This window comes from Nocardioides sp. NPDC006273, from assembly GCF_040613495.1.
GTDB lineage: Bacteria > Actinomycetota > Actinomycetes > Propionibacteriales > Nocardioidaceae > Nocardioides.
This window is the reverse complement of the sequence record NZ_JBEXSD010000043.1, coordinates 1-50,124: the sequence shown is the minus strand read 5'-3', so window position 1 is coordinate 50,124 and position 50,124 is coordinate 1. Positions and strand designations below refer to the sequence as shown.

47 protein-coding genes and 1 tRNA gene are annotated in these 50,124 nt (G+C 68.2%); 31 read left to right on the top strand and 17 right to left on the bottom strand.

Features of this window, described 5'->3' with window-relative positions; translation table 11 throughout:
- Window positions 1-176 precede the first annotated feature (176 nt).
- The 6 genes from ABZZ22_RS18385 to ABZZ22_RS18360 all read right to left on the bottom strand — a co-directional run bounded on the left by ABZZ22_RS18385 (window position 177) and on the right by ABZZ22_RS18360 (window position 7,336).
- The gene (locus tag ABZZ22_RS18385; RefSeq protein ID WP_354933920.1) at window positions 177-1,109 is read right to left on the bottom strand and encodes a DUF559 domain-containing protein; all 933 of its coding nucleotides are present in this window, start codon (window positions 1,107-1,109) and stop codon (window positions 177-179) included.
- A gap of 179 nt (window positions 1,110-1,288) precedes the next feature.
- Window positions 1,289-1,696 carry a phage holin family protein gene (locus tag ABZZ22_RS18380; RefSeq protein ID WP_354933918.1) on the bottom strand — a complete coding sequence of 136 codons (408 nt, stop codon included), beginning with the start codon at window positions 1,694-1,696 and terminating at the stop codon, window positions 1,289-1,291.
- 42 nt (window positions 1,697-1,738) lie between these two features.
- Entirely contained in the window at window positions 1,739-3,037 is a 1,299-nt protein-coding gene (gene nhaA, locus ABZZ22_RS18375) for a Na+/H+ antiporter NhaA (RefSeq protein ID WP_354933916.1), read from the bottom strand.
- Between the two features lie 193 nt (window positions 3,038-3,230).
- On the bottom strand, window positions 3,231-5,216 hold the full coding sequence (acs, locus tag ABZZ22_RS18370) for an acetate--CoA ligase (protein WP_354933914.1): 1,986 nt from the start codon (window positions 5,214-5,216) through the stop codon (window positions 3,231-3,233).
- Window positions 5,217-5,357: 141 nt separating this feature from the next.
- The gene (locus ABZZ22_RS18365) at window positions 5,358-7,061 is read right to left on the bottom strand and encodes a sodium:solute symporter family protein (protein ID WP_354933912.1); all 1,704 of its coding nucleotides are present in this window, start codon (window positions 7,059-7,061) and stop codon (window positions 5,358-5,360) included.
- Entirely contained in the window at window positions 7,058-7,336 is a 279-nt protein-coding gene (locus tag ABZZ22_RS18360; protein ID WP_292644718.1) for a DUF4212 domain-containing protein, read from the bottom strand. The genes ABZZ22_RS18365 and ABZZ22_RS18360 overlap by 4 nt, the downstream gene beginning before the upstream one ends.
- 299 nt (window positions 7,337-7,635) lie before the next feature.
- Here ABZZ22_RS18360 and ABZZ22_RS18355 point away from each other — a divergent pair, with 299 nt between their 5' ends.
- Complete coding sequence (locus tag ABZZ22_RS18355; protein WP_354933910.1) at window positions 7,636-8,040, top strand: hypothetical protein; 405 nt, start codon at window positions 7,636-7,638, stop codon at window positions 8,038-8,040.
- Here the strand turns inward: ABZZ22_RS18355 and ABZZ22_RS18350 are convergent, their stop codons facing one another.
- The 4 genes from ABZZ22_RS18350 to ABZZ22_RS18335 all read right to left on the bottom strand — a co-directional run bounded on the left by ABZZ22_RS18350 (window position 8,041) and on the right by ABZZ22_RS18335 (window position 12,123).
- The gene (locus tag ABZZ22_RS18350; RefSeq protein WP_354933908.1) at window positions 8,041-9,549 is read right to left on the bottom strand and encodes a cation acetate symporter; all 1,509 of its coding nucleotides are present in this window, start codon (window positions 9,547-9,549) and stop codon (window positions 8,041-8,043) included. It lies immediately after the preceding gene.
- Window positions 9,546-9,929, bottom strand: a complete 384-nt coding sequence (locus tag ABZZ22_RS18345; RefSeq protein ID WP_354933906.1) for a hypothetical protein — start codon at window positions 9,927-9,929, stop codon at window positions 9,546-9,548. The genes ABZZ22_RS18350 and ABZZ22_RS18345 overlap by 4 nt, the downstream gene beginning before the upstream one ends.
- Window positions 9,930-10,085: 156 nt before the next feature.
- Complete coding sequence (locus ABZZ22_RS18340) at window positions 10,086-10,880, bottom strand: LytTR family DNA-binding domain-containing protein (protein ID WP_354933904.1); 795 nt, start codon at window positions 10,878-10,880, stop codon at window positions 10,086-10,088.
- 79 nt (window positions 10,881-10,959) lie between these two features.
- The gene (locus ABZZ22_RS18335; RefSeq protein WP_354933902.1) at window positions 10,960-12,123 is read right to left on the bottom strand and encodes a histidine kinase; all 1,164 of its coding nucleotides are present in this window, start codon (window positions 12,121-12,123) and stop codon (window positions 10,960-10,962) included.
- A gap of 88 nt (window positions 12,124-12,211) precedes the next feature.
- On the opposite strand from ABZZ22_RS18335, the gene ABZZ22_RS18330 reads away from it, so the two are divergent.
- The gene (locus ABZZ22_RS18330; RefSeq protein ID WP_354933900.1) at window positions 12,212-12,685 is read left to right on the top strand and encodes a hypothetical protein; all 474 of its coding nucleotides are present in this window, start codon (window positions 12,212-12,214) and stop codon (window positions 12,683-12,685) included.
- A gap of 8 nt (window positions 12,686-12,693) precedes the next feature.
- On the opposite strand, the gene ABZZ22_RS18325 is transcribed toward ABZZ22_RS18330, so the two are convergent.
- Window positions 12,694-12,766 (bottom strand) — tRNA-Pro (locus tag ABZZ22_RS18325).
- A gap of 104 nt (window positions 12,767-12,870) precedes the next feature.
- On the opposite strand from ABZZ22_RS18325, the gene ABZZ22_RS18320 reads away from it, so the two are divergent.
- The 4 genes from ABZZ22_RS18320 to ABZZ22_RS18305 all read left to right on the top strand — a co-directional run bounded on the left by ABZZ22_RS18320 (window position 12,871) and on the right by ABZZ22_RS18305 (window position 17,399).
- On the top strand, window positions 12,871-13,821 hold the full coding sequence (locus tag ABZZ22_RS18320) for a 5'-nucleotidase (protein WP_354933898.1): 951 nt from the start codon (window positions 12,871-12,873) through the stop codon (window positions 13,819-13,821).
- Between the two features lie 115 nt (window positions 13,822-13,936).
- The gene (locus tag ABZZ22_RS18315; protein WP_354933896.1) at window positions 13,937-14,164 is read left to right on the top strand and encodes a hypothetical protein; all 228 of its coding nucleotides are present in this window, start codon (window positions 13,937-13,939) and stop codon (window positions 14,162-14,164) included.
- A gap of 131 nt (window positions 14,165-14,295) precedes the next feature.
- On the top strand, window positions 14,296-15,753 hold the full coding sequence (locus ABZZ22_RS18310; protein ID WP_354933894.1) for an alkaline phosphatase PhoX: 1,458 nt from the start codon (window positions 14,296-14,298) through the stop codon (window positions 15,751-15,753).
- Window positions 15,754-15,947: 194 nt separating this feature from the next.
- On the top strand, window positions 15,948-17,399 hold the full coding sequence (locus ABZZ22_RS18305; RefSeq protein WP_354933892.1) for an MFS transporter: 1,452 nt from the start codon (window positions 15,948-15,950) through the stop codon (window positions 17,397-17,399).
- A gap of 102 nt (window positions 17,400-17,501) precedes the next feature.
- On the opposite strand, the gene trpS is transcribed toward ABZZ22_RS18305, so the two are convergent.
- Complete coding sequence (gene trpS, locus ABZZ22_RS18300; protein ID WP_354933890.1) at window positions 17,502-18,455, bottom strand: tryptophan--tRNA ligase; 954 nt, start codon at window positions 18,453-18,455, stop codon at window positions 17,502-17,504.
- Between the two features lie 185 nt (window positions 18,456-18,640).
- On the opposite strand from trpS, the gene ABZZ22_RS18295 reads away from it, so the two are divergent.
- The 5 genes from ABZZ22_RS18295 to ABZZ22_RS18275 all read left to right on the top strand — a co-directional run bounded on the left by ABZZ22_RS18295 (window position 18,641) and on the right by ABZZ22_RS18275 (window position 22,527).
- On the top strand, window positions 18,641-19,846 hold the full coding sequence (locus ABZZ22_RS18295) for an acetoin utilization protein AcuC (RefSeq protein ID WP_354933888.1): 1,206 nt from the start codon (window positions 18,641-18,643) through the stop codon (window positions 19,844-19,846).
- Window positions 19,847-20,051: 205 nt separating this feature from the next.
- Window positions 20,052-20,255: a helix-turn-helix domain-containing protein gene (locus tag ABZZ22_RS18290; RefSeq protein WP_008356311.1), complete on the top strand. Its 204-nt coding sequence runs from the start codon at window positions 20,052-20,054 to the stop codon at window positions 20,253-20,255.
- Between the two features lie 186 nt (window positions 20,256-20,441).
- Window positions 20,442-20,543 carry an AURKAIP1/COX24 domain-containing protein gene (locus tag ABZZ22_RS18285; RefSeq protein WP_008356322.1) on the top strand — a complete coding sequence of 34 codons (102 nt, stop codon included), beginning with the start codon at window positions 20,442-20,444 and terminating at the stop codon, window positions 20,541-20,543.
- A gap of 14 nt (window positions 20,544-20,557) precedes the next feature.
- Window positions 20,558-21,574 (top strand): NAD-dependent epimerase/dehydratase family protein, encoded by a 1,017-nt coding sequence (locus tag ABZZ22_RS18280; protein WP_354933883.1) that lies wholly within the window; start codon window positions 20,558-20,560, stop codon window positions 21,572-21,574.
- A complete protein-coding gene (locus ABZZ22_RS18275; protein ID WP_354933881.1) occupies window positions 21,571-22,527 on the top strand; it encodes a lysophospholipid acyltransferase family protein in 957 nt (318 codons plus the stop codon). Before ABZZ22_RS18280 ends, ABZZ22_RS18275 begins: the two co-directional genes overlap by 4 nt.
- Window positions 22,528-22,574: 47 nt before the next feature.
- On the opposite strand, the gene ABZZ22_RS18270 is transcribed toward ABZZ22_RS18275, so the two are convergent.
- From ABZZ22_RS18270 to ABZZ22_RS18260, 3 genes are all read right to left on the bottom strand, one after another.
- Window positions 22,575-23,768, bottom strand: a complete 1,194-nt coding sequence (locus ABZZ22_RS18270) for a DUF5667 domain-containing protein (protein ID WP_354933879.1) — start codon at window positions 23,766-23,768, stop codon at window positions 22,575-22,577.
- A 142-nt stretch (window positions 23,769-23,910) separates the two neighbouring features.
- Entirely contained in the window at window positions 23,911-24,693 is a 783-nt protein-coding gene (locus ABZZ22_RS18265; RefSeq protein ID WP_354933877.1) for a sigma-70 family RNA polymerase sigma factor, read from the bottom strand.
- A gap of 124 nt (window positions 24,694-24,817) precedes the next feature.
- Window positions 24,818-25,717, bottom strand: a complete 900-nt coding sequence (locus tag ABZZ22_RS18260; RefSeq protein WP_292644673.1) for an HAD-IB family hydrolase — start codon at window positions 25,715-25,717, stop codon at window positions 24,818-24,820.
- Window positions 25,718-25,774: 57 nt separating this feature from the next.
- On the opposite strand from ABZZ22_RS18260, the gene ABZZ22_RS18255 reads away from it, so the two are divergent.
- From ABZZ22_RS18255 to ABZZ22_RS18225, 7 genes are all read left to right on the top strand, one after another.
- A complete protein-coding gene (locus ABZZ22_RS18255; RefSeq protein WP_354933874.1) occupies window positions 25,775-26,014 on the top strand; it encodes a glutaredoxin family protein in 240 nt (79 codons plus the stop codon).
- Window positions 26,015-26,207: 193 nt separating this feature from the next.
- On the top strand, window positions 26,208-26,927 hold the full coding sequence (locus ABZZ22_RS18250) for a redox-sensing transcriptional repressor Rex (protein ID WP_354933922.1): 720 nt from the start codon (window positions 26,208-26,210) through the stop codon (window positions 26,925-26,927).
- Window positions 26,928-27,006: 79 nt separating this feature from the next.
- Window positions 27,007-28,302 carry a glutamyl-tRNA reductase gene (locus ABZZ22_RS18245; protein ID WP_354933872.1) on the top strand — a complete coding sequence of 432 codons (1,296 nt, stop codon included), beginning with the start codon at window positions 27,007-27,009 and terminating at the stop codon, window positions 28,300-28,302.
- Window positions 28,299-29,309, top strand: coding sequence for a hydroxymethylbilane synthase (gene hemC / locus ABZZ22_RS18240; protein ID WP_354933870.1), 1,011 nt, complete (start codon window positions 28,299-28,301; stop codon window positions 29,307-29,309). The genes ABZZ22_RS18245 and hemC overlap by 4 nt, the downstream gene beginning before the upstream one ends.
- Window positions 29,306-30,991: a uroporphyrinogen-III synthase gene (locus ABZZ22_RS18235; RefSeq protein WP_354933868.1), complete on the top strand. Its 1,686-nt coding sequence runs from the start codon at window positions 29,306-29,308 to the stop codon at window positions 30,989-30,991. The genes hemC and ABZZ22_RS18235 overlap by 4 nt, the downstream gene beginning before the upstream one ends.
- 96 nt (window positions 30,992-31,087) lie before the next feature.
- A complete protein-coding gene (gene hemB / locus ABZZ22_RS18230) occupies window positions 31,088-32,071 on the top strand; it encodes a porphobilinogen synthase (RefSeq protein ID WP_354933866.1) in 984 nt (327 codons plus the stop codon).
- A gap of 66 nt (window positions 32,072-32,137) precedes the next feature.
- Window positions 32,138-32,857, top strand: a complete 720-nt coding sequence (locus ABZZ22_RS18225; RefSeq protein ID WP_354933864.1) for a TetR/AcrR family transcriptional regulator — start codon at window positions 32,138-32,140, stop codon at window positions 32,855-32,857.
- A 202-nt stretch (window positions 32,858-33,059) separates the two neighbouring features.
- Here the strand turns inward: ABZZ22_RS18225 and ABZZ22_RS18220 are convergent, their stop codons facing one another.
- Window positions 33,060-34,352 (bottom strand): lytic transglycosylase domain-containing protein, encoded by a 1,293-nt coding sequence (locus tag ABZZ22_RS18220; protein ID WP_354933862.1) that lies wholly within the window; start codon window positions 34,350-34,352, stop codon window positions 33,060-33,062.
- A gap of 373 nt (window positions 34,353-34,725) precedes the next feature.
- On the opposite strand from ABZZ22_RS18220, the gene ABZZ22_RS18215 reads away from it, so the two are divergent.
- The 13 genes from ABZZ22_RS18215 (at window position 34,726) to ABZZ22_RS18155 (ending at window position 48,878) form a co-directional block, all read left to right on the top strand.
- Window positions 34,726-36,537 (top strand): LamG-like jellyroll fold domain-containing protein, encoded by a 1,812-nt coding sequence (locus ABZZ22_RS18215; protein WP_354933860.1) that lies wholly within the window; start codon window positions 34,726-34,728, stop codon window positions 36,535-36,537.
- 43 nt (window positions 36,538-36,580) lie between these two features.
- Window positions 36,581-37,933, top strand: a complete 1,353-nt coding sequence (hemL, locus tag ABZZ22_RS18210) for a glutamate-1-semialdehyde 2,1-aminomutase (RefSeq protein WP_354933858.1) — start codon at window positions 36,581-36,583, stop codon at window positions 37,931-37,933.
- A gap of 2 nt (window positions 37,934-37,935) precedes the next feature.
- Complete coding sequence (locus ABZZ22_RS18205; RefSeq protein WP_354933856.1) at window positions 37,936-38,601, top strand: histidine phosphatase family protein; 666 nt, start codon at window positions 37,936-37,938, stop codon at window positions 38,599-38,601.
- Between the two features lie 35 nt (window positions 38,602-38,636).
- Complete coding sequence (locus ABZZ22_RS18200) at window positions 38,637-39,203, top strand: TlpA disulfide reductase family protein (RefSeq protein WP_354933854.1); 567 nt, start codon at window positions 38,637-38,639, stop codon at window positions 39,201-39,203.
- Window positions 39,196-39,954: a cytochrome c biogenesis protein CcdA gene (locus ABZZ22_RS18195; RefSeq protein WP_354933852.1), complete on the top strand. Its 759-nt coding sequence runs from the start codon at window positions 39,196-39,198 to the stop codon at window positions 39,952-39,954. The genes ABZZ22_RS18200 and ABZZ22_RS18195 overlap by 8 nt, the downstream gene beginning before the upstream one ends.
- Entirely contained in the window at window positions 39,951-41,528 is a 1,578-nt protein-coding gene (locus tag ABZZ22_RS18190) for a cytochrome c biogenesis protein ResB (protein WP_354933850.1), read from the top strand. The genes ABZZ22_RS18195 and ABZZ22_RS18190 overlap by 4 nt, the downstream gene beginning before the upstream one ends.
- Window positions 41,521-42,525, top strand: coding sequence for a c-type cytochrome biogenesis protein CcsB (ccsB, locus tag ABZZ22_RS18185; protein ID WP_354933848.1), 1,005 nt, complete (start codon window positions 41,521-41,523; stop codon window positions 42,523-42,525). Before ABZZ22_RS18190 ends, ccsB begins: the two co-directional genes overlap by 8 nt.
- Entirely contained in the window at window positions 42,522-42,866 is a 345-nt protein-coding gene (locus ABZZ22_RS18180) for a DUF4229 domain-containing protein (RefSeq protein ID WP_354933846.1), read from the top strand. Before ccsB ends, ABZZ22_RS18180 begins: the two co-directional genes overlap by 4 nt.
- A gap of 17 nt (window positions 42,867-42,883) precedes the next feature.
- Window positions 42,884-43,504 carry a hypothetical protein gene (locus tag ABZZ22_RS18175; protein WP_354933844.1) on the top strand — a complete coding sequence of 207 codons (621 nt, stop codon included), beginning with the start codon at window positions 42,884-42,886 and terminating at the stop codon, window positions 43,502-43,504.
- Window positions 43,505-43,795: 291 nt separating this feature from the next.
- Window positions 43,796-44,863 (top strand): multiple monosaccharide ABC transporter substrate-binding protein, encoded by a 1,068-nt coding sequence (chvE, locus tag ABZZ22_RS18170; RefSeq protein WP_354933842.1) that lies wholly within the window; start codon window positions 43,796-43,798, stop codon window positions 44,861-44,863.
- Window positions 44,864-44,963: 100 nt separating this feature from the next.
- Window positions 44,964-46,520, top strand: a complete 1,557-nt coding sequence (mmsA, locus tag ABZZ22_RS18165) for a multiple monosaccharide ABC transporter ATP-binding protein (protein ID WP_354933840.1) — start codon at window positions 44,964-44,966, stop codon at window positions 46,518-46,520.
- A 6-nt stretch (window positions 46,521-46,526) separates the two neighbouring features.
- Window positions 46,527-47,813, top strand: a complete 1,287-nt coding sequence (gene mmsB, locus ABZZ22_RS18160) for a multiple monosaccharide ABC transporter permease (RefSeq protein ID WP_354933838.1) — start codon at window positions 46,527-46,529, stop codon at window positions 47,811-47,813.
- Window positions 47,814-48,002: 189 nt separating this feature from the next.
- Window positions 48,003-48,878 carry a 1,4-dihydroxy-2-naphthoate polyprenyltransferase gene (locus ABZZ22_RS18155; protein WP_354933836.1) on the top strand — a complete coding sequence of 292 codons (876 nt, stop codon included), beginning with the start codon at window positions 48,003-48,005 and terminating at the stop codon, window positions 48,876-48,878.
- A 19-nt stretch (window positions 48,879-48,897) separates the two neighbouring features.
- On the opposite strand, the gene ABZZ22_RS18150 is transcribed toward ABZZ22_RS18155, so the two are convergent.
- Window positions 48,898-49,908, bottom strand: coding sequence for a type IV toxin-antitoxin system AbiEi family antitoxin domain-containing protein (locus tag ABZZ22_RS18150; protein WP_354933834.1), 1,011 nt, complete (start codon window positions 49,906-49,908; stop codon window positions 48,898-48,900).
- Between the last annotated feature and the right edge of the window lie 216 nt (window positions 49,909-50,124).

Sequence of the window (50,124 nt, the reverse complement as noted above, 5' to 3'; positions counted from 1 at the left end):
GCCGGGCCCATCGAGACCGTGGACGCGGTCATCGGTCAGCTTTCGGGGCGTACAGAAGCCGATACGTACGCGACGAGGACAACGTTGAACAACTACAGATTCGGCCCGCAAGATCTACCGACTCGACGCGCCATAACTACCGACTCGGCGGCGGGGGACAGCTGCGGAAGCGTCGGTCAGAACCGTCGGGAGGAGTACGTCGGGATGAGGGCTTCCTTGACCTCCCGGAGCCAGGCGTCGAGGCGATCGCCGGTGAAGTCACCGCGACGCACGATGATGACGATCCAGCCGTGGTCGACCAGCCAACCGCGTCGCTCCTCGTCGTAGGCCCGTTGGTCCGGGTCGTCGTGCTCCTCGCCGTCGTACTCGATCACGACCTTGGCGAGACGGTAGGCGAAGTCGAGGCGATAGGTCGGGATGCCGTCGACCTCGACCCAGACCTGGGTCTCGGGGAGCGGCAGGCCGGCGTCGCTGATCGCCAGCAACGTCCAGGACTCCCGCTGGGACTCGACGTGGCGGTTGAGGAGAGGGATGAGCTCGCGGAGCTGGACCACGCCGCGTCGGCCTTTGAAGCGGGGCAGCTCCTGGTTGAGGGCGGCCCGCGTGACGCTGTGCTCCTTGGCGAACTCGTTGAGGGCTGCCATCGCCTCCCGGCGCTTCAGGTTGCAGCCGAGGTCGAGCGCGGTTCGGAGGGGTGTCGTGATCTTGACGCCGTTGATCGTCATGATGTCCCGATCGAGGAGATCACGCGAGCGACCGTCGACCCCGTCCAGGCGCGTCGGTGCGTAGCCACGACGAGCGCAGGTCTCGACCGCTGGGACCTGGGCCTGTTCACCGAGCGAGTAGGTGTTGACCCCATGGATCCACGCCGCAGTGCGGTCGGCGACGACATGGTGCGGAGTCACGACGCGGGAGACCGCGGCCGCTCGCGTCTCCGCCGTGTCCTCGACCCCGGACGGGATGAAGACACCGCGGAACGGTCTGAGGACGTCGCCGCGCTCGACGGCGACGCGTAGGTCGTATCTCTTGATGGAGAGCTCGTCGAGCTCGCTGGCTGTGAACGGGCGCTCTGGCAGAGCCGAGGCAGCGCCGACAACTGACAGGTTCATGCGAGCCACTGTGCGCTCGCGGCGTACGAGATTCACCGCTGTTTCGGCCAGCTGTGGATAACCCCGGCGCGAAAGATGCTTGTGGACAGTGATCGGCCCATTCCAGGACGCCAGAACTACCTACTCGTCCACCACAACTACAGACTCGGCCGCCAGAACTACCGTTTCGGCGGGGAGGGTCAGTACTGGCCCTTGAGCGCCCGGGGGATCTCCTTGCCCTGGGCGATGGCCTTCTCGGGGGCCTTGACCTTCTTCACCTTGCGTACGCCGATGAAGCCGAGCAGGGCGGCTAGGAGGACGTAGAAGGCGAAGACGATCAGGAAGGCCCAGTGGAGGCCGAGGCCGGCGAGGTGGATGAAGTAGGCCGCCGAGACGGAGAGCATGATCACCGCGAGGACCAGCAGGAACGCGGTGGCGGCGAAGAGACCGATGCCGACACCGGCGTTCGTCGCCGAGATCTTGAGCTCCTGCTTGGCGAGCGTGATCTCCTTGTTGACGAGCTCGGAGATGTCGCGGGTGGCGTCGACGACGAGCTTTCCGATCGTCGGGTCCTCGTCACCCGGGGACTTCACGATGTCGACTGCCATGGGAACCCTTCGCTGAAACGTGTGTTGAGGACTTTTCCGACCTTACCGGTCCCGACCCTCATCACCCTCGAACACGTCCGGCACGCCGTCCTTGTTGGCGTCGATCTTCTCCAGCTCCTCGATGCGGCAGTAGACCCGGTTGCGGGCACGCAGCACCACCGTGGCCAGCGCGGCGGCCAGGACGGACCCGAAGAGCACGCCCACCTTCATGTGGTCATGTGCGCCAGGATCGGAGTGGAAGGCCAGCTCACCGATCAGCAGCGACACCGTGAACCCGATGCCTGCCAGCATCGACAGTCCGATCACGTCCCACCAGGCGAGGTCGTCGTCGAGCGACGCCTTGGTGAACCGGGACAGCAGCCATGTCGAGCCCGCGATGCCGATGGTCTTGCCGACGACCAGGCCGAGGATGATGCCGAGCGTGATCGGGTCGCGCATCGCGCTGGTCACCCCGTCCCAACCGCCGAGGGAGACGCCGGCGGCGAAGAACGCGAAGATCGGCACCGCGACTCCGGCCGAGACCGGTCGGACCAGGTGCTCGAAGTGCTCGGCGAGGCCGCGCTTGGCCTCCGGGTCGCGGGCGATCACCGGAACGGTGAAACCGAGCAGCACGCCCGCGACGGTGGCGTGGACGCCGCTTGCGTGCACGAGAGCCCAGGCGACCGCGGCGAGCGGCAGGAGCAGCCAGGGGCTGCGGACCCGACGCTGGACGAGCAGCGCGAAGAGCCCGATCGGCACGAACGCCAGCAACAGGTAGCCGATGTGGAGCTCAGAGGTGAAGAAGACCGCGATGATGATGATGCCGAGCAGGTCGTCGACGACGGCGAGAGTCAGCAGGAACGTACGCAGCCCCGCCGGCAGGTGGGTGGAGATGACAGCCAGGATCGCGACCGCGAAGGCGATGTCGGTGGCCACCGGGGTCGCCCAGCCGGCCAGCGACCCGTTGCCGATCAGGTTGACGATCAGGTAGACCAGAGCCGGCACGACCATGCCACCGACCGCAGCGGCGATCGGCAGCGCGGCCCGTCGCGGGTCACGCAGGTCGCCCGAGACGAACTCGCGCTTGAGCTCGAGGCCGGCGACGAAGAAGAAGATGGCCAGCAGCCCGTCGGCCGCCCAGGCGCCGATGGTCAGATCGAGATGGAGGGCGTGCGGTCCGATGCGATAGTCGCGGACCGCCTCGTACGCCTCCTGCAAGGGGCTGTTGGCGAGGCCGACCGCGATGATCGCGGCGATGATGAGGAGCACGCCGCCCGTCGTCTCGGCGCGCAGGATCTCGGCCGTACGCGAGGTCTCCAGCCACGAGCCTCGGGTGAACAGGCGGTTGCGGGTGTCGGACACGGATGGGCCTCCAGAGGCTCAAGGGGTCGAGAAAGTCACGCCGACCAGACTTCCCGGCACACCTGATCTTGACCCTAGCAAGCGGGTGGGACGGGTCCGCGGAGTGGTCATCAAGCACTGACTGCCCGCCCCGAGACGGCGCGACACGGCCCTGGCTGCGGTCCGTGTGCGCCGGCTCGGCGCGAGCTGAGCGCTAGTCGTCGGTCGCGGTGGTCTTCCCGGCGGCGATCAGATCCATGATCGTCTGATCGGCAAGCGTCGTGGTGTCCCCGACGCCGCGACCCTCGGCGAGGTCACGCAGCAGGCGCCGCATGATCTTCCCCGAGCGAGTCTTGGGCAGCTCGGGCACGATCATGATCTGCCGCGGCTTCGCGATCGGGCCGATCTCCTTGCGGACGTGGTCGGAGAGCTCCTTGTGGCAGTCCTCGGGCGACCCGTCTCGTAGGATGACGTACGCCACCACGGCCTGCCCCGTGTCGGGGTCGGTCGCACCCACGACCGCCGCCTCGGCGACGTAGTGGTGCGAGACCAGGGCCGACTCGATCTCGGTCGTGGAGAGCCGGTGACCGGACACGTTCATCACGTCGTCGACGCGGCCCAGGACCCAGACGTCGCCGTCCTCGTCCTTCTTCGCGCCGTCACCGGCGAAGTACCAGCGCTCGTGATCCGGACCCTGGTCCTTGAACCGCGACCAGTAGGTGTCGATGTAGCGCTGGTCGTCGCCCCAGATCGTACGCAGCATCGACGGCCACGGCTGGGTCAGCACCAGATAGCCCCCGCCACCGTTCGGCACGGGGACGCCGTCATCGTCGACCACGTCGGCGCTCACGCCTGGCAGGGCCTTCATCGCCGAGCCCGGCTTCCCGTGGGTGACCCCGGGCAGCGGCGAGATCATGATCGCGCCGGTCTCGGTCTGCCACCAGGTGTCGACCACCGGGACCGAGGAGCCGCCGATGACGTCGCGGTACCAGACGTAGGCCTCGGGGTTGATCGGCTCACCGACGGACCCGAGCAGACGGACGGAGGAGAGGTCGCGGGTGTCCGGGATGGCGCGGCCCTGCTTCATGAACGTCCGGATGGCGGTCGGCGCCGTGTAGAAGATCGTGACGCCGTACTCCTCGATGATCTGCCACCAGCGGCCCTTTTCCGGGAAGTCCGGGGTGCCTTCGTAGAGCACCTGGGTGGCGCCGTTGGCCAGCGGGCCGTAGACGATGTAGGAGTGGCCGGTGATCCAGCCGATGTCGGCGGTGCACCAGTAGACGTCGGTCTCCGGCTTGAGGTCGAAGACCTCCCAGTGCGTGAAGGCCGCCTGGGTGAGGTAGCCGCCGGTGGTGTGGAGGATCCCCTTCGGCTTCCCCGTGGTGCCGGACGTGTACATCACGAAGAGCGGGTGCTCGGCGTCATGGCCCACCGGGGTGTGCTCGGTCGACGCCGTCGAGACGACGTCGCTCCACCACTTGTCGACCGAGCCGTTCCAGTCGACGTCCTGGCCGGTGCGCTTGACCACGAGCACGTTCTCGACCAGGCCGGGCTGAGTCCCCTCGACCTTCGTGACCGCCTCGTCCACGGCGGGCTTGAGCGCCGAGGGTGCGCCACGGCGATAGCCGCCGTCCGAGGTGACGATCAACTTCGCACCGCAGTCGACGACTCGGGTGGCGAGGGCGTCGGCGGAGAAGCCACCGAAGATGACGGTGTGGATCGCTCCGATCCGAGCGCAGGCCAGCATCGCGAAGACGGCCTCGGGGATCATCGGCATGTAGATCGCCACCCGGTCGCCCTTGCCGACCCCCAGCTCCTCGAAGGCGTTCGCGGCGCGGGAGACCTCGTCCTTGAGCTCCGCGTAGGTGATGGTCCGCTTGTCGTCGGCTGGCTCGCCGACCCAGTGGATCGCGACCCGGTCACCGAGGCCGGCCTCGACATGACGGTCGACGGCGTTGTAGGCCACGTTGATCTCGCCGCCCTCGAACCACAACGCGTGTGGCGGGTTGTCCCAGTTCAGGACACGATCGAACGGCTTCGACCAGGTGAGCCGCTCTGCGGCGGCCGCCCAGAAGGCGTCGCGGTCCGCAGCCGCGGAGTCGTACGCATCGGCCTTGACGTTGGCGTTGGCGGCGAGCTCGGCAGGCGGCTCGAATCGACGCTTCTCGTGCAGCAGGTTGGAGAGTGTCTCGTCGCTCACGGTTGCTCCTTCAAGGGTCTGAGCTGAGGTTGAGATGAGGCTGAACGTGGCCCACGCCACACTAGAACCTAGGGCTCCAGTGTGGCGTGGGGATGGGCACGGCGACCGGGCGGGGGTTCCGGGCCGCCGTGCGCAGGGGAGCTACTCCTCGGCGTGCTTGGCGACCAGGTCGGTACGCCCGGGGTAGCGGATCTCCTCGACCAGCTCCTGCATGATCGCGGAGGGCTTCTTGGTGAACTGCGAGACCGTGATGGTCACGATGAAGTTGAGCATCATGCCGACGAAGCCGAAGCCCACCGGAGCGATGTCGAAGATCGGGTCCTTGCCGAGGAAGAACCAGGCCGACTCCGCCGGGAGCGTCCAGATGAAGTACGCCGCGGTGACGATCAGGCCGACCAGCATGCCGGAGGCCGCGCCGGCGGCCGTGCACTTCTTCCAGAAGATGCCGAGCACCAGGATCGGGAAGAATGTCGCGGCTCCGAAGCCGAACGCCAGAGCGACGACCTGCGCGGCGAATCCGGGCGGGTTGATGCCGAGGTAGCCGGCGAACAGGACGGCGACACCCATCGCGACGCGGGCGACCATCAGCTGCTGCTTCTCGGTCGCCTGCGGGCGGAGCCGCTTGGCGTAGACGTCGTTGGCGACCGAGGAGGAGATCACCAGCAGCAGACCGGACGCGGTGGAGAGCGCCGCGGCCAGGCCGCCCGCCGCCACCAGGCCGACGATCGGGGCAGGGAGGCCGCCGATCTCGGGTGAGGCGAGGACGAGGATGTCGTTGTTGATCAGCACCTCGTTGGCCGCCGACCCCATGAAGTCGATGGCACCGTTCCCGTTGACGTCGGTGATCGCGCCACCGTCGGCGCCGGTGATCAGGCCGACCGATGCCCATTTCTCGAACCAGTTCTGGTCGGCAAGGGTGCCGGCCTGGGACGAGCCGAGGATGTTGAACTTCGCGAAGGCCGCCACGGTCGGAGCGGTCGTGTAGAGCAGGGCGATGAAGAAGAGCGCCCACAGCGCAGAGACTCGCGCGGCGCGTACGTTCTTGGCGGTGTAGAAGCGGACGATCACGTGGGGAAGGCCCGCGGTGCCGAACATCAGCGTCGCGGTCAGCAGGAACAGGTTCATCTGCGAGGAGCCGACCAAGGCGTCCAGGTACGAGCTGAACCCGAGCTCTGCCTGCAGGGCCTCGAGCTCGCCGAGGATCTGGCCGAAGCCGATCTGCGGCACCGGGATGCCGGTGAGCTTCTGGGAGACGGCGAACGCCGGGATGAGGTAGGCGACGATCAGCACGGAGTACTGGCACACCTGTGTCCAGGTGATGCCCTTCATGCCGCCGAGCACGGCGTAGAAGAAGACGATCGCCATACCGATCAGGACGCCGATGCGGGTGTCCACCTCGAGGAAGCGGCTGAAGACGACGCCGACACCGGCCATCTGCCCGGTGACGTACGTCAGCGAGACGACGATCGCGCAGACCACGGCGACCATCCGGGCCGTCTCGTTGTAGCGGTCACCGACGAAGTCGGGGACGGTGTACTTGCCGAACTTTCGCAGGTACGGAGCCAGGAGCATCGCCAGCAGCACGTAGCCGCCGGTCCAGCCCATGAGGTAGGCCGTGCCGCCGTAGCCGTTGCCGGCCAGCGCGATGATGCCGGCCATCGAGATGAACGACGCCGCGCTCATCCAGTCGGCGGCGATCGCCGCTCCGTTGGCCGGTGCGGGGATGCCGCCACCGGCGACGTAGAAGCCCTTGGTGTCGCTGACGCGGCTGATGTAGGCGACGTAGATGTAGACGGCGAAGGTGCCGACGACGAAGATCGTGGTCCAGAGCTGGATGTCACTCATGAGTGGTGGACCTCCTCCTCGTACTCGTCGATGCCGTACTTCTTGTCCAGCTTGTCCATGCGCCACACGTAGACGGCGATGAGAATCACGAAGACGATGATCGAGCCCTGGTTGGCGAACCAGAATCCGAGCGGGAAGCCGGCGATGACGATGTTGTTGAGGGCATCGGCGAAGAAGATGCCGGCCCCGAACGACACCAGCGCCCAGATGACCAGTAGTACGGCCATGAGTCTTAGATTGTGGCGCCAGTAGGCCCGGCGCGCATTCTCATCCATGCGGATCCTCCAGTAGTGGTCCAGGCGTCTGTGGGGTGTGACGCCGATCACGCTGAGATTGGCAACTTCTGGGGTCGACCCGCAAGGCGCTATCGGTGGCCGGAGGGCACTTTGCGGCCAGCGGCGCGCATCTCTCGATAAGCGGTCATGAGCGCGGCTAGTGACATCGGTCACACCGGATTTCGGCAGATCTGCGACCGTTCGTCGTGTCGGACGGACCGTTCGTCGCGCGCGTACAGGGGCGGATGGCGAGTGATCCACCTCCCGCGATCGCCGCCGGACCTCTATCGTCAGGTGGCATGAGCCCCGCCACCCCCACCGCAGTGTCGACCAGGCGTCGCGCCGAGCCTGCCAAGCGCCGGCTCGGGCTTGCGGTCGCCTTCGTCCTGCTCGGATCGTTCGTGCCATGGGTCTACACCCCGGTCGGCAGTGTCTCCGGTGCTCAGGGCGCTGGGCTGTGGACCTTCTACGGAGGCATGCTCGGTGTCGCTGCCCTGGTGCTGAAGTGGCGGCGGGTCTGCGCGGTCCAAGCCGGGATCATGGCGGCGGTCGCGTTGGCGCTACCGGTGTGGCAGCTCGTCCACCTGCTCCGGCTCGTCGGGTTCGGCGGCTGGATGCCGGGGCCGGGGCTGGTGCTCGTCTTCACCGGTGGCGTGCTCGCTGCGCTGGCGGCGTACCGGTTGTACCTGCCTCCGCAGGAGTGATCAGCGCACGCCCGAGCTGGTGGGCTCGGGGGTGTGCAGGCGTACGAGAAGGCGGGTCGTGTGGGCCGGGACCCGGTCGCCGGTGGAGAGGCTGACCAGGATCATCGTCGCGAAGGCCAGCGGCACCGACCAGGCAGCGGGCCGCGCCAGAGCCGCGTCCCACCAGCTTCCGCTCTCCCAGCCGGCCAGGGTCCACACGACCGCGACCGTGGTGCCGAGGAAGCCGACGGTGAGCCCGGCGGTCGCCCCCGGCGCGGTGAGCCGGCGCCACCAGATGCCGAGGATCAGGAGCGGGCAGAAGGTCGAGGCAGCCATCGCGAACGCGAGCGCCACGCCTCTGGCCACCCCGACCCCCGGGGTGAGCAGCGCGACCACGCACGGGATCGCGACCGCGATCACCGACGCGATCCGGAACGCGGCCACCCCGCCGATCCCATGGCCGTAGCGGCGCAGCAACGGCGTGACCACGTCCTGGCTGACCACGCCGGAGACCGCGATCGCGAGGCCCGAGGAGGTCGACAGGAAGGCGGCGAACGCGCCGGCGCACAGCAGCCCGGTGAGCAGCTCGCCCACGATCCCGTCGACCATCAACCGAGGCAGCACGAGCACGAGCGTGTCGGCGTGCTTCGGGGTGGCGCCGTAGACACTTCCCAGGGCCCCGTAGATCGGCGGCAGCAGGTAGAAGATGCCGAGCAGCACCAGGACCGACAGCGTCGTACGCCGCGCCGCGCGCCCGTCGGGGTTGGTGTAGAACCGCACGCCCACGTGGGGCAGGCCCATGGTGCCGAGGAAGGTGGCCAGGATCAGCGAGTAGGTGAGGTAGAGGCCCTCAACGCCGCCGGTGCCGAGCGGGAGCGACCACTCGATCGGCCGGACGGTGCGGGGCGCGCCGTCGTTGCCCCAGACCACCAGCAGCACCGCTGCCGGGATCAGCAGGGCGGTGAGCTTCAGCCAGTACTGGAACGCCTGCACGAAGGTGATCGATCGCATCCCGCCGGCGAAGACGTTGACCAGTACGACCCCGCCGACCAGGACCGGGCCGACCCACTGCGGCGCATCGGCGATGAGCCGGAGGGTGATCCCCGCGCCCTGCAGCTGCGGGAGCAGGTAGAGCCACCCGATCGCGACCACGAGCAGCGCGCACATCGCCCGCACCTGCCGTGAGCCCAGCCGCGCCTCGGCGAAGTCCGGGAGGGTGTACGCCCCCGAGCGCCGCAGCGGCGCGGCCACCAGGACCAGCAGCACGAGGTAGCCGGCCGTCCACCCGATCGGGTACCAGAGCATCTCGGCGCCCTCGACGAGCACCAGGCCGGCAATGCCGAGGAACGATGCCGCGGAGAGGTACTCCCCGCCGATGGCGCTGGCGTTCAGCCCCGGCCGGACCGTGCGCGAGGCGACGTAGAAGTCGCTCGTGGTCCGGCTGAACCGCAGGCCCCAGGTGCCGATCGTCAGGGTCGCCAGCGAGACCAGAACGACCGCGATGATCGCCGGAGCGGAGTCGAGGCTCATTCGTCGTCCTCGGGATACACCTGATCGTGCTTGTGGTTCAGCTCGGCGAACGCCGCCTCGCTGCGCTCGGCGCGGCGAACGTAGAGCCAGCCGAGCAGGACGAGGAACGGATAGACCAGGACGCCGAGCAGGATCCACGGCAGCGGTATGCCCAGCGGCGCGATGCTCGCCAGGCCGGGAAAGAGCCAGAAGACCAGCGGCAGCGACCCGATCCCGATGGTGAGCAGCACCAGGGTGATGGCGGCCGAGACGAGCTGGTCGCGCATCAGCGACCCGAGGTAGATCTCGCCGAGCCGGTCGGACTCGCCGGGTGACTGGCCACGGGGGATCCGGCGTCGGCGTGGCGGTCCGGTGACGCGTACGCGTTGCTGCTCGCTCATCCCGCCGGATCCGTCCAGTAAAGGCAAGGATACGGACCCGGCAGCCTGAGGCCTGTGGTCGCTCGCTGGCGCTCGCTCATCCCGCCGGATCCGTCCAGTAAAGGCAAGGATACGGACCCGGCGGCCTGAGGCCTGTGGTCGCTCGCTGGCGCTCGCTCATGCACCCGAGCGTCTGGCGAGGAGATCCTTCAGCTGGCGGGTGTGCCGCCGACTGACCTGCAGCTCGGTGCCCCGGGCGGCACCGCCGACGACGACCGAGCACCGCCCTGCCTCGGACCGCACCTCTGTCACGTGGGCGAGGTTGACGAGGAGGGAGCGGTGGATGCGTACGAACTTCGCGGGCGCCCACTCCTGCTCGAGCTGCGTCAGCGGCACCCGGACCAGGTGGGACCCCTCGCCGGTGTGCAGGCGCGCGTAGTCGCCCTGAGCCTCGACGTGGCTGATCTGGCTGCGCCAGACGAACCGGGTCACCCCACCGAGCTCCACCGGAATCTGCAGGTCGCCACTGGGCTCCTCCTCGGGCACGCTGCCCTCCAGGCGGGTGACCGTCTCGGCCAGGCGCTCGGCGCGCACCGGCTTGAGCACGTAGTCGACGGCACGCAGGTCGAAGGCCTCCAGCGCGTGCTCCTCGTGTGCGGTCACGAAGACGACCGCGGGCGGTGTCTTGAAACGCGCCAGGAGGCCGGCCAGCTCGAGACCGTTGAGACCAGGCATCTGGATGTCGAGGAAGACCGCGTCGACGGTCGACTCCTGCAGCTGCTGCAGCCCGTCGGTGGCGGAGAGACAGGTGCGCACGTCGGCGACCCGCGGGTCCTGCCGCAGCAGGTAGGAGAGCTCGTCGGCCGCCGGCGGCTCGTCGTCGACGACGAGCACCCGCAGCCACCCGCCGGGAGCGCCCTGGCGGCGCTGACCGGTGGTGTACGCCGTACGGCCGTTCGAGGACACGGTCATGTCGCCACCTCCGTAGCGCAAGCGCAAGAATACGGACCCGGCGACATGTGGCTCTTGATGGTCGCTCGCTTGCGCTCGCTCATGGGTGCACTCCTGGGGCGAACTTCGGGATCCGCAGCACGACCTTAGTGCCGGCGCCGGGGGCGGTCTCGACCACGAGACCGTAGTCGTCCCCGTAGGCGTTGCGGAGCCGGGCGTCGACGTTGCCGAGCCCGATCGAGTCGTTGCTGCCGCTGGTTCCTGTCGAGATGCCGGCCAGGGCGCGGCGTACCTTCTCGGGGTCCTCGCCCGCACCGTCGTCCTCGACCTCGATCAAGCACTCGGAGCCTCGGTCGGCGGCCTTGATGGAGATGTGACCCGTCTCGGCGTCGGCGAGGCCGTGGCGTACGGCGTTCTCGACGAGCGGCTGGAGGCTGAGGAAGGGGACCGCGATCGGCAGCACCTCGGGCGCGACCGAGAGCCTCACGCTGAGGCGGTCGCCGAAACGGGCCTGCTCGAGGAGCAGGTAGCGCTCCACGGACCGCAGCTCCTCGGACAGCGTCGTGTATTCGCCGTGGGTGCGGAAGGAGTAGCGGGTGAAGTCGGCGAACTCGAGCAGCAGCTCCCGCGCGCGCTCCGGATCGGTGCGTACGAAGCTGGCGATCGCACCCAGAGAGTTGTAGATGAAGTGGGGGCTGATCTGGGCGCGCAGCGCGCGCACCTCGGCCTCCATCAGCCGCCGCCGCGACGCGTCGAGCTCGGCGAGCTCGAGCTGGCCGGAGACCCAGCTCGCCACCTCGTCGGCGGCGCGGACCATCATCGCGGAGGTGTTCGGGGCGTAGACCTGCAGCGTGCCGACGAGGTGGTCCTCGACGACCAGCGGGCTGACCACGGCGGTGTGCAGCGGGCAGCCGGCCTGACCGCACTCCAGGTCGACCCGGTCGTAGAACCGGGTCGCGCCGTGCTCCAGCGTTCCCTCGGCCAGCTTGGTCACCTGCTCCTGGTGGTGGGTGCCGATGCCCTCCCAGGCGAGCAGGCCGTCGGTGTCGGTGATCGCGAGCGCCGGAGCGGCCAGGAGCGCCTGGAGATGAGGGGCGGCGCGCTCGGCGCTGTCCACGGTCAGACCGCCACGCAGGGCAGGGGTCGCCAAGGACGCGTTGTGGAGGGTGCGGAAGGTCGCCCGGTCGGCCTCTGTGCCCAGATGGGTACGCTTCCAGCGCCGCATCCGTCCCTCCTCGGTGGTCGAGCCTGTCTGGTCCGTCAACTCTGTCGAGATCCGAGAGTTCCAGTGTGACGGCGCCCACGGTATCTGTCACCCAGGCCCGCGCTGGGGCGCCAGGTAGGTTTGCGGCATGCGATTGAGTCGAGTGATCCCGGGCGTCCTGGCTGTCGGTGCGGCTGGTGCGGGTGCCGCCTTCGTGATCGGCATGCGCAACAAGTCGCCGTGGCTGCAGGACCGCATCCGCGCCTTCTCCAAGCGGTTCGCCTCCGAGGCGCTGAAGACCGCCGGCGGCGAAGGCGCCACCAACGGCGTCGTCCTCCACGTCGGTCGCACGAGCGGACGGGAGTACGCCACCCCGGTCACGCCGTTCCCGACCCCCGACGGCTTCGTCATCAATCTGCCCTACACGTCGAAGGTCGACTGGGCCCAGAACGTCCTGGCCGCCAACTCGGCCACGATCGTCTACGACGGTGTCGACCACCGCGTCACCGACCCGCGGATCGTCCCCTACGCCGAGGTCGCACCCATGCTCCCCAAGGGCGCCGGCCTCTTCCGCGCCGTCTTCGACGTCCAGGAGTTCCTCCGCGTCACCAACGCGGACTGACGTCTCCGTCGGGTTGGCGGGACTCGAACCCGCGATCGCCTGGACCCGGCCCAGGAGGGATAGCCGCTTCCCCACAACCCGTGTGCGTTCACGGGCGCGGTCGCTGCTGCATGCCGGCCACGGTAGGCGGGCCCGGAGTCGGAACGCACACGATTTATCGATTTATCGGCTGTAGGTTGCGACGCGTGGGATACGAACTGAGGGACCGGTTGGTGGTCGGGATCGCGTCGAGCGCGCTCTTCGACCTGACCGAGTCGGACGCCTACTTCCGCGAGCACGGCGAGGAGGCCTACCGCCGCTACCAGGACGAACGCATCGACGAGTCGCTCCCGCCCGGCGTCGCGTTCCCGTTCATCAAGCGGCTGCTGAGCCTCAACGACCTGGCCGCCGACGCCGACGACGGTCTCGTCGAGGTGATCGTGGTCTCGCGCAACGACCCGAACACCGGGCTGCGGGTCATGCGCTCGATCGAGCACCACGACCTGCCGATGACCCGCGCGATCTTCACTCAGGGGCGCTCTCCCCACCGTTACATCGGCGCGCTCGACATGTCGCTGTTCCTCAGCGGCAACCAGTCGGATGTGATCGCCGCGATCCAGGAGGGCTTCCCGGCCGGCCAGGTGCTGCCGTCGGCCGCGACGTACGACGAGACCGACCGCTCCGTCGTCGTCGCCTTCGACTTCGACGGTGTGCTCGCCGACGACCGCTCCGAGCGGGTCTACCGCGAGGAGGGGATGGAGAGGTACCGGGCACACGAGACGAGCCGCAAGGCCGAGCCGCTCGAGCCCGGACCGCTGCAGCCGCTGCTACGTGATCTCAATCGGATCCAGCAGATCGAGGAGCAGCGCCGCCTGGAGGATCCGGACTACGAGCCCCGGCTGCGGATCGCGCTGGTCACCGCCCGAGGCGCCCCGGCTCACGAGCGGGCGATCCGGTCTCTGCAGTCCTGGGACGTCTACGTCAACGAGGCCTTCTTCCTGGGAGGTGTGGAGAAGGTGCGGGTGCTCGAGGTGCTGCGCCCACTGATCTTCTTCGACGACCAGACGACCCACCTGGACCCCGCGGTCGGATCGATCGCCGGGGTGCACATCCCCTACGGCGTCGCCAACACGAACGACGTTTCGGCTGGTCAATAGCATCTTCACAGTTCAGACACAGGTCGTGCTCAACTGGGGGACGAGCCCGCGATTGTGTCACCCTGGACAGCGTTGTACAGATTCTGTTCATGTAGAAGTGCGAGGAGTTCACTCGATGGCTTCGGCTATGTGTGCCATGTGCACCGAAGACGAGGAGATCCGGGTTCTCTCGCGTACGGCGGGGGGCCGCCGGCAACTGATGTGCTGCAGGTGTGGGTTCGCGTGGGAAGGCGGGAGCTCCGGCTCCACCCGGGGTGTCGGCCTGGCCGGCATGTTCGGCGCCGCGACGGTGGGGATGCTCGTCCTCGTTGCGTGCAGCGCCCGACTGAAGGCTGCGGCCTGATCCGCTGGCGTACGTTTCACGGTGCTGTCGCCTGAGGTTCATCTCGGGCGGGCCTGCAGGTGTTGCGGGCTGGCTTGAGTGGGGCTGAGACCTGTCTCGGGATCCCTACCAAGCTCCGAGGAGTACCACCCATGTCCGCAACTCGACGCTCCCTGCTCACTGGAGGAGCCGCGGCCGGGGTCGGCCTTGCCGTCGCCGGCGCCGTTCCCGCTCTGGCCGAGGCGAAACCGGCGCGGCCCGGCACCCCCGGACGCAAGCGCGCCCGCGAGCCGTTCCCGCCGCTCGTCGACGACCCCAAGGGGATCCTCGCGCTGGCCGAGGGATTCGCGTACGCCATCGTCACTTCCGCCGGGGAGACGACTCTTAGGACGGGTCAGAAGACGCCGTCGAACCACGACGGGATGATGGTGCTCGGTGGTCGGCGTGGGCGCTACACGCTGATCCAGAATCACGAGATCGAGCCCGGCGAGGGCATCCCGGTGCCGCTCGTCGAGGGCACCGTCTACGACCCGGGCGCGCCGTCGGGCGGCTGCACGGTGATCACCACCGACGCGGGCGGCGCCAACTTCGGTGAGTTCGTCGCGATCTCCGGCACCTCCACCAACTGCGCCGGCGGCCCGACGCCGTGGGGGACCTGGCTGACCTGCGAGGAGACCGTCAACGACGCCGGCGAGGAGTGGGAGGGCGAGGACGGGACCAAGGGCGTCTACGAGAAGGACCACGGCTACGTCTTCGAGGTCTGGGCCGACGGCTCGGCCGACCCGCGCCCGATCAAGGCGTTCGGCCGCTACGACCACGAGGCGCTCGCGATCGACAAGACCCGGACCAAGGTCTACCTGTCCGAGGACGCCGACGAGCCGAACGGGCTCTTCTACCGCTGGACCGCTCCGGCCGGGACGAGGCTCGGCCCGGGCGCGCTCACGTCGCTGGCCGACGACGCCGGCACGCTCGCCGCGATGCAGATCATCCTCCCCGACGGCTCGGTGCTGCCGGACGTGGCGTACCTGACGTCCGCGCAGATGGGGCAGCCCTTTCCGGTGAAGTGGAAGACGGTCCCCGAGCGCGACGCCCAGGAGACGCCGTGCCGCGAGCAGTTCGCCGACGGCGAGGTCACCCGGGGCCGTAAGTTCGAGGGCGTTTGGGGCACCGACGAGGGTGTCTACGTGGTCAACTCCTACGCGTGGGAGGAAGGCGACATGCCTGCCGACGCGTCGCCGCACGACGGCATGGTCTGGTTCTACGACTACAAGGCCGAGACGATCCAGCTGGTGACGTACTTCCCTCACCAGACCCAGTCCGAGGACGACGCCCCGGCCCCTCGGTTCAGTGACCTCACCTTCGACGGCCCCGACAACGTCACCGTCACGCCGTGGGGCTCGCTGGTCCTCGCCGAGGACGGCAGCGGCGCCTCGCACGTGCTCGGCGCGTTCCCCGGCGGTCCGGCGTACGCCATCGCCCGCAACGACCTCAACGACTCCGAGTTCTGCGGACCCTGCTTCTCGCCCGACGGCAAGGTCCTCTTCGTCAACATGCAGGACCCGGGCTACACCCTGGCCATCACCGGGCCGTGGGAGCGCTACCTCGGCTGAGGTCTGCGGATCCGGAAGACGTACGCGGCGGGCGGCATGGGCCGCCCGCCGCGCGGCGTACCGGTGAGGTCGTGAGCCCTGTGAGGCCGTGAGCGGAAGTTGACGGGCTCGCACGCGAGGGTCGGCGGCCGTTGAAACCTGGGCTGGCGATCGTGGTCGGTATCTCGCTGATCGCCCCACCTGAGGAGCCCGCCATGAGCCGCCGTTACTGGATCGACGACTGGCGTCCGGAGGACGCCACCTTCTGGGAGGAGACCGGGGCGAGGACCGCCCGCCGCAACCTGATCTGGTCGATCTTCTCCGAGCACCTCGGATTCTCGGTCTGGCTGATCTGGTCGGTGTCCTCGGCATTCCTGGTCGCCCAGGGCTTCGACTTCACCCCGGGGCAGCTCTTCTTCCTGATCGCCATCCCGAACCTGGTCGGCTCGCTGCTGCGGGTGCCCTACACCCTTGCGGTGCCGAAGTTCGGCGGGCGCAACTGGACGATGATGTCGGCCGGCCTGTTGCTGGTGCCGACCCTCGGCTTCGCGTACGCCGTCACCCAGCCGTCCACCCCCTACTGGGTCTTCTGCATGATCGCTGCAACCGCGGGACTCGGCGGCGGCAACTTCGCCTCCTCGATGTCGAACATCAACTTCTTCTACCCCTCCGCCAAGAAGGGCGCGGCGCTCGGGCTCAACGCAGCCGGCGGCAACGTCGGCGTCGCGCTCATCCAGTTCCTGCTGCCGGTGATCGTCGGCGGCGCCGGAATCTTCGGTCTGGTGAAGGCCTCCGAGGGTGGCATCCACCTCGAGCGGGCCGCGCTCGTCTACGCCGGCCTGGCCATCCTGGGCGTGATCGCAGCGTACTTCTTCATGGACAACATCACTGACGCAAAGTCCTCCCCGAGGGAGCAGCTCTCGGTCGTGAAGTCGAAGCAGACCTGGATCATGTCGTTCCTCTACATCGGCACTTTCGGCTCCTTCATCGGCTACTCCGCCGCGATGCCGCTGCTGATCAAGCTCAACTTCTGGGTGCCCGAGCCCGCGCCGCTGGGCACCGGCATCTACTTCGCCTACTTCGCCTTCCTCGGCGCGCTGATCGGCTCCGCGACCCGGCCGCTGGGTGGCTGGCTGGCCGACCGCTGGGGCGGCGCGAAGGTCACGCTCGGTGCGTTCATCGGGATGGTCGTGTTCACCCTCGCGGTGCTGTGGACGTTGATGCAGCTGACCCCGAACCCGGACGCCACTCCCGCGATCGCGTTCGACAACCAGTCGTGGTTCCCGGCCTTCCTGGGCTTCTTCATGCTGGTCTTCGCCGCCACCGGCATCGGCAACGGGTCGACCTACAAGATGATCCCGTCGATCTTCCGCCGTGAGGCCGAGATGGCCACCACGCCGGGCACGGCCGAGCGCGAGACCGCGCTGGTCGGCGCGACCAAGAAGTCCTCCGCCGCGGTCGGGATCATCGGCGCGGTCGGTGCGATCGGCGGATTCCTCATCCCGATCGCCTTCAACAGCCCCTGGGTCGACAACCCCCTCGACGCCACCAAGTCGGCGTTCATCGCCTTCACGATCTTCTACGCCGTCTGCGCATTGGTCACCTTCACCGTCTACCTGCGCCCGCAGGGTGCGCGGGTCGGAGACCTGGCGGAGGTGCGGATCTAGGCCGCCCCTGGCCGCTGTAACACGTCGTTCGTAGGACTACTCGCCTTTTATAACGGGCGAGAAGTTCTACGAACGACGTGTTACAGCGGGCGCAGCGGACCCTCAGGCCAAGCCGATCGCCGCCTCCGCGGCGGCCAGGACCGGGGCGGTCACCTCCCGGCACCTGGCTGCTCCGGCGGCGTACACCTCCGTCACGTACGTCCGGTCGGCGGCGAGCTCGCGGTAGCGCTTCTGGATCGGCTCGAGCTCGGCGACGACCGCGTCGGTGACAGCGGCCTTCAGCGCGCCATAGGTCGACAACCCCGCAGCTGACCCGCCGCAGGCCTCGAGGATGTCGATCAGGTTGGTGACCCCCGGCCGTTCCTCGTCTCGGGCGACGACGCCGGCGGAGTCGGTGACCGCGCGAGCGACCTTGCGGCGTACGACATCGGGGTCGTCGAGCAGGAAGATCGATCCGGGATGCGCGTCGCCGGCCGACTTCGACATCTTGCGGGTGGGATCGGCCAGGTCCATGACACGGGCCCCGGCCTCCGGATGCACCGCCTGAGGGACCGAGAAGACCCGGCCGTACGTCGTGTTGAACCGCACCGCGATGTCGCGGGCGAGCTCGACGTGCTGGCGCTGGTCGTCACCGACCGGCACCTCGGTCGCGCCGTAGAGCAGGATGTCGGCCGCCATCAGCACCGGATAGGTGAACAGCGAGGCGCGTACTGATGCGCCGACACGGCGCGACTTCTCCTTGAACTGGATCATCCGTCCCAGCTCACCGGTGTGCGCGACGCACTCCAGCAGATAGCTGAGCGACCGGTGTGCGGGGACGTGGGACTGGATGAACAACGCGGCCGGTTCGAGCCCGGATGCCATCAGGAGGAGAGCCATCTCCTCCGTCCGCGTACGCAGCACCGACGGTTCGTGCGGCAGCGTCAGTGCGTGCAGGTCGGAGAGCCCATAGAAGGCGTCCGAGTCGGCCGAGGCCGCCATCGGCCGCAGCGCGCCGAGGTGGTTGCCGAGCGTGAGTCGGCCAGAGGGAGTGATGAGGGAGAGTCGCCTGGTCATGGTGGACCTTTCGGGTGGTGAGGCCCACGGGTCAGCGACGATCACAATCGATCAGGCCGCCCGCGGGCGGCCTGATGTGAGTGCTCAACAATTGGGTGGACCGCCTAGGAGGCGGACCACCACTGAGTGGAACGAATGCTGAACACCTCTCCAGTGTCGCACATCCCACGGATACCGTGTGGCCCATGACGACTCCGCCGACCACATGGCCGAACCCCTGCCAGGGGCACTCGTCGGTCGTCTTCGATGCCAGCCTCGCCGACTACGACTTCGGCCCGACCCACCCGATGGCGCCGATCCGGGTCGACCTGACGATGCGGCTGGCCGACGAGCTCGGCATCCTCGACCGTCTGAAGGTCGTCGAGGCGCCGATGGGCACCCCGGAGCAGCTGCTCACCATCCACGACGAGAGCTACATCGAGGCGGTGATCAAGGCCGGCCGCAGCGGTGACGCGGATGTCGCCCACGGTCTCGGTACGGAGGACGACCCGGTCTTTCCGCACATCCACGACGCCAGTGCCCATATCGTCGGCGCGAGCATCGAGGCCTGCCGTCAGGTCTACTCCGGGGAGAGCCTGCACAGCGCCAACCTCATGGGTGGCCTGCACCATGCGATGCGTGGCCGCGCCGCCGGTTTCTGCATCTACAACGACGTCGCCGCCGGCATCCAGTGGCTCCTCGACCAAGGCGTGAAGAAGGTCGCCTACGTAGACGTGGACGTGCACCACGGCGACGGCGTCGAGCGGGCTTTCTGGAACGACCCGCGGGTGCTGACGATCTCGCTCCACGAGACCGGACAGCTGCTCTTCCCGGGGACGGGCTTCGCCGAGGAGGTCGGCGGGCCGGACGCCGAGGGAAGCGCGGTCAACGTCGCGCTCCCACCCGGCACCGCGGACCACGGTTGGCTTCGTGCCTTCCACGCCGTCGTGCCCGACTTGGTCCGTGAGTTCCAGCCGGAGATCCTGGTGACCCAGCAGGGCTGCGACTCGCACACCGACGATCCCCTCGCCGACCTGGCCCTCAGTGTGGACGGGCAGCGTGCGACGTACGTCGCGCTCCACGACCTCGCCCACGAGGTGTCTGCGGGCAAGTGGGTCGCCTTCGGCGGCGGCGGTTATGCGGTGGTCGACGTCGTGCCCCGCGCGTGGACGCATCTCCTTGCGCTAGTGTCGGGTGATCCCTTGGAGCCGACGCTCGATGTGCCAGGTGGCTGGCGCGAGCACGTGCAGACGCGCCTCGGGAGGGTCGCACCGTTGCGTATGACGGACGGGCGTGAACCGGCCTACCGCGACTGGGGGAGCGGATACGACCCCGGCACGTGGCTGGACCGGCAGGTCCACGCGACTCGCACAGCTGTGTTCCCGCTGCACGGGCTCGACCCGATGCCGTAGTCCCCGGTTTCTAGACGGTCTAGAAACCGGCGGTTCGTCGCGCCCAAAAGCAACTCGACACGCCGGTAGTATGTGAGATTCGTAGGGGTGTCCCCTTCCCCACGAGTCACATCAGGCTCTATTCTCACTTTGGGACCGCGTTTTTGGACCAGAGGTGGGGAAGCCTCTGGCGTCGCGGTCACTCGAGAGAGAACGGTGGAAGCAGATGGTTACTCCTTCTGGAGACATCTCTGACAGCAAGTTCCTGACCGTTGCCGAGGTTGCGTCGATGATGCGCGTCTCCAAGATGACGGTCTACCGGTTGGTTCACTCGGGCGAGCTGCCTGCGGTGCGCGTCGGTCGCTCCTTCCGGGTTCGGGAGGACGACGCGAACGAGTACCTCAAGAGCTCGTTCTACAACGCGGGCTAGTTGTCGGACCCCGCGCCCAGGCATGATGGGCGCGGGGGCAACACCCCGTCCCATCAGGTCACCGATTCTCTCTGGGCGCCCTGGCTTCGTTAGTCTTACCCCCTAGGTCTGTTTGCCGCTCGCTGCGGCGAGTGGCCGCGTCGGCACCGGGCCGGCATTCTCTGCAACGATCGTGAAGGGTTCCCCGTGGGTTCTGTCATCAAGAAGCGTCGCAAGCGCATGGCGAAGAAGAAGCACCGCAAGCTGCTCAAGAAGACTCGCGTCCAGCGCCGCAAGCTCGGCAAGTGACGTACGTGGCGTAGGTGGCGGAACGCACCGGACCCGGCCGGGTCCTTTTGGTCACCGGGGTCTCGCGTGACCTCGGTCGCCGCTTTGCGCGCGCTGCCGCCCGCCACCCCAACGTCGAGCGAGTGATCGGCGTCGATGTCGCCCCGCCTCGCGGGGACATCGGCAAGGTCGGATTCGTCCGAGCCGACATCCGCAACCCGGTGATCGCCAAGGTGATCGCCAAGGAGGAGGTCGACACCGTCGTCCACCTCAGCGTCATCGCGACCCCCGGCACCACCGGGGGTCGTTCGACGATGAAGGAGCTCAACGTCATCGGGACGATGCAGCTCCTCGCGGCCTGTCAGACCGCGCCGTCCCTGCGCCAGGTCGTGGTCAAGTCGACGACCCAGGTCTACGGGGCGAGCAGCCGCGATCCGGCGATGTTCACCGAGTCGATGGAGCCGCGGCGCACCCCGTCCTCCGGCTATGCCCGCGACGTGGCCGACATCGAGTCCTACGTACGCGGCTTCGCCCGTCGTCGCCCGGACGTGGCCGTCACGGTGCTGCGCTGTGCCAACCTCCTCGGGCCGAACGTGCACAGCCCGATCGCGGCTCACTTTCGGCGCGCCGTCGTGCCCAACGTGCTCGGCTACGACCCACGCCTGCAGTTCCTGCACGAGCAGGATCTCTACGGCGTCCTCGAGCATGCCGTACGCACCGGGGTGCCCGGGACGTTCAACGTCGCCGGCGACGGCGTACTGACCCATTCTCAGGTCGCCAGGCGGCTGCAGCGGATGAGCGTGCCGATCCCTGAGCCGGTCTTCGGGCTGGCGAGGTTCGGCGGCGGCGAATACCCCGCCGAGCTGAGAGCGCTGCTGACCTACGGCCGCGGTGTCGACACGACGAGGATGCGCTCCATGTTGGGCTTCGAACCGCGGTTCACCACCGCGGACACGGTCCGGGAGTTCGCCGACAGCGTGAGACCGACCGTCAGTCGTGCCGACCGTGCGCTGGCTACATTGGAGAGCCGACTGACAGGAGTGCCCCGGTGACCGAGTCCGCCGCCCAGGGTTCCACCGGCACCACGACGCGCGATCGCCACCCGCTGCGGGCGATCCCGGCGTCCGACTGGGCCGCGGCCCTGGAGAGCGCCGCCAAAGAGGTCTTCGGCCCCGAGTGGGAAGCGCAGCTCGCTCGGTTCATCGTGTTCCTGCGGCGCCGGATCTCGGGCCAATACTCGGTCGACGAATACGGGTTCGACCGCGAGCTCACTCAACGCTTCATGCTTGCCGTGCTGCGCCCGATCAAGGAGAAGTGGTTCCGGGTCGAGGTGCGAGGGATCGAGAACATCCCCACCGACGGCGGCGCGCTGATCGTCTCCAACCACTCGGGAACGATCCCGATGGACGGCCTGATGACGATGGTCTCGATCAACGATGAGCTCGGGCGTGACCTGCGCCCGCTCGGAGCCGACCTGGTCTTCCGGATGCCGATCATCGGCAACATCGCCCGCAAGGCGGGGGCCACCCTGGCCTGCAGCGAGGACGCCGAGCGGATGCTGCGCGGCGGTGAGCTCGTCGGCGTATGGCCCGAGGGCTTCAAGGGCATCGGCAAGCCCTACAGCGAGCGCTACAAGCTACAGCGCTTCGGCCGCGGCGGCTTCGTCTCCTCCGCGCTGCGCACCGGCGTCCCGATCGTGCCGCTCTCCGTCGTCGGCGCCGAGGAGATCTACCCGCTGGTCGGCAACATCCCGGCCCTCGCCAAGGTCCTCGGCGTCCCTTACCTGCCGATCACGCCCTTCTTCCCGCTTCTCGGGCCGCTGGGACTCATCCCGCTCCCGTCGAAGTGGCTCATCGAGTTCGGCGAGCCGATCCGCACCGATGCGTACGACCCGGCAGAGGCCGACGACCCGATGCTGGTCTTCAACGTCACCGACCAAGTGCGCGAGACGATCCAGCAGACCCTCTACCGCCTGCTGGGCGAGCGCGCCTCCGTCTTCGGCTGACCCACTCTCGCCGAGACGTCAGAAACTGACGTCTCGGCGGGCGTTGGTCAGGGGAGGAGGAGGCCGGTGGCGCCGGCGAGAACGTCGCCCACCAGGCCGGTGACACCGGTGACCAGGCCGGTGACGGGGCCTGTCACGGTGCCGGTGTCGGGCTGAGGCGCGGGGTCCTCGGTGGTCGGACCGTCCTCGGAGGGGGTCGGGGTCGGCAGGATGCTGCCGTCCTCGTCGGGGGCCTCGGAGGGTTGCTCCGGGTCCTTCTTCTCGCCCTCGGGGTCGGTCACCGACCCGGGACCGATCTTGTCGGGGTCGATGGAGGGGAGGTCGAGGGCGTTCTCGTCCTGGGTGAGCGGCGGCAGCGCCTCGGCCTCGACGACAGTGTCTGCCGGAAGCAGCCCGTCGATGTCGGAGGTGAGACTGGAGACCAGCGTCGCCGGAAGCTCGGTGATGCCGCCACCACAGGTGGGGCAGAGCTGCGCTGCGGCCTGGTCGATCAGCACGAGAGTCTGGGCGGCGTCGGAGACCGCGGGCTCTGCGCGCTCCGGGACCTGCGGGCCCAGGGCGGCAAGCTTCTCGACGCCATCGGCCGCGAACGTCCGCAGCTGGGCGAGCGATTCGTTGTCCTGGGACTGCTCGAAGTCGCTGATCAGCAGGTCGGATCCGCGGGCGGCCTGGCGCGAGAAGGTCTCGAGCGTCGAGGTCACCCGCTCGGAGTCGGTCATCGGCGCGTCGGCGACCAACGACTCGGCCTCACGAAGACGGGTCCCGGCATCCTCGAGGATCCGGATGCCACGCGCCTGGGTGCTGACGGTGAAGCCCGCGGAGACGTTCTCCACAGCCCGCTTCACCGGGTAGAGCGAGTCGCCCGGAAGAGCGGTCTGGGACGCGGCCGCAGCGCCTGCGGTGCCACCGACGATCGCCATCGCGGCGAAGGCGACGGCCAGCTTGCGCTGGCGGCGGGGCCTCACCGGGCTGACGGTGAGCTTGCGCTCGACGGTCTTCTCGGTCCGCGGCGCCGGCACGAGCTCGGTGTCGGCGGCCTCCATCAGACGCTCTCGCAGTGAGACGGAGAAGTCGCGACTGGGCGCAGTCGAGTCGCTGAGAGTGGAGAGCGACGAAGCGAAGACTGCCAGATCGCGAAGCTCATCGGCAGACTGCGAGGCACGCCGATCCGTCGCGGCACAGGCCGCGACCATTCGGTCGAACTCGTCGGCACGCTTTCGCGCCGGGAATGCCGGGCTCATCGAAGGGTTCCTACTCGGTATCGGCAGTGAGGGATTCGTCGAAACAGCTGCGCGCAAGGTGCAGCCATGTCGGACAACGAGTCGCCCCGGCCGCGGGTTACGGCAACCGGTCGAGCATTCATGGTGGTGCGGAACACAGTCATCAGCGGATCCCGTCAGGCATCTGCTTGGCGAGGTTGCGGATCCCGCGTAGCTGGAGCTGTTTCACGGCTCCGTCGCTGCGTCCGAGGATAGCGGCTGTCTCGGCGATCGACAGCCCTTGGAGGAAACGCATGATGATGCAGTCGCGTTGTTCGTCGGGAAGCTTGGAGAGGGCGCCGAGCAGCATCTCGTTGGTGACGCCCGCCATCACGATCTTCTCCGGACCGTCGGCCGAGGAGTCGTGCAGGCCCATGTCCTCGGTGGTCATCTCCAGGCGCGTACGCCCCGCCTTGAAGTGGTCGGTGGCCAGGTTGCGGGCGATGGTCATCAGCCAGGCACCGAAGTCCTTGCCCTGCCAGCGGAAGCCGGTCATCGAGCGCAGCGCGCGGAAGAACGTCTCCGAGGTGAGGTCCTCGGCGACCTGGGTCGAGCGGGTCCGATAGAAGAGGAACCGGTAGACCGCACCGTGGTAGTGGTCGTAGAGGAGGCCGAAGGCATCCTTGTCGCCCTTACGGGCCAGCTCGACCAGCGCGATCAGGCGGGTGCGGTCGGCCTCGCTCTCCTCCGAGGACGTGGCGAGCTCGGCGTCGTCGTCGGGCTCGTTGTCGGATTGCGGCTTGATCTCCGGGGTGCCACCCGAGCCGCGAGGCTCGGGCTCGGCGAACGGGCCAGTGGCACCGGCGACGCCGGCGTAGGCCGGTTCATAGCCCTCGTTCATCAAGAGCTCGACCGCAGCGCGCAGCGCATCCAAGCGACGACGGACGTCATTGGTGCGGCGCGACATGTGGGTCCCTCCCGAAGACTCCCCCTGAGCGAGAGCCACCTTACGGGTTAGCGCCTCCGGATGTCAGGTTCAGAGCCGAACTTCTGTCGGCGTGTGGTGGCAATTTCGTTAACGAGGGTGTGGATCACTGCCGTTTGCCCCGAAGTGCGATCGCCACGGCGATCGCCCCCGTGGCCGCGCCGCCCAGTGCAGCTGTCATCACGCCGGCCCGAGCGGCCTTGCGTCCAGTGCGGTAGTCGCGGATCGGCCAGCCCTTCGCGCGCGCGTGGGCGCGAAGGCGCGTGTCCGGGTTGATCGCACACGGATGCCCGACCAACGAGAGCATGGGCAGGTCGTTGTAGGAGTCCGAGTAGGCCGCACAGCGCGACAGGTCGAGGCTTTCCCGGGCGGCGATCGCCTTGACGGCCTCGGCCTTGGCCGGCCCGTGGAGCATCTCGCCGACGAGCGCGCCGGTGTAGACGCCGTCCTCGGTGGCTGCCACCGTCCCGAGGGCGCCGGTCAGCCCGAGCCGCCTGGCGATGACCCGAGCCGCCTCGACAGGTGCCGCGGTCACCAGCCACACGCGCTGGCCCTGGTCGATGTGGGTCTGCGCGAGCGCCCTGGTGCCGGGCCAGATCCGGTGAGCCATGCCCTCGTCGAAGATCTCCTCCATCAGGCTCTCGACCTCGTCGGCACGGTGGCCGCGGATGAACGACAGCGCAGAGGAGCGCGCCGACTCCATGTGAGCGGGGTCCTCCACCCCAGCCACGCGGAAGTACGCCTGCTTGTACGCAGCCGAGGCGATGTCCCGCGTACGGAAGAACTTGCGCCGATGCATGCCGCGGGCCAGATGGAAGATGGTCGCGCCCTGCATGATCGTGTTGTCCACGTCGAAGAAGGCTGCCGCCGACGGGTCTCCGCCCGTCGGATAGAGCCAGGCCTCGATCTCCGCGGCTGCGGCCGAGGCCTCGCCGGCGAGAGCCGAGCGGCGTTTGAGGTCTTTTCGCCGCAGCTCGGCGCGGCGGCGGTCGCTGGCGCTGCTCATTTCGCCAACAGTAATGGTCGTGGCACCTCAATGGGGGTCAGGTGTCAAGATGGTCGGGTGGAACCACGTGTGACCTTCTACTCCCGTCAGGGCTGCCATCTGTGCGACGAGGCTCGGCTCGTGGTCGAGAGCGTGGTCGGGGACGACTACACCGAGGTGGACATCGACACCGACGAGGAGCTGCGCGAGCGCTTCACGAACGAGGTCCCGGTGACGTACGTCGACGGGAAGCAGCACGACTTCTGGCGTGTCTCCGAGGTGCGGCTGAGGTCAGCGCTGGCGCGCTCCCCAGAATAACTGTCGATCGGCCCATTACCCTGAACAACCCCCCTCTGCCAACTCCCCAGGGACGTGTGCTAGCCAACGGTCTGCGAGTTTGTTCTCGCGGTCACAAACTCCGTATGGTGGCGGAGCCGCATGGCGATCCCGGGCTAAAAAGCCCCCGCCTGTGGCGCCGGCATTGAAAGAGCAGAGCGTGACGGCACGGAGCATGAACACGGGTGAGGGCAGCGGTGCTCACGACCCCCACCGGGACATTCCCGAGGCGACTGTCGCCCGGCTCCCGGTCTACCTCCGGGCCCTGACCTCGCTCGCCGAGCGCAACATCGCCTCCTGCTCATCCGAGGAGCTCGCGACGGCCGCCGGCGTCAACTCCGCCAAGCTGCGCAAGGACCTCTCCTACCTGGGCTCCTACGGCACTCGTGGGGTCGGCTACGACGTCGACTACCTGAGCTACCAGATCGCCCGCGAGATCGGCGTGACCCACGACTGGCCGGTCATCATCGTCGGTATCGGAAACCTCGGCCAGGCGCTGGCAAACTTCTCCGGCTTCAGCAGCCGTGGCTTCCGCACCGTCGCGCTCCTGGACGCGGCCACACAGATGCAGGGCCAGGAGGTCGCCGGGCTCGACGTCCGTCCGTTCGCCGACCTGGCCCGGATCGTCGCGGCCGAGCAGGTCTCGATCGGGGTCATCTCGGTGCCGGCGCCCGCCGCCCAAGACGTCGCCGACGCGATGGTCGCGGCCGGCATCACCAGCATCCTCAACTTCGCGCCCGCCGTGCTGAGCGTGCCGCCGGGTGTAGACGTACGCAAGGTCGACCTCTCCATCGAGCTGCAGATCCTCGCCTATCACGAGTCGCGCAAGGCTGCGGAGTCTGCCGAGGCAGCCGCGACGGTGGACAATGGTTCCGGGGAAGGGATCACCGCATGAGCGAGCGTCAGCAAGCGAATCACGGGCTTCACATGCCGGCGGTTCCGTATACTTGCCTCTTCTCTATGGAGGCGCCGGCATGAGCGTTCTGGTAGTCGGAATCTCGCATAACTCTGCGCCGGTCTCGATGCTCGAGGCGGCGTCGGTGGACACCGAAGGGCTGCAGAAGCTCCTCACTGACGTGGCTGGTTGTGAACACGTCAGCGAGGCGGCGGTCATCGCGACCTGCAACCGTCTCGAGATCTACACCGAGGTCGAGCGGTTCCACGGCTCCGTCGAGGAGCTCTCGCGGCGCATCATCGAGGGTGCCGGCCAGACGCTCGAGACGATGCTGCCGCACCTCTACGTCCACTACGACGACGGTGCCGTCTCCCACCTGTTCAAGGTGGCCGCCGGGCTCGACTCGATGGCCGTGGGCGAGGGACAGATCCTCGGCCAGGCACGTGCCGCCCTTCAGCTCGGTCAGGAGATGGGCACGGTCGGACCGGCGCTCAACAGCCTGTTCCAGCAGGCGCTGCGGGTCGGCAAGCGCTCGCGTGCGGAGACCGACATCGATCGGGCCGCACCGTCACTGGTCACCGCCTCGCTGGACCGTGCAGCACGAGCTGTGGGCGACGTACGCGGCAAGCGGGTCGTCGTGGTCGGAGCCGGCGCGATGGCCGGGCTGGCCACCGCGACGGTGGCGCGGATGGAGGCGGCCGACGTCGTCGTGGTCAACCGCACCACGGCCAACGCCGAGCGCCTCGCCAGCGAGTACGCCGCGCGCTCGGCCTCCCTCGAGGAGCTGGCCGACGAGATCGCGGCCGCCGACATCGTCATCACCTGCGCGGGCGCCAACGGGCTGCTCGTGCCGGCCGACATGGTCGGTGACCGCAGCAGCCACCCGATCGCTCTGATCGACCTGGCGCTGCCCCACGACATCGACCCCGCCGCGGGCTCGCTCCCGGGCGTGACCCTGATCGGCCTGGCCGCCCTCGCCGACGAGCTGCACGCCTCGCCCGCCGGCAAGGAGGTGCTCGCGGTCCGCGACATCGTCACCCAGGAGGTCGCGGCCTTCCTGAGCGCTCGGCGCCAGTCGGCGGTCACGCCGACGGTCGTCGCCCTGCGCAGCATGGCCACCGGCGTCGTCGCCACCGAGATGGAACGTCTCGACAACAAGCTGCCCGACCTCGACGAGGCGACTCGTGCCGAGGTCCTCCGGACCGTACGCCGCGTGGCCGACAAGCTCCTCCACGAGCCGACCGTCCGGGTCAAGGAGCTCGCCAACGAGTCCGGCGTGGTGTCCTACGCCGCGGCGCTCGCCGAGCTCTTCGCGCTCGATCCCGAGGCCGTCTCCGCGGTGACCCGGGCCGACGTCCCAGGAGACCCCTCATGAGAACCCTTCGTCTCGGCACCCGCCGTTCCCGGCTCGCCGTCACTCAGTCGACCCTCGTCGCGGAGATGCTCCGTGCCCAGGGCCACACCGTCGAGCTGGTCGAGATCGTCTCCGACGGCGACCGCACCCAGGCGGCTAACACCCCGCTGACCAGCGCGAGCTCGACCGGCGTCTTCGTCAGCGCGCTGCGCGACGCGCTCCACGCCAAGGAGATCGACCTCGCGGTCCACTCGCTCAAGGATCTGCCGACCTACCCCGAAGAGGGCATCGATCTGGTCGCGGTCCCGTCGCGCGAGGACCCGCGCGACGTGATCGTCGCCCGCGACGGTCTGACCCTCGGTGAGCTCCCGCCGGGCTCGCGGGTCGGCACCGGCTCGCCCCGGCGGGTCGCCCAGATCAAGGCCCTAGGCCTCGGCCTGGAGCTGGCCGGCATCCGCGGCAACGTGGACACCCGCATCGGCAAGGTCCGCTCGGGCGAGTTCGACGCGGTCGTCCTCGCGCGCGCCGGACTGGCCCGCATCGGCCGGCTCGACGAGGTCACCGAGGTCCTCGACCCGATCCAGGTGCTGCCCGCTCCCGGTCAGGGGGCCCTGGCGATCGAGTGCCGTGCAGGTGACGCCGACGCCGACGTACGCAAGATTCTGACCTCACTCGACGACTCGCCCACCCGAGCGGCCGTCGAGGCAGAACGCGCGGTGCTCGCCACCCTCGAAGGTGGCTGTGCTGCGCCCATCGGGACCCTCGCCGACGTGGTTGAGGGTGAGGAAGGACCAGAGCTGTGGGTGCGGGCAGTCGCGCTCTCACTCGACGGCTCGCTCTCGGTTCGACTCTCCGCATCCGGGCCGATCGACGACGCCGCAGGCGTCGGGCGCCGGCTCGCCGAGGAGATGCTCGCCGAGGGTGCAGCAGACCTGACCGACGATCCCGCGGACCCAGGCCAGGCTGTCATGGACACGGGCGGTTCCCCCCAGACCGCTCCCGAGCAGGACAAGGTGCGCAACGCATGACCCGAGCAAAGACCACCGAGCAGACGGCCGAGCACAGCTCGGCCACCCCACTGGGCTGGGTGTCCTTCGTCGGCAGCGGTCCCGGTGACCCTGAGCTGCTGACGGTACGGGCGATCGACCTGTTGAAGCAGGCCGATGTCGTCGTGACCGAGGCCCCCGAGCACGCATCACTGGTGCGCGGCGTACTCGGCATCCCCGAGCCGGTCGAGCCGGCCGAGGGTGAGGAGAGCCCAGAACCGGTCGGACCCGAGTTCATCGACGGTGGGTTCGGCGTGGACGGCCAGCCGCTGGCCAACGCCGCCCGTGCCAAGGCCGTCGTCAAGCAGGCAAAGCTGGGCAAGCGCGTCGTGCGCCTGATGACCGGCGACCCCTTCCTCTACGCCTCGGGCCCCGAGGAGGCGCAGTCCTGCGCCAAGGCGGGCATCGGCTTCGAGATCGTCCCCGGCGTCTCGTCGGTGTCGGCGGTCCCCGCCTACGCCGGCATCCCGCTGACGACCAAGGACCACCACGAGGTCGCCGTCGTGACCTGCAACGAGAAGATCGACTGGAGCCAGTACGCGGACAACCGCACGCTCGTGCTCCTTTCCGGTGTCGGCATGATCGGCGACATCGCCAAGGAGCTCGTCGCGGCGGGCCGCTCGGCCAAGACCCCGGTCGCGATCACCCGCGTCGGCACCACGACCGAGCAGTCGACGATAGAGTCGACCTTGGAGAACATCGCCGTCGACGCTCGTGCCGCACGGATGGCGCCGCCGGCGATCGTGGTGATCGGCAAGGTGGTCAATCTGCGTGAGACGCTCTCGTGGTTCGAGACGAAGCCGCTCTTCGGGTGGCGTGTCCTCGTGCCGCGCACCAAGGAGCAGGCGCCGGCGCTGTCGCTGAAGCTGAAGGGCTACGGCGCGGTGCCCGAGGAGGTCCCCACGATCTCCGTGGAGCCGCCGCGCAACCCGCAGCAGATGGACAAGGCCGTACGTGGCCTGGTCGAGGGCCGCTACAACTGGATCGCCTTCACCTCGATCAACGCAGTGCGTGCCGTGCGCGAGAAGTTCGACGAGTACGGCCTGGACTGCCGTGCCTTCTCCGGTCTCAAGATCGCCGCGGTCGGCGAGAAGACCGGGCAGGCGCTCGAGGCCTGGGGTCTGCGCCCCGACCTGGTCCCGAACACCGACAACCAGTCGGCCGCCGGTCTGCTCGAGGTGTGGCCGGAGTACGACGCGGACCTCGACCCGATCAACCGGGTCTTCCTCCCGCGTGCCGACATCGCCACCGAGAACCTCATCGCCGGCCTGGTCGACCTCGGCTGGGAGTGCGACGACGTGACCGCCTACCGCACGGTCCGGGCGGCCCCGCCGCCCGCGCCGACCCGCGACGCGATCAAGACGGGCAAGTTCGACGCGGTGGTCTTCACCTCCTCGTCCACGGTCCGCAACCTGGTCGGCATCGCGGGCAAGCCGCACACCTCCACGGTGATCGCGGCGATCGGTCCGGCCACCGCCAAGACCGCCGAGGAGCACGGCCTGCGGGTCGACGTGATGTCGCCCGAGCCGTCGATCGAGGCGCTCACCGAGGCGCTCGCCGACTTCGGCGCCGCGCGTCGCGCCGCGCTGGTCGAGCAGGGCCTCCCGGTCACCAAGCCGTCCGACCGGCGTCCCGCCTCGCGCCGCCGTTCGCGCACGAGCTGAAAATGTTTGCCGAGTCGGCTCATCTTGACCGCAGTCTGCGAGCGAAGCGAGCAGCAAGGTCAAGATGAGCCGACTCGGCGTTACTCTGGAGATCTGATGAACATCGAGAAGCCAGTCATCCGTCCCCGTCGGCTGCGCCGCACGCCGATCATGCGCCGGATGGTCGCGGAGACGGCCGTACGCCCCGCCAATCTGATCCTGCCCGCGTTCGTGCGCGAGGGGATCGACGAGCCCGTCTCGATCTCAACCATGCCCGGGGTCGTCCAGCACAGCCGGGAGTCGCTGCGGAAGGCCGCGGCCGAGGCCGCCTCCGCCGGTATCGGCGGGATCATGCTCTTCGGTGTCCCGGAGACGAAGGATGCCGTGGGCTCGGGCGCGCTTGACCCCGACGGCATCCTCAACGTGGCGATCGCCGACGTGGTCTCCGAGGTCGGCGACGCGCTCACGGTGATGAGCGACCTGTGCCTGGACGAGTTCACCGACCACGGTCACTGTGGCGTCCTGGCCGAGGACGGCTCCGTCGACAACGACGCCACCCTGGAGCTCTACGCCCAGATGGCGATCGCCCACGCCGAGGCCGGCGTCCACATGGTCGGGCCGTCCGGGATGATGGACGGTCAGGTCGCGGTGACCCGTGCTGCTCTCGACGGCGCCGGCTACACCGACGTCTCGATCCTCGCCTACTCCGCGAAGTACGCCTCGGCCTTCTACGGTCCGTTCCGGGAGGCGGTCGACTCCGCGCTCAAGGGCGACCGGCGGACCTATCAGCAGGATCCGGCCAATGCGCTCGAAGGTGTCCGCGAGGCGCTCCTTGACGTCGCCGAGGGCGCCGATATCGTGATGGTCAAGCCCGGACTTCCGTATCTCGACGTGCTCCAGCGAGTGCGTGAGTCTGTCGATGTTCCCGTGGCGGCGTACAACATCTCGGGCGAGTACGCGATGTTGGAAGCTGCCGCTGCGAACGGCTGGATCGACCGCGAACCGGCGATCCTGGAGACACTCACCGCCTTCAAGAGGGCGGGCGCGGACGTCATCCTGACCTACTGGGCCACCGAGGCAGCCGGCTGGCTGAGAGGCTGACCTTTCGCCCGATCAGCCCGAGCACCTCTGTGACGTGGAACACCTCCTGAGAGTAGACTCGAGACCGTGACCAATCGAGAGTTGGGCAGCCCGAAGCGCACCGGACGGCCGCGCAACAGCGGACGTGATTCGGCGAATCCCCGGGAAGAGATCCTCAAAGAGGCCTCCCGGCTCTTCACCGCCCAAGGGGTCGCGGCGACGACGATCAGCCAGATCGCCGAGAGCGTAGGGCTGCGGCAGTCCTCGATGTACTACTACTACAAGTCCAAGGAGGGGATCCTCTCCGCCTTGATGGAGAAGAACCGCGAGTCGCTCACGCTCGCGGAGAAGCTTCTCGAGGAGGACGGACCGGTCGCTCCACGGCTCTACGCCTTCCTCTACACCGATGTCCGCCAGCTGTGCACCGCCCCGCTCGACTTCTACGAGCTGGAGATCGCCGCCCTGGCGCAGCCCCAGGTCTTCGAGGGCTTCGAGGAGGACGGCGAGAAGCTGTGCGCCGCGACCGCCCGGCTCCTCGAGCTCGGTGTCGACGGCGGTGAGCTGCGCCGGACCGACCCCGCAGCCACCGCGCTGATGCTGCTCTCGCTCAACGAGGGCGCCCAGCACCGGCTGTGGCACGGCCGTCGTGAGGACGAGAAGCCGACGACCAGCACTCACGCCATCGCGGAGTCGGTCGCCGACTACCACCTCAACTCTCTGCTGAGCGACGTGTCCGCTCTGGCTGCGGTCCGCGAGGCCGGCCGCGACTTCGTCACCGAGTACGCGGACGACGAGCCAGCCGCCTGATCGGCCGTCCGACCTGCTGCTCGATGGGGCTGACTCGCGCCGCCGAGTAGTTGTGAGCCGAGCAGCTGTAACACGTCGTTCGTAGGACTACTCGCCTTTTATAACGACCGGATAGTCCTACGAACAGCGTGTTACACGTGGGCTGAGCGGCCCCAGACATGCGTAGGGCCCCGCCGGATGGCGGGGCCCTACGGTCAAACAGTCACTTCTTCGGGCAACCCAACAGCCCGAGCTTGAGCGGGTCGAGAAGGCCGCAGACCAGCCCGGTCAGACCGCTCAGCACCCCGCCGACTGCGGCCTGCGCATCCGGCAGCGTCTTGCCGCTGAGCTGGTCGACGCACGCGGCGATCGCGTCCTGTGGCGCCTTGCCGTACTTCCCGAGAAGAGCCTCGGTGCATACCGTGATCAGTTGGCCCGTCGTGGCGAGCGCGGACTGAGTGGAGCCGGCGACCTGCTCGACAGGCTTGGTCACTGTTTCGCCACCGCCACCGGTCTCACCGCCGCCGCCGTTCCCACCGCCGCCGCTACCGCCGCCGCTCGGCGTCTCGCCGGCCGGGGCCTCGGTGGACGGGCTGGAAGGAGCCTGCGAGGAGCCGCCACGCGGACCTGCCTGCTGCTTGCCGCCGGCCCGGAACTCGCGGTTCTTCTGCTTCGAAGGCTTGGGAGCCTCCATCCGCGGGATCGCGTAGTCGACCGGGACCGTGCTGTTCGGGATCGAGGTGAAGTCGCCGGAACGGTAGGCGTCGGCGACACCAAGCACCGTCGTGACGTACGACTGGCTGTGGTTGTAGCGGAAGACCGCTGCCCGCGCGCCCTGGGCGGTGGAGAGATCGTCGTTGCCGGAGCAGAGGTAGACGGCAGAGGCGAGGGCGGCGTCGTTGATGTCCTGGGGGTTGCGCTTGCCGTCGCCGTCGGCGTCCACGCCGACCATCGCCCAGGTGGAGGGGATGAACTGCATCGGGCCGACCGCGCGGTCGTAGGTGGTGTCGCCGTCGTACTGCCCACCGTCGGTGTCGGTGATCTGGGAGACGTTACCCTTGCCGTTGAGCGGCACCCCGAAGATGCCAGGGGTGGAGACGCCCTCGGCGCTGAGACGGTTGTCGTTGGCGCGCCCGTGGTTGGACTCGACCCGCCCGATCGCGGCGATCAGTGGCCAGTCGATCTTGCAGGCCGGGTCGGCGGCGTTGATGACCGTGGCCGCGCGCTGGTACGCGGCGAGCGCGGCCGAGGGAATGCCGGCGGTGCTCGCCGTCCCGGGAAGTGACTTGTCGCCCTTGTTGGTCGAGGCGGACACGCTGGCCGGCGCCTCGATCGCCTCGGACGGAACCGAGGTGCCGTCAGGCAGGCTGAAGGCGTCGTCGTAGCTGGCCGGACCAGAAGCTGTGGCACTCGACTGCGTCAGACCGGTGACGTTGACCGTCCACGCCGCGCTCAGTAGCGCGAGCGGAACGAGCGCGGTCGCCTTCTGAAGGCGGCTGTAGCGCGTAGCGGACATCGAATCTCCCTTTCAATCCCCGGGCCTGAAAGGCCTGGGTCTTGCTCCCCATTCGCAACGTTCTAAACGAACCGTCTCACGTCAAAGTTACGCACGTCACGTTTTAGTGGAACATTGCGTTCCAGTTAACGAGACGCTGATGAGATGCTGATGAGACGCGGGGCCATGCGGTTCATGACGCCGAACCACGGCCTCCGGTTCAAACCGCGCCTCCATACCGGCCAGGGTAAGCGGAAATCCACAGTTCCGGAACGACCGACCCATTGCGGAGATCGAGAGCCTTGGTGGTGGGAAGGTGACGGCTGCCGCTCCGACTCGGGTCCCGGATCGTGCTTCCTCGGTCTTCTCGTGTCTGGAGTCTCGTATGGCTTATGTGTCGTCGCGCCTTGTCGCCGGTATGGGTGTGGCGCTGGCCGCAGCCTCGATCTCGTTCGTGCCGCAGTCTGCCGGGGCGGCCCCGCCGACTGTTGCTCCACCGATCAGCGCGAACGTTGACGCCGCGCCGCTCGCGCCGGTCGTATCGAGCACATCCTTCCCGGAGTGTTCGACCGTGTGCCCGCACAACGGGACGCGGGTCGGCGTCGATGGCACCTTCGAGGTGGAAGCGGCCAAGGGCGACACAGACGTCGAGGCGTACCGCTGGTCGATCCTCGGTCCCGAGGCGGGAGAGCCATCGGGAGTGAGCGAGCCGATCCTCACGAAGGCGGGGCGGGCGCGGACCTTCTCGTTCACGTCGCAGAAGACAGGCCTCCGCAAGCTGCAGGTGCAGGCACGCGACAAGGCGGGCGTGTGGGGCTCTACCGCGTCCTACAGCTTCTACGTCCCTGCGAACGAGGTGGTGACAGAGTGGTCGTTCACCGATCCTTCCAACCCGGGGGCGAATTCCGGAGCCGACCCGGCTGCGGGCACGCTCGACCTCGGTGGCGCGGTGACGACTTCGGTGGGTCGCAACGGCACGGGCCTCCAGTTCCGCGGAGGCGCACCGGCGACCGCCACGAACACCGGGGTCTCGACCGGTCAGGACTTCTCCGTCGCCCTGTGGGCGCACGTCGACGCAGCCGAATCTGCGACCCTGGTCTCGGTTCCGACAGCTGAGGGCAACGCGTTCGAGATCGGGTACGACGCGACCGACGGCACCTGGCTCGCCGGCCGACGATCCGCTACGAGTGCGGAGCTGGCCTCGGCACCGGGAATCCGCGGGGTCTGGGCACACCTGGCGGCGACGTACTCCTCCTCGGTCAACGAGCTCACCTTGTGGGTCAACGGCAAGGCCGAGGACACCATCGCCTACAGCGTCGAGGCTTCGGACGGAGCCACCTGGCAGCTCGGGTGCGGCAACCTGGCGTTGCCGGAGCCCGGCTGTGCCGATGTGACGGTCGACGAGGTCGGCCTCTGGAACAACCGCGCCACCGCTCCCGACATCGCCAAACGCGTGAGCCTGGCCGACGAGACCGGGTACGCGACCAGCATGGCTGCGGAGTGGAACCTCGGCGTCAGCACCGACACCGTCGAGTCCGGAGTGCTGACCGATCGCTCCTTCGGCGCCCCGCTGCAGGTCGCGGGCGCGGGCGACCAGTACCTTCCGGGCGGTTTCCTGGCGTTGCCGGGCACGGCCGGTCAGAGCATCACCCTGGACCATCCGGTGACGGATTCGGCCGCGTCGTTCTCGGTGGCTGCGTCGCTCCGTCTGACCGACCCGACGCAGGGAGGGGCGATCGCTCAGCAGGCCGGTGAGAACGCGGCGGCCTGGACGCTCGGCTACCGCGTCAAGAGCGATGGTTCCGGCGGGCAGGTGTACTTCCAGATGGCCGGCGGCGACAGCGTCGATGCCACGATCGCGGAGGTGCGCGCGGACGTCTGGACGCCCGAGGACGTCAACGTCGTGGTCGGCGTCTACGACGCTGAGCTCCGCCGGATCGAGATCTATCTCAACGGCTTCTCTCCCGAGTTCGGAGACGGCAGCCCCGAAGGCCAGATGCCGGAGGCATCGTTCGCCACGCCGTGGACGGCTAAGGGCGGGTTCGAGGTCGGGAACGGGACGACGACGCTCGATCTCGCGGGCCCTGAGGCGCCGCTTGCCGCTGACGTGAAGGGCGTGTGGCAGTACGCCGGTGCGCTCACTGCCAACGACATCTACAACGCCGACGCCGGGCTGCCACCTGGGGCTGCGACTCCCGCCGGCTGAGGCCGAAATGGGGTTTCGGGGCGACCTCAGAGAGAATGCGTGGGTGCCTCACGACATCTCACCTCTGTCCGCAGCGGCATCCGAAGCGCTCTTCGCCCGCGCGAAGGCGGTGACGCCGGGCGGTGTGAACTCGCCCGTGCGCGCCTTCAACGCGGTGGGCGGGACGCCGCGGTTCATCCGGGAGGCGAAGGGAGCGTGGCTGACCGACGTCGACGGGAACGAGTACGTCGACCTGATCTGCTCCTGGGGCCCGATGCTGCTGGGCCACGCCCATCCGGAGGTCCAGGCGGCGGTCCTGGAGGCGGTCATGCGCGGCACGTCCTACGGGACGCCGACGACCCCTGAGGTCGAGCTCGCGGAGGAGATCGTGCGCAGGGCGCCGGTCGAGAAGGTGCGGTTCGTCAGCAGCGGCACCGAGGCGACGATGTCGGCCATTCGCCTGGCGCGCGGGTTCACCGGGCGCGACGTGATCCTGAAGTTCGCCGGCAACTACCACGGCCACGTGGACTCGCTGCTGGCCAGCGCCGGCTCCGGGCTGGTCACCCACGCGATCCCCGGCACCCCCGGCGTACCCGAGAGCAGCACCGAGCTCACCGTCGTGCTGCCCTACAACGACCGTGCCGCGGTCGCGGCGGCCTTCGAGGAATACGCCGGCCGGGTGGCCTGCCTGATCACCGAGGCCTCACCCGGCAACATGGGCGTCGTGCCGCCGGAGCCCGGCTTCAACCAGTTCCTCAGCGAGACCTGCACACGCAACGGCGCCCTGTTCATCTCCGACGAGGTGATGACCGGGTTCCGGGCTAGCAACCAGGGCCAGTGGGGCCTGGACGGCAAGCACGAGGGCTGGACGCCCGATCTGGTCACCTTCGGCAAGGTGATGGGCGGTGGCTTCCCGGCAGCGGCCTTCGGCGGCCGCGCCGACGTGATGGCCTCGCTCAGCCCAGACGGACCGGTCTACCAGGCCGGGACCCTCTCGGGGAACCCGGTCGCGACCACCGCCGGCCTCACGACCCTCAGGCTGGCCACCGACGAGGTCTACGACCACATCACCCGCGCCGCGGAGACAGTGAAGGCCGCGATCGAGGAGAGCTTCACGAAGGCCGGACTCCCGCACGTCATCCAGTCCACCGGCACGATGTTCTCGGTCTTCTTCACCGACAAGCCGGTGCGCAACTTCGACGAGGCCAAGACCACCGACGAGGCGGCGTACAAGGCCTTCTTCCACGCGATGCTCGACCAGGGCGTCTACCTGCCGCCGAGCGCGTACGAGGCCTGGTTCCTCTCATCTGCGCACGACGAGCGAGCCGTCTCCCAGATCGTCGAGGCGCTTCCGTACGCTGCTGATGCCGCTGCAAAGGCGGTCATCTCGACAGGCACGACCATCGGAGGGGAATGAGTATGGAGACCACGGTCCACCTGTTGCGCCACGGTGAGGTGCACAACCCGGAGGGCATCCTCTACGGGCGTCGACCCGGCTACAACCTCTCCGAGCTCGGCCTGCAGATGGCCGAGCGTGTCGCCGACCGGATCGCCGGGCAGGACATCACCCACGTCATCTCCAGCCCCCTCGAGCGGGCGCAGCAGACCGCCGGCCCGCTGGCGAAGGCGCTCGGCGTCGACATCTCGCTCGACGAGCGGGTGCTCGAGTCGGAGAACCTCTTCGTCGGCAAGAGCTTCAAGGACGGTCTGGGACCGCTGAAGGACCCCAAGGTCTGGCCGAAGCTGATCAACCCGTTCAAACCGTCGTGGGGAGAGCCCTACCTGGAGATCGTGGTCAGGATGATGGCCGCGATCCACGACGCGCGGGACCTGGCCCGGGGCCACGAGGTGGTCATCGTTTCCCACCAGCTGCCGATCTGGACCACCCGGCTGCACGTCGAGGGCCGCAGCTTCCTGCACGACCCGCGCCGCCGTCAGTGCGCGCTGTGCTCGCTGACCTCGCTCCACTTCGTCGACGACGAGTTCGTCGCGCTCTCCTACAGCGAGCCGGCCGGCGACATGCTGCCCGCCAAGGACAAGTACGCGCCGTTCTCGGCCGGCGACGCGGAAGACGCGGAAGATTAACGAGGCTCTCAGGTTTGTCAGGAACGATCCTGCGTGTGCGTAAGAAGTTGGGTGGCCTCCTCCTCACGGTGGTGATGGTGGGGCTGCTGGCCGCGTGCGGGCAGACGGGCACCAACGAGGCCGGTTACATCTCCGGTGACGGCCGCACCCAGGAGATCCCGGTCGCCGATCGAGGCGAGCCGATCGAGCTGGCCGGCGAGACCCTCGACGGCAAGCCCTTCGACCTCGCCGACACGCGTGGCAAGGTCACCGTGCTCAACGTCTGGTGGACCGGCTGCGCGCCGTGCCGCAAGGAGATGCCGATGCTCCAAGCCGCCTATGAGGAGCTGGGTGACGAGGTCGCCTTCGTCGGGATCAACACCCGCGACGCCTCTGCGGCCCAGGGGCTGGCGTTCGAGCGGCACTACGGCGTCGAGTACCCGTCGGTCTACTCGCCCGACGGCGCCGCCGTCCTCGCGCTGAAGGGGTCCCTGGCGCCCCGCGCCATCCCGGCGACCGCGATCCTCGACCCCGAGGGGCGCGTGGCCGCGCTCATCCGCGGCGAGATCCCCTCCGCACGTACGCTCGACGAGCTGATCTCTTCGGCGGCAAAGAATGGCTGACTGGTTCGGGAGCACTGCGGGGAGCGGGTCGCTGATGCTTGCCATCCCGGTCGCGCTGCTGGCCGGGTTCCTCTCGTTCGTGTCACCGTGCACCTTGCCGATGCTGCCTGGCTACCTCTCCTACGCCACCGGCCTGTCGGGCGCCGACCTCGCTTCCGGTGACGTACGCCGCGGCCGCATGCTTGCGGGAGCGCTGCTGTTCGTCGCCGGGTTCTCGGTGGTCTTCGTGCTGCTCGGGCTGGGGATCGGCGGGATCTCGCAGTGGCTGCAGGCCTACGAGGACATCGGCCAGCGCATCCTCGGCGTCGTCTGCATCGTCATGGGCATCGCGTTCCTGGGCTTCATCCCGATGCTCCAGCGTGAGGTGAAGGTGCACAAGGTGCCTGGGGTCGGGCTTGCCTTCGCGCCCGTGCTCGGCTTCCTCTTCGGTCTGGCGTGGACGCCGTGCACCGGTCCGACGCTCTCGGTCATCGCCACGCTGGCCTACACCGAAGGCACCCCCGGACGGGGTGCGCTGCTGCTGGGTGTCTACGCGCTCGGTCTCGGAATACCGTTCGTGCTGGTGGCGGTGATGTGGCGCCAGGCGATGGTCGCGCTGACCTGGCTGCGGAAGCACTCACGCGCGATCACGATCGTCGGTGGCGTACTCATGATCCTGGTGGGCATCACCCTCCTGGTCGGCTGGTGGGACTACGGGATCCAGTGGCTTCAGGTCCAGCTCGTCCAACGCTGGGAGGGCATCGCGCTATGAGCGACGACGTACGCCGCCCGGGCGAGCTCAACGCCCGCGAGCTGGCACGCTGGGGCTGGCGCCAGCTGACCTCGATGCGTACGGCGCTGATCCTGCTCCTGCTGCTCGCGCTTGCCGCCGTCCCGGGCTCGCTGATCCCGCAGGACGGGGTCGACTCGCTCAAGGCCGACCAGTGGCGCGCGGCGCACACGACGCTCACCCCGATCTACGAGAGGCTCGGCCTCTTCAACGTCTACTCCGCGCCGTGGTTCGCGGCCATCTACCTGCTGCTGATGGTCTCGCTGGTGGGCTGCATCATCCCGCGGTGCCTGGTCTACGCGCGCGCCATGCGGGCTCAGCCACCGGCGACGCCGGCCAAGCTGACGAGGCTGCCCGACTCCGCAACGTACGTCACCGACGAGGAGCCCGAGGAGGTGCTCGCCGCGGCGCGGAAGGAGCTGCGCGGCTACCGGATCCGGACGGAGGTCTCGACAGGCTCGACCACCGAGGCGGACTCCGTCTCGGCGGAGAAGGGCTACCTGCGCGAGGCCGGAAACCTGGTCTTCCACATGTCGCTGATCATCGTCCTGGTCGCGTTCGCGATCGGGAGCCTCTTCGGCTACAAGGGCGGCGTGATCGTGCTGGTGGGGGAGGAGTACGGCTTCGCCAACGAGCTGTCGCAGTACGACGACTTCAAGCCCGGCTCGCTCTTCACCCCCGAGGACCTCGACGACTTCTCCTTCAAGATCGACGACTTCAAGGCCGAGTGGCTGACCACGGGACCCGGCGCTGGGACGGCGCGCGGGTTCGAGTCGAACCTCCGCTACACCGCGGGTGCGAGCGACGAGAAGAAGTACGACCTCAAGGTCAACCACCCGCTGACCGTCGGCGGCACCGACATCTTCCTGCTCGCCCACGGCTACGCGCCGGTGATCACGGTGCGCGACGGCGAGGGAAACGTGGCCTACTCCGGTCCGACAGTCTTCCTTCCGCAGAGCCAGAACCTGCTCTCCTTCGGCGTCGTGAAGGCGCCGTACGCCTCGCCCGAGCAGATCGGCTTCCAGGGGCTCTTCTACCCGTTCCAGGGCACCGTCGACGGCGAGCCGGTCAACCTGATGGGCGACATCGGCGACGGCTCGAACGCGATGCTCTCGCTGCAGGGCTTCCGCGGCGACCTCAACCTCGACGCCGGGCCACAGTCGGTCTACGCGCTCGACACCTCCAAGGCCCACATGATGTCGCCCGACGAGACCGGCAAGGCGTTCAACCTGCGCCTCGGTGAGACGGCCGAGCTGCCCGACGGGCTGGGTTCGGTCTCCTTCGACGACGTCCAGCAGTGGAACCGGGTGCAGATCTCGAAGTCGCCCGGCAAGGAGTGGGCGCTCCTCGGCGTCTCCCTCGCTCTGGTGGGGCTGCTCGGGTCGCTCTTCATCCGTCCGCGACGGGTGTGGGTTCGCGCCCGCCGAGTCGATGGGCGCACACTGGTCGAGGTCGCCGCCCTCGACCGCTCCGGCGGTGGAGACACCGCATCCGTTGTCACCGGCCTGGTCGAGAACCTAAGAGGCGCGCGAACACAGGAGGATAAAGATGTCTGACCACACCTGGGGTGTTCTCAGCAACCAGGCCATCACGGCTGCTGGGGTCGTCTACTTCCTGGCGCTGCTCTGCGCGCTGGTCGAATGGTCGGCCTGGCTCTCGCGGGCCAAGGCCGCGGCCGGGGCGAAGGAGCTCGTCGGTGCGGGTGCCCCGGCAGACGAGGGCGTCCAGGCGGACCCCGCGGCTGACGTGCGCGAGTATCGGGCCGCCCTCTTCGGCCGCCTCAGCCTGATGCTGACCGCGATCGCGGTGGTCTGCCACCTCGCTGCCCTGATCGCCCGCGGGATGGCCGCAGATCCCAACCGGGTGCCGTGGGGCAACATGTACGAGTTCACGATCTCGGGCTCGTTCGTGGTGGCCGCTGCGTACGTCGTCCTCTACCGTCGCCTGAAGCTGGCCTGGATGGCGCCGTGGGTGCTCGGGTTCACCGTCGTGGTGCTGATGCTGGGCGTCGTCGCGCTCTACGAGCCGGTCGCGCCGCTGACCGAGGCGCTCAACTCCTACTGGCTCGTCATCCACGTCATCGCCGCGATCATCGCCACCGGCGGGTTCACGCTCGGCGGCATCGCCTCGTTGGCGTACCTTCTCAAGAACCGCTTCCCCGACGCCGCTCTGCTGGCGCGGGTGCCCGGGCTGGCGGCGCTCGACCGGGTCTCCTACCGGATCCACGCGTTCGCGTTCCCGGTATGGACCTTCGGGGTGCTGATCTCCGGTCCGATCTGGGCGCACGAGGCCTGGGGCTCCTACTGGAACTGGGACCCCAAGGAGGTCTGGGCGTTCATCACCTGGGTCGTCTACGCCGGCTACCTGCACGCCCGCGCGACCGCCGGGTGGAAGGGCAAGAAGGCCGCGATCGTGGCGCTGATCGGGCTGGCCACGCTGTGGTTCAACTTCATCGGCATCAACTACTTCTCCTCGACCTCGCAGCATTCGTACGCTGCCCCCGCTGCTCCGGCGGTCGTCGAGCTCACCATCTCCGAGGGAGCCTCACGATGAAAGAGTTCTTGATCTACACCGGTCTGCGCCTGCTGTCGCTGATCGCGACCTTCGGCATCGTGGCGGGCATCTGGTCGCTGGTCGCGGGCGAGGTCAACATCTTCTTCGCGGTGATCGTGGCGTTCGTGATCAGCGGTGTGCTCTCCTTCTTCGTGCTCGACCCGCAGCGTCGGGCCTTCGCCGAGAAGGTCGAGGCCCGGGCGGCGAGGGCGGTCGAGGCTGCCCGTGCCAAGGAGGACGCGGACATCGACACCGAGACCGACGCCGAGGTTGACGCCGAGGCCGGCACTGGGACCGGCAAGGCGTCCGACGGAGAAGGCGATAGCCACAAGGTGTCCTGACCTGTTAGACAACGGTCATGTCGATCGTTCACAAGGCCACTCTCACCCCGACCAAGCAGGAGATCTTCGGCGCCTGGCTCGCCGCTCAGCCGTGGTGCGAGGGTGACCTGAACCACACGATCGGCTCCTACCGGTTCGACGACCCGGCCGGACGCGTCGGGATCGAGTGCGTGCTCCTCGAGGTCGGCGAGTCCGTCGTCCATCTTCCGGTCTCCTACCGCGAGGCTCCCCTCGACGGCGCCGCCGACTTCCTGATGGCGACCACCGACCACTCCGCGCTGGGGAAGCGCTACGTCTACGACGCCTGCGCCGACCCGGTGGCCGTCCGGGCGCTGCTGGCGGCCGCGCTCACTGGAGCGACCCAGGAGCCGATGGACATCTACGATCAGGGCCGCTTGGTGGAGCGCCGCGACACCGTGGTCACCGCCGCCGGCACCGGCTCCTGGGAGCCCGACGCGGTGCCGCACCTCGACGGTGTCACCATCCGGTCCCACGGCGCCGATCCCCAACTCGAGGCAGGCGGTTTCGCGGTCGTGGTGAAGCGCGTCGTCGACGGCACCCAGGCCGACGGTGCCGAGTCGATCGAGGTCGCCTGGCCGGGCGGCGCTGGATCGTTGGTCGGCGTACGTCACCTGTGAACCGGAGATCGCGCTCACGTGGCGCGATCTCCACAGCTGCTGGTTGGGCTTGTCTGTGAGCCCCCTGTGCGAGTGCTGATGATCAACGGGGTCTCCCGTAAGTCACGAGTCGGAAACATCCTCGTCCTGCACTTGACGCATTCGGACATGAGGAGGCAACCTGTCCCGATGTGAGCGTTCACATCTGTGATGTGGCCCACCTGGAACCCGGCCCCTGCGCCGGTCTCCGGCACCCCCCGACAGCGGCGCGTGGATCTACCGACGTGGCCGTAGATGAAATGGAGCAGGTAAGTGCGCAAGGTACTCACCACGATCACCGCGGCGGCGCTTGCGCTCGGCCTGGCGGCATGCGGCGGCGACGGCGGCGGCGAGGGCGGCGACAAGGGCACTGTCGGTGTGGCCATGCCGACCAAGTCCTCCGAGCGCTGGATCGCCGACGGCAACAACATCAAGAAGCAGCTCGAGGCCGAGGGTTACAAGGTCGACCTGCAGTACGCCGAGGACGACATCCCGACCCAGGTCTCGCAGGTCGAGAACATGGTCACCAAGGGCGTCGACGTCCTGGTGGTCGCCGCCATCAACGGCACCGCCCTCGGCGAGGTCCTCGAGACCGCTGAGTCGCAGGACATCCCGATCATCAGCTACGACCGCCTCATCCGCGACACCGAGGCCGTCGACTACTACTCGACCTTCGACAACTTCCAGGTCGGTGTGCAGCAGGCGACCTCGCTCGTCGACGGCCTGAAGGTCAAGGGTGAGGGCCCCTACAACGTCGAGGTCTTCGGTGGTTCGCCCGACGACAACAACGCCACCTTCTTCTGGGAGGGCGCCATGTCGGTGCTCGAGCCGCTGATCAAGTCCGGCGAGATCGTCATCCCCTCCGGCCAGACCGACTTCAAGCAGGCCGCGATCCTGCGTTGGGACCCCGCCACGGCGCAGAAGCGCATGGAGGACATCCTCACCAAGACGTACGCCTCCAAGAAGGTCCAGGGCGTGCTCTCGCCCTACGACGGCCTCTCGCTCGGCATCATCGCCGCCCTCAAGGGCAACGGCTACACCACCGCCGATCTGCCGGTCGTGACCGGTCAGGACGCCGAGGTGCAGTCGGTGAAGTCGATCAACGCCGGTGAGCAGTACTCCACGATCTTCAAGGACACCCGCGAGCTCGCCGAGGTGACCGTCGACATGATCGTCGCCGTCGGCGCGGGCGAGGAGCCCGAGGTCAACGACACCGAGACCTACGACAACGGCAAGAAGGTCGTTCCGTCCTATCTCCTCGAGCCGGTCGTGGTCACCAAGGACGACGTCACCAAGGTGCTCGTCGACTCCGACTACTACACCGCCGACGAGATCAAGTAGCGCCCGCACGACCGGGCCCGGCGTACGACGTCGGGCCCGGTCTGCTGGCCCTCCCGCGAGCGCGCCGGTCAGCCTCGCGGGCCGAAAAGTCAGGAACGACATGACCCTTCGACAGGCTCAGGGCATCGCCTCACCGATCCTGGAGATGCGCGGCATCACCAAGGAGTTCCCGGGCGTCAAGGCGCTCGCCGACGTCAACCTCGTCGTCAACCGCGGTGACATCCACGCGATCTGCGGTGAGAACGGCGCCGGCAAGAGCACCTTGATGAAGGTGCTCAGCGGGGTCTACCCCCACGGCACCTACAGCGGCGACATCGTCTTTGAAGGTGAGACCGCGAAGTTCGGCAACATCCGGCAGAGCGAAGCCGCCGGCATCGTGATCATCCACCAGGAGCTCGCCCTCATCCCCGAGCTCTCGATCGCTGAGAACATCTTCCTCGGCAACGAGACCGCCAAGCGCGGCATCATCGACTGGGGGCGCGCCAACCGCGAGGCGATCGACCTGCTCGCGCGGGTCGGCCTGCGGGAGAACCCGCTGACGCCGGTGAAGAACCTCGGCATCGGCAAGCAGCAGCTGGTCGAGATCGCCAAGGCGCTCTCGAAGGAGGTCAAGCTGCTCATCCTCGACGAGCCGACCGCCGCGCTGAACGACGACGACTCCCAGCATCTCCTCGAGCTCCTGGAGGGGCTGAAGGAGAAGGGGATCACCTCGATCATGATCAGCCACAAGCTGAACGAGATCGAGCAGATCGCCGACGAGATCACGATCATCCGCGACGGCCAGAGCATCGAGACCCTGTCCGTCGCCAACGGTGGCGTGGACGAGGACAGGATCATCCGTGGCATGGTCGGCCGCGAGCTCGAGAACCGCTTCCCCGACCGCACCCCCTCCATCGGGGAGGTCCTCTTCGAGGTCCGCGACTGGACCGTCATGCATCCGCAGGACAGCCACCGTGAGGTCATCCGCCAGGCCAACCTGTCCGTGCGAGCCGGCGAGATCGTCGGCATCGCCGGGATGATGGGCGCGGGGCGTACGGAGCTGGCTCGGTCGATCTTCGGGCGCTCCTACGGTTCGCGGACCTCGGGCGCGATGGTGCTCGACGGCGAGGAGCTGCACCTCAACACAGTCCCCCAGGCGATCGATGCCGGCATCGCGTACGTCAGTGAGGACCGCAAGGGCCTCGGGCTCAACCTCATCGACGACATCAAGACCTCGGTCACCGCGGCCGCGCTGAAGAAGCTCCGCTCCGGGCTCGTCGTCGACGAGCACAAGGAGGTCGTGGTCGCCGAGGGTTACCGCAAGAACCTCAACATCAAGGCGCCTTCGATCACCGCCGGCGTCGGCAAGCTCTCCGGCGGCAACCAGCAGAAGGTGGTGCTGTCCAAGTGGATGTACACCGACCCGAAGCTGCTGATCCTCGACGAGCCGACCCGAGGCATCGACGTCGGCGCCAAGTACGAGATCTACGGGATCATCCAGGAGCTCGCCAGCAGCGGTCGCGGCGTACTGGTGATCTCCTCCGAGCTGCCTGAGCTGCTCGGTCTGTGTGATCGCATCTACACGCTCGCCGAGGGCGTGATCACCCATGAGTTCGACCGCTCAGAGGCCACCCAGGAGTCCCTGATGCGCTATATGACCGCGGACGCGAGGAAGTAGCACCCGATGAATGCCCTGCTCAACACGCTGCGCGGGAACGTCCGCCAGTACGGGATGATCATCGCTCTGGCGGCGATCGTCATCCTCTTCCAGATCACCACCGACGGCGTGCTGCTCAAGCCGCTCAACGTGTCGAACCTTGTCGTCCAGAACGCCCAGATCCTGATCCTGGCCATCGGCATGGTGATCGTGATCGTGGCGCGCCACATCGACCTCTCGGTCGGCTCCGTGGCCGCCTTCGTCGGCGCCGCCTCGGCGATCATGATGACTCAGTACGACTTCCCGTGGTGGCTGGCCGTCTTCCTCGGCCTGCTGATCGGTGCCGCCATCGGCGCCTGGCACGGGTTCTGGGTCGCGTACGTCGGGATCCCGGCGTTCATCGTCACGCTGGCCTCGATGCTGCTCTTCCGCGGTCTGACCCTGGTCGTGCTCAAGGGCGCGACCGTCGGTGGTCTGCCCGAGGAGTTCAAGGCGATCGGCAACGGCTTCCTGCCCGAGATCGGGCCGGACACCGGGTTCCACAACCTGACGCTTCTCATCGCGGTTGCCGCAGTCGGGGTGCTGATCTTCCTCGAGGTCCGTCGTCGCAACGCCCAGACTGCCTACAACTTCGAGGTCCTGTCCTTCCCGCTCTTCGTGGTGAAGCTGGCGCTGCTGTCGATCGTGATCATGTACTTCGCCTACCTGCTCGCCGATGCGCGCGGACTGCCGATCGTCGGCCTGATCCTGGCGGGGCTGATCATGATCTACACGTTCATCATGAACAAGACCGTCTTCGGTCGGCACGTCTACGCGATCGGCGGCAACGTCGACGCGGCCACGATGTCCGGCGTCAACACCAAGCGTGTCGACTTCCTGGTCATGACGAACATGGGTCTGCTCGCCGGTCTGGCCGGTCTGGTCACGACTGCCCGTCTGACCGCCGCGAACCCCAAGGCCGGCGTCAACTTCGAGCTCGACGCGATCGCTGCCGCCTTCATCGGTGGCGCGGCTGTCACCGGTGGTGTCGGCACCGTCATCGGCGCGATCATCGGTGGTCTCGTCATGGGTATCCTCAACAACGGCATGTCGCTGCTCGGTGTCTCCATCGACTGGCAGCAGACAATCAAGGGCCTGGTGCTGCTGCTCGCCGTCGCGTTCGACGTGTGGAACAAGCGGCGTACGGCCGGGTCCGGTGGTGCTGGTGCCGAGGCGGCCGAGCCCAGCGCTCCGCCGCCGGACAAGCTGGCTGAGGAGATCGAGGCCATGGAGGCGGAGCTGAGCGTCGACTCCGACGATCCGCCGAAGACCTGATCCATCCCTTACCCCCACCCCGCGACCCCTGCTTCCTGGCAGGGGTCGCTGGGTTCTCGGGGCGGGCGTGGGCTCGTGTAACACGCTGTTCGTAGGTCTATCCGGTCGTTATAACGGGCGAGTAGTCCTACGAACGACGTGTTACATCCCCGCGAGACCCGCGACGAGCGGCCGGTGTTGAATAGCGGGGTGGCAACTTCTGCTCAGTGGCTCCAGGGAGCCCGTCCTCGCACACTCCCCGCGGCGCTCGCGCCGGTCATCGCCGGGACAGGGGTGGCTGCGTACGCCGGTGGGTTGGTCTGGTGGAAGGCGCTGCTCGCCCTCGTCGTCGCCCTCGCGCTGCAGGTCGCGGTCAACTACGCCAACGACTACTCCGACGGGATCCGCGGCACCGACGACGAGCGCGTGGGTCCGCTCCGGCTGACCGGCTCCGGTCTCGCGACTCCGTCATCGGTCAAGCGTGCGGCGTTCATCGCCTTCGGGATCGCCGCGGTCGCGGGGCTCGTGCTCGCGGTGACCTCCGCGTGGTGGCTGGTCGTGGTCGGCCTGGTCTGCATGGTCGCGGCCTGGTACTACACCGGCGGCTCGCACCCCTACGGCTACGCCGGCCTCGGCGAGGTCATGGTCTTCGTCTTCTTCGGTCTCGTCGCCGTGATCGGCACCACCTTCGTGCAGACGCAGACCTGGGAGTGGGGCGCACTGTGGGCCGGCGTCGGGATCGGCGCCATCACCTCCGCGCTCCTCGTCGCCAACAACCTCCGTGACATCCCCGGTGACACCGAGTCCGGGAAGATCACCCTCGCCGTCCGTCTCGGTGACGCGCGCACCCGCTGGCTCTACGTCGCTCTCGTGGCCGTCGCCGCCGTCTCCGTCGTGCTCGTGGCTCTGACGACGTCCTGGTGGGCGCTGCTCGGTCTCGGGTTCATCGTCGTCGCCGCTCAGGGGGTGCGCACCGTGCTCGACCGTGCCAACCTCGGGCCGCGGCTGATCCCCGTCCTCCAGCAGACGGGACTGGCCACCTTGGTGTGGGGGCTGCTCGTGGGCGTACCTCTGCTGTTCGTCTGAGGTCGGCCGGTGCACGGCATCAAGCCGCCTGCGAGCGTCGGACGCGGAACCGTTCGAGATCTGAGATGTCGGTGCCGAAGGCGCGGCACGTCGTCCGGTACTCGCGGCCCAGGCGATCCTTGAGGTAGCCGCGGTTCCGGCCGAACAGATCCGTCCACTCCACCCGTGACATGCCGAGATGGAAACCGTGCGCCCAGTCCTGCCGCGTCTTCTCCTCGGCGAGGATGTCGTCGACCGAGCGGAGCGCGAGACCGCCGTCGGCGGCTGGCACGTACTTGCCGCGGCCGTCGAACTCGAAGACGTGTCGGCCCACTCTGAGGTCGAACCGAGCGGTGCGTACACCGTCTGTGATCTCGAACTGGGTCTCGATGCCTGCCAGCCCCATCTCTTCGAGTACGTCGCGGGTGAGGGACTCGCCGACCGACTCGGCTCCCGCGTCGGAGAGGTCGATGGCCGCCTGCGCCTGTCGACGGTTCGGCCAGTGCTGCATGTGGTCGAGGACCTCGTGGAGCTCGCTGACCGAGACTCCCATCCGTCGAGCGGAGTCCATCGCGACCACGCCGTAGGGGCGGCCGTGCTCGCGGGCGATGTCGACCGCCGTGCGGGCGGGTCCGAGGACCTCGAACCCGTTCGCCTCCGTCAGCTGGCTATCGAGGTAGGGCGCCAGGTGATGCTTCACGCCCCATTTGTTGTGGGCGCCGACGACGGGATGGCGAGTGACGTGAGTCTGAGGCTTCCGTGGCAGGAGGATGCCCATGTCGAGCTCGAGCGCAGCGGTGTCGTGACTTCGCACGAACGGGACGGTGATCGCGGCGCACGCGGCCCGGTCACGAAGCCGCTGTCTGTCGGTGGGCAGCGTGATGCTCTCGACATACGCACGTTCGGCATACACGCCGCGGCGTATGACCCGCCATGTCCCACTCCTGAGATAGCGGTAGATGGTGTCGGCGTCGAGGCCGCAGAGAATCGCCTGTCGGCGGGTGATGAGGCCGTGGTTCGACGCCATGGTCGCCTGAATGCGTGGGTTCATGGGGCCAGCCTGCGAGAGCCCACCGACATCGCGTCGAGGTGTGATGCTGCCTTGTGGATAACCGCGGCCCGGATGAGCACTGTGGATGGCAATTGGCCCGTGGTGGCTGGGATCTGCGCGGCTCGCGGGGGTGTAACACGTCGTTCGTAGGTCTATCCGGTCGTTATAACGGGCGAGTAGTCCTACGAACGACGCCCCGGTGCCGGGGCTCTCCAG

Bases quoted from the DNA above. Each gene is read 5' to 3' on its own strand.
- ABZZ22_RS18260 (WP_292644673.1), bottom strand. From the start codon at position 25,717: ATGAGCAGCGCCAGCGACCGCCGCCGCGCCGAGCTGCGGCGAAAAGAC.
- ABZZ22_RS18220 (WP_354933862.1), bottom strand. From the start codon at position 34,352: ATGTCCGCTACGCGCTACAGCCGCCTTCAGAAGGCGACCGCGCTCGTT.
- ABZZ22_RS18195 (WP_354933852.1), top strand. From the start codon at position 39,196: ATGGCTGACTGGTTCGGGAGCACTGCGGGGAGCGGGTCGCTGATGCTT.
- ABZZ22_RS18360 (WP_292644718.1), bottom strand. From the start codon at position 7,336: ATGGATGAGAATGCGCGCCGGGCCTACTGGCGCCACAATCTAAGACTC.
- ABZZ22_RS18305 (WP_354933892.1), top strand. From the start codon at position 15,948: ATGAGCCGCCGTTACTGGATCGACGACTGGCGTCCGGAGGACGCCACC.
- ABZZ22_RS18290 (WP_008356311.1), top strand. From the start codon at position 20,052: ATGGTTACTCCTTCTGGAGACATCTCTGACAGCAAGTTCCTGACCGTT.
- ABZZ22_RS18365 (WP_354933912.1), bottom strand. From the start codon at position 7,061: ATGAGTGACATCCAGCTCTGGACCACGATCTTCGTCGTCGGCACCTTC.
- ABZZ22_RS18380 (WP_354933918.1), bottom strand. From the start codon at position 1,696: ATGGCAGTCGACATCGTGAAGTCCCCGGGTGACGAGGACCCGACGATC.
- trpS (WP_354933890.1), bottom strand. From the start codon at position 18,455: ATGACCAGGCGACTCTCCCTCATCACTCCCTCTGGCCGACTCACGCTC.
- ABZZ22_RS18315 (WP_354933896.1), top strand. From the start codon at position 13,937: ATGGCTTCGGCTATGTGTGCCATGTGCACCGAAGACGAGGAGATCCGG.
- ABZZ22_RS18175 (WP_354933844.1), top strand. From the start codon at position 42,884: ATGTCGATCGTTCACAAGGCCACTCTCACCCCGACCAAGCAGGAGATC.
- ABZZ22_RS18265 (WP_354933877.1), bottom strand. From the start codon at position 24,693: ATGTCGCGCCGCACCAATGACGTCCGTCGTCGCTTGGATGCGCTGCGC.
- hemC (WP_354933870.1), top strand. From the start codon at position 28,299: ATGAGAACCCTTCGTCTCGGCACCCGCCGTTCCCGGCTCGCCGTCACT.
- ABZZ22_RS18385 (WP_354933920.1), bottom strand. From the start codon at position 1,109: ATGAACCTGTCAGTTGTCGGCGCTGCCTCGGCTCTGCCAGAGCGCCCG.
- ABZZ22_RS18180 (WP_354933846.1), top strand. From the start codon at position 42,522: ATGAAAGAGTTCTTGATCTACACCGGTCTGCGCCTGCTGTCGCTGATC.
- ABZZ22_RS18250 (WP_354933922.1), top strand. From the start codon at position 26,208: ATGAACACGGGTGAGGGCAGCGGTGCTCACGACCCCCACCGGGACATT.
- ccsB (WP_354933848.1), top strand. From the start codon at position 41,521: ATGTCTGACCACACCTGGGGTGTTCTCAGCAACCAGGCCATCACGGCT.
- ABZZ22_RS18245 (WP_354933872.1), top strand. From the start codon at position 27,007: ATGAGCGTTCTGGTAGTCGGAATCTCGCATAACTCTGCGCCGGTCTCG.
- ABZZ22_RS18295 (WP_354933888.1), top strand. From the start codon at position 18,641: ATGACGACTCCGCCGACCACATGGCCGAACCCCTGCCAGGGGCACTCG.
- hemB (WP_354933866.1), top strand. From the start codon at position 31,088: ATGAACATCGAGAAGCCAGTCATCCGTCCCCGTCGGCTGCGCCGCACG.
- ABZZ22_RS18330 (WP_354933900.1), top strand. From the start codon at position 12,212: ATGCGATTGAGTCGAGTGATCCCGGGCGTCCTGGCTGTCGGTGCGGCT.
- ABZZ22_RS18350 (WP_354933908.1), bottom strand. From the start codon at position 9,549: ATGAGCCTCGACTCCGCTCCGGCGATCATCGCGGTCGTTCTGGTCTCG.
- ABZZ22_RS18150 (WP_354933834.1), bottom strand. From the start codon at position 49,908: ATGAACCCACGCATTCAGGCGACCATGGCGTCGAACCACGGCCTCATC.
- ABZZ22_RS18205 (WP_354933856.1), top strand. From the start codon at position 37,936: ATGGAGACCACGGTCCACCTGTTGCGCCACGGTGAGGTGCACAACCCG.
- mmsB (WP_354933838.1), top strand. From the start codon at position 46,527: ATGAATGCCCTGCTCAACACGCTGCGCGGGAACGTCCGCCAGTACGGG.
- ABZZ22_RS18310 (WP_354933894.1), top strand. From the start codon at position 14,296: ATGTCCGCAACTCGACGCTCCCTGCTCACTGGAGGAGCCGCGGCCGGG.
- ABZZ22_RS18235 (WP_354933868.1), top strand. From the start codon at position 29,306: ATGACCCGAGCAAAGACCACCGAGCAGACGGCCGAGCACAGCTCGGCC.
- ABZZ22_RS18355 (WP_354933910.1), top strand. From the start codon at position 7,636: ATGAGCCCCGCCACCCCCACCGCAGTGTCGACCAGGCGTCGCGCCGAG.
- ABZZ22_RS18345 (WP_354933906.1), bottom strand. From the start codon at position 9,929: ATGAGCGAGCAGCAACGCGTACGCGTCACCGGACCGCCACGCCGACGC.
- ABZZ22_RS18190 (WP_354933850.1), top strand. From the start codon at position 39,951: ATGAGCGACGACGTACGCCGCCCGGGCGAGCTCAACGCCCGCGAGCTG.
- mmsA (WP_354933840.1), top strand. From the start codon at position 44,964: ATGACCCTTCGACAGGCTCAGGGCATCGCCTCACCGATCCTGGAGATG.
- ABZZ22_RS18270 (WP_354933879.1), bottom strand. From the start codon at position 23,768: ATGAGCCCGGCATTCCCGGCGCGAAAGCGTGCCGACGAGTTCGACCGA.
- ABZZ22_RS18340 (WP_354933904.1), bottom strand. From the start codon at position 10,880: ATGACCGTGTCCTCGAACGGCCGTACGGCGTACACCACCGGTCAGCGC.